This is a genomic window from Natrarchaeobius chitinivorans (assembly GCF_003841505.1).
Classification (GTDB): domain Archaea; phylum Halobacteriota; class Halobacteria; order Halobacteriales; family Natrialbaceae; genus Natrarchaeobius; species Natrarchaeobius chitinivorans.
Genome location: NZ_REGA01000001.1, coordinates 55,121 through 111,849, shown reverse-complemented (window position 1 = coordinate 111,849; position 56,729 = coordinate 55,121). Strand labels below are relative to the sequence as shown.

General features: G+C 64.0%; 53 protein-coding genes and 1 pseudogene (1 of these 54 cut by a window edge). 26 read left to right on the top strand and 28 right to left on the bottom strand.

All coding sequences use genetic code 11. The features are described from left to right. Window positions 1–522, bottom strand: the 5' portion of a protein-coding gene (locus EA473_RS00565; RefSeq protein WP_124193725.1) for a pentapeptide repeat-containing protein. The gene continues 369 nt to the left of window position 1, outside the view; only the first 522 of its 891 coding nucleotides appear in the window; it begins with the start codon at window positions 520–522; its stop codon lies off the left edge, out of view. A 174-nt stretch (window positions 523–696) separates the two neighbouring features. On the opposite strand from EA473_RS00565, the gene EA473_RS00560 reads away from it, so the two are divergent. The 3 genes and pseudogenes from EA473_RS00560 to EA473_RS23145 form a co-directional block, all read left to right on the top strand. Further along, entirely contained in the window at window positions 697–1,557 is an 861-nt protein-coding gene (locus EA473_RS00560) for a UbiA family prenyltransferase (protein ID WP_124193724.1), read from the top strand. A 250-nt stretch (window positions 1,558–1,807) separates the two neighbouring features. Then, window positions 1,808–2,242 (top strand): DUF7344 domain-containing protein, encoded by a 435-nt coding sequence (locus EA473_RS00555; RefSeq protein ID WP_341538979.1) that lies wholly within the window; start codon window positions 1,808–1,810, stop codon window positions 2,240–2,242. 386 nt (window positions 2,243–2,628) lie between these two features. After that, window positions 2,629–2,874 (top strand): annotated as a pseudogene (locus EA473_RS23145) (type II toxin-antitoxin system death-on-curing family toxin); the annotation flags it as partial. 171 nt (window positions 2,875–3,045) lie between these two features. On the opposite strand, the gene EA473_RS00545 reads toward EA473_RS23145, so the two are convergent. Continuing rightward, entirely contained in the window at window positions 3,046–4,224 is a 1,179-nt protein-coding gene (locus EA473_RS00545; RefSeq protein WP_124194058.1) for a redox-regulated ATPase YchF, read from the bottom strand. Window positions 4,225–4,374: 150 nt separating this feature from the next. Here EA473_RS00545 and EA473_RS22965 point away from each other — a divergent pair, with 150 nt between their 5' ends. Further along, the gene (locus EA473_RS22965) at window positions 4,375–4,509 is read left to right on the top strand and encodes a hypothetical protein (RefSeq protein ID WP_279387602.1); all 135 of its coding nucleotides are present in this window, start codon (window positions 4,375–4,377) and stop codon (window positions 4,507–4,509) included. 123 nt (window positions 4,510–4,632) lie between these two features. On the opposite strand, the gene EA473_RS00535 is transcribed toward EA473_RS22965, so the two are convergent. Next, window positions 4,633–5,370 (bottom strand): GNAT family N-acetyltransferase, encoded by a 738-nt coding sequence (locus tag EA473_RS00535; RefSeq protein ID WP_124193723.1) that lies wholly within the window; start codon window positions 5,368–5,370, stop codon window positions 4,633–4,635. 216 nt (window positions 5,371–5,586) lie between these two features. Here EA473_RS00535 and EA473_RS00530 point away from each other — a divergent pair, with 216 nt between their 5' ends. Next, complete coding sequence (locus tag EA473_RS00530; RefSeq protein ID WP_124193722.1) at window positions 5,587–6,039, top strand: hypothetical protein; 453 nt, start codon at window positions 5,587–5,589, stop codon at window positions 6,037–6,039. Between the two features lie 552 nt (window positions 6,040–6,591). Here EA473_RS00530 and EA473_RS00525 read toward each other — a convergent pair. The 3 genes from EA473_RS00525 to mce form a co-directional block, all read right to left on the bottom strand. Then, window positions 6,592–7,281 carry a helix-turn-helix domain-containing protein gene (locus EA473_RS00525; protein WP_124193721.1) on the bottom strand — a complete coding sequence of 230 codons (690 nt, stop codon included), beginning with the start codon at window positions 7,279–7,281 and terminating at the stop codon, window positions 6,592–6,594. Between the two features lie 222 nt (window positions 7,282–7,503). Then, a complete protein-coding gene (locus EA473_RS00520) occupies window positions 7,504–9,768 on the bottom strand; it encodes a catalase (protein ID WP_124193720.1) in 2,265 nt (754 codons plus the stop codon). A gap of 94 nt (window positions 9,769–9,862) precedes the next feature. Next, a complete protein-coding gene (gene mce / locus EA473_RS00515; RefSeq protein ID WP_124193719.1) occupies window positions 9,863–10,246 on the bottom strand; it encodes a methylmalonyl-CoA epimerase in 384 nt (127 codons plus the stop codon). 122 nt (window positions 10,247–10,368) lie between these two features. Between mce and EA473_RS00510 the strand changes: the two genes are divergently transcribed. Continuing rightward, on the top strand, window positions 10,369–10,683 hold the full coding sequence (locus EA473_RS00510; protein WP_124193718.1) for a YbjQ family protein: 315 nt from the start codon (window positions 10,369–10,371) through the stop codon (window positions 10,681–10,683). Window positions 10,684–10,783: 100 nt separating this feature from the next. On the opposite strand, the gene EA473_RS00505 is transcribed toward EA473_RS00510, so the two are convergent. The 9 genes from EA473_RS00505 to dnaJ all read right to left on the bottom strand — a co-directional run bounded on the left by EA473_RS00505 (window position 10,784) and on the right by dnaJ (window position 20,137). Further along, the gene (locus EA473_RS00505; RefSeq protein WP_124193717.1) at window positions 10,784–11,617 is read right to left on the bottom strand and encodes an aldo/keto reductase; all 834 of its coding nucleotides are present in this window, start codon (window positions 11,615–11,617) and stop codon (window positions 10,784–10,786) included. Window positions 11,618–11,701: 84 nt separating this feature from the next. Then, a complete protein-coding gene (locus EA473_RS00500; protein WP_124193716.1) occupies window positions 11,702–13,384 on the bottom strand; it encodes an acyl-CoA mutase large subunit family protein in 1,683 nt (560 codons plus the stop codon). 86 nt (window positions 13,385–13,470) lie between these two features. After that, window positions 13,471–14,094 (bottom strand): GNAT family N-acetyltransferase, encoded by a 624-nt coding sequence (locus EA473_RS00495; protein ID WP_124193715.1) that lies wholly within the window; start codon window positions 14,092–14,094, stop codon window positions 13,471–13,473. A gap of 261 nt (window positions 14,095–14,355) precedes the next feature. Beyond that, window positions 14,356–15,276 (bottom strand): hypothetical protein, encoded by a 921-nt coding sequence (locus EA473_RS00490; RefSeq protein ID WP_124193714.1) that lies wholly within the window; start codon window positions 15,274–15,276, stop codon window positions 14,356–14,358. A gap of 51 nt (window positions 15,277–15,327) precedes the next feature. After that, window positions 15,328–16,497, bottom strand: coding sequence for an MFS transporter (locus EA473_RS00485; RefSeq protein WP_124193713.1), 1,170 nt, complete (start codon window positions 16,495–16,497; stop codon window positions 15,328–15,330). 230 nt (window positions 16,498–16,727) lie between these two features. Next, window positions 16,728–17,099 (bottom strand): sensory rhodopsin transducer, encoded by a 372-nt coding sequence (locus EA473_RS00480; protein ID WP_124193712.1) that lies wholly within the window; start codon window positions 17,097–17,099, stop codon window positions 16,728–16,730. A 167-nt stretch (window positions 17,100–17,266) separates the two neighbouring features. After that, window positions 17,267–17,848 carry an FAD-dependent oxidoreductase gene (locus tag EA473_RS00475; protein WP_124193711.1) on the bottom strand — a complete coding sequence of 194 codons (582 nt, stop codon included), beginning with the start codon at window positions 17,846–17,848 and terminating at the stop codon, window positions 17,267–17,269. 182 nt (window positions 17,849–18,030) lie between these two features. After that, the gene (locus EA473_RS00470) at window positions 18,031–18,771 is read right to left on the bottom strand and encodes a hypothetical protein (RefSeq protein WP_124193710.1); all 741 of its coding nucleotides are present in this window, start codon (window positions 18,769–18,771) and stop codon (window positions 18,031–18,033) included. Between the two features lie 208 nt (window positions 18,772–18,979). Next, window positions 18,980–20,137 (bottom strand): molecular chaperone DnaJ, encoded by a 1,158-nt coding sequence (gene dnaJ, locus EA473_RS00465; protein ID WP_124193709.1) that lies wholly within the window; start codon window positions 20,135–20,137, stop codon window positions 18,980–18,982. Window positions 20,138–20,284: 147 nt separating this feature from the next. On the opposite strand from dnaJ, the gene EA473_RS00460 reads away from it, so the two are divergent. The 5 genes from EA473_RS00460 to EA473_RS00440 all read left to right on the top strand — a co-directional run bounded on the left by EA473_RS00460 (window position 20,285) and on the right by EA473_RS00440 (window position 23,356). Further along, entirely contained in the window at window positions 20,285–20,689 is a 405-nt protein-coding gene (locus EA473_RS00460) for a hypothetical protein (RefSeq protein ID WP_124193708.1), read from the top strand. Between the two features lie 39 nt (window positions 20,690–20,728). Beyond that, window positions 20,729–21,565, top strand: coding sequence for an RAD55 family ATPase (locus EA473_RS00455; RefSeq protein ID WP_124193707.1), 837 nt, complete (start codon window positions 20,729–20,731; stop codon window positions 21,563–21,565). A gap of 130 nt (window positions 21,566–21,695) precedes the next feature. Beyond that, on the top strand, window positions 21,696–22,580 hold the full coding sequence (locus tag EA473_RS00450; protein WP_124193706.1) for a hypothetical protein: 885 nt from the start codon (window positions 21,696–21,698) through the stop codon (window positions 22,578–22,580). Continuing rightward, window positions 22,577–22,978: a hypothetical protein gene (locus EA473_RS00445; RefSeq protein ID WP_124193705.1), complete on the top strand. Its 402-nt coding sequence runs from the start codon at window positions 22,577–22,579 to the stop codon at window positions 22,976–22,978. Before EA473_RS00450 ends, EA473_RS00445 begins: the two co-directional genes overlap by 4 nt. Before the next feature lie 48 nt (window positions 22,979–23,026). Further along, a complete protein-coding gene (locus tag EA473_RS00440) occupies window positions 23,027–23,356 on the top strand; it encodes a transcription factor S (protein WP_124193704.1) in 330 nt (109 codons plus the stop codon). A 47-nt stretch (window positions 23,357–23,403) separates the two neighbouring features. On the opposite strand, the gene EA473_RS00435 is transcribed toward EA473_RS00440, so the two are convergent. Further along, on the bottom strand, window positions 23,404–24,747 hold the full coding sequence (locus tag EA473_RS00435) for a hypothetical protein (RefSeq protein ID WP_124193703.1): 1,344 nt from the start codon (window positions 24,745–24,747) through the stop codon (window positions 23,404–23,406). Between the two features lie 225 nt (window positions 24,748–24,972). Here EA473_RS00435 and dinB point away from each other — a divergent pair, with 225 nt between their 5' ends. After that, entirely contained in the window at window positions 24,973–26,262 is a 1,290-nt protein-coding gene (gene dinB, locus EA473_RS00430) for a DNA polymerase IV (RefSeq protein WP_124193702.1), read from the top strand. A gap of 213 nt (window positions 26,263–26,475) precedes the next feature. Then, entirely contained in the window at window positions 26,476–27,927 is a 1,452-nt protein-coding gene (locus tag EA473_RS00425) for a J domain-containing protein (RefSeq protein WP_124193701.1), read from the top strand. 64 nt (window positions 27,928–27,991) lie between these two features. Here the strand turns inward: EA473_RS00425 and EA473_RS00420 are convergent, their stop codons facing one another. From EA473_RS00420 to EA473_RS00410, 3 genes are all read right to left on the bottom strand, one after another. Next, window positions 27,992–28,624, bottom strand: coding sequence for a uracil-DNA glycosylase family protein (locus EA473_RS00420; RefSeq protein ID WP_243645160.1), 633 nt, complete (start codon window positions 28,622–28,624; stop codon window positions 27,992–27,994). Between the two features lie 88 nt (window positions 28,625–28,712). Further along, the gene (locus EA473_RS00415; protein WP_124193699.1) at window positions 28,713–29,111 is read right to left on the bottom strand and encodes a CopG family ribbon-helix-helix protein; all 399 of its coding nucleotides are present in this window, start codon (window positions 29,109–29,111) and stop codon (window positions 28,713–28,715) included. Between the two features lie 141 nt (window positions 29,112–29,252). Then, window positions 29,253–30,137 carry a cytochrome oxidase assembly protein gene (locus EA473_RS00410; RefSeq protein ID WP_124193698.1) on the bottom strand — a complete coding sequence of 295 codons (885 nt, stop codon included), beginning with the start codon at window positions 30,135–30,137 and terminating at the stop codon, window positions 29,253–29,255. Window positions 30,138–30,290: 153 nt separating this feature from the next. Here EA473_RS00410 and EA473_RS00405 point away from each other — a divergent pair, with 153 nt between their 5' ends. Next, window positions 30,291–31,394 carry a M24 family metallopeptidase gene (locus EA473_RS00405; RefSeq protein WP_124193697.1) on the top strand — a complete coding sequence of 368 codons (1,104 nt, stop codon included), beginning with the start codon at window positions 30,291–30,293 and terminating at the stop codon, window positions 31,392–31,394. A gap of 177 nt (window positions 31,395–31,571) precedes the next feature. On the opposite strand, the gene EA473_RS00400 is transcribed toward EA473_RS00405, so the two are convergent. Next, the gene (locus EA473_RS00400) at window positions 31,572–32,216 is read right to left on the bottom strand and encodes a helix-turn-helix domain-containing protein (protein WP_124193696.1); all 645 of its coding nucleotides are present in this window, start codon (window positions 32,214–32,216) and stop codon (window positions 31,572–31,574) included. Window positions 32,217–32,483: 267 nt separating this feature from the next. Between EA473_RS00400 and EA473_RS00395 the strand changes: the two genes are divergently transcribed. From EA473_RS00395 to EA473_RS00365, 8 genes are all read left to right on the top strand, one after another. Continuing rightward, window positions 32,484–33,332 (top strand): TatD family hydrolase, encoded by an 849-nt coding sequence (locus EA473_RS00395; RefSeq protein WP_124193695.1) that lies wholly within the window; start codon window positions 32,484–32,486, stop codon window positions 33,330–33,332. A gap of 76 nt (window positions 33,333–33,408) precedes the next feature. Beyond that, complete coding sequence (locus EA473_RS00390) at window positions 33,409–33,987, top strand: DUF2150 family protein (protein WP_124193694.1); 579 nt, start codon at window positions 33,409–33,411, stop codon at window positions 33,985–33,987. 107 nt (window positions 33,988–34,094) lie between these two features. Further along, a complete protein-coding gene (locus EA473_RS00385; protein ID WP_124193693.1) occupies window positions 34,095–36,176 on the top strand; it encodes a hypothetical protein in 2,082 nt (693 codons plus the stop codon). A gap of 207 nt (window positions 36,177–36,383) precedes the next feature. Next, window positions 36,384–36,530, top strand: a complete 147-nt coding sequence (locus EA473_RS22040; protein WP_165875166.1) for a hypothetical protein — start codon at window positions 36,384–36,386, stop codon at window positions 36,528–36,530. Window positions 36,531–36,963: 433 nt separating this feature from the next. Continuing rightward, entirely contained in the window at window positions 36,964–37,239 is a 276-nt protein-coding gene (locus EA473_RS00380; protein WP_124193692.1) for a PadR family transcriptional regulator, read from the top strand. Window positions 37,240–37,670: 431 nt separating this feature from the next. Then, the gene (locus EA473_RS00375; RefSeq protein ID WP_124193691.1) at window positions 37,671–38,963 is read left to right on the top strand and encodes an MgtC/SapB family protein; all 1,293 of its coding nucleotides are present in this window, start codon (window positions 37,671–37,673) and stop codon (window positions 38,961–38,963) included. A 47-nt stretch (window positions 38,964–39,010) separates the two neighbouring features. Further along, entirely contained in the window at window positions 39,011–40,366 is a 1,356-nt protein-coding gene (locus EA473_RS00370; RefSeq protein WP_124193690.1) for an aminotransferase class III-fold pyridoxal phosphate-dependent enzyme, read from the top strand. A 153-nt stretch (window positions 40,367–40,519) separates the two neighbouring features. Further along, window positions 40,520–40,873, top strand: coding sequence for a hypothetical protein (locus EA473_RS00365; protein ID WP_124193689.1), 354 nt, complete (start codon window positions 40,520–40,522; stop codon window positions 40,871–40,873). A gap of 97 nt (window positions 40,874–40,970) precedes the next feature. On the opposite strand, the gene purD is transcribed toward EA473_RS00365, so the two are convergent. Next, on the bottom strand, window positions 40,971–42,263 hold the full coding sequence (gene purD, locus EA473_RS00360) for a phosphoribosylamine--glycine ligase (protein WP_124193688.1): 1,293 nt from the start codon (window positions 42,261–42,263) through the stop codon (window positions 40,971–40,973). 256 nt (window positions 42,264–42,519) lie between these two features. On the opposite strand from purD, the gene thyA reads away from it, so the two are divergent. The 4 genes from thyA to EA473_RS00340 all read left to right on the top strand — a co-directional run bounded on the left by thyA (window position 42,520) and on the right by EA473_RS00340 (window position 48,103). After that, complete coding sequence (gene thyA, locus EA473_RS00355) at window positions 42,520–43,536, top strand: thymidylate synthase (RefSeq protein WP_124193687.1); 1,017 nt, start codon at window positions 42,520–42,522, stop codon at window positions 43,534–43,536. Further along, window positions 43,533–44,090 carry a dihydrofolate reductase gene (locus EA473_RS00350; RefSeq protein ID WP_124193686.1) on the top strand — a complete coding sequence of 186 codons (558 nt, stop codon included), beginning with the start codon at window positions 43,533–43,535 and terminating at the stop codon, window positions 44,088–44,090. Before thyA ends, EA473_RS00350 begins: the two co-directional genes overlap by 4 nt. 197 nt (window positions 44,091–44,287) lie before the next feature. Next, a complete protein-coding gene (gene acnA, locus EA473_RS00345; RefSeq protein ID WP_124193685.1) occupies window positions 44,288–47,044 on the top strand; it encodes an aconitate hydratase AcnA in 2,757 nt (918 codons plus the stop codon). 270 nt (window positions 47,045–47,314) lie between these two features. Next, entirely contained in the window at window positions 47,315–48,103 is a 789-nt protein-coding gene (locus tag EA473_RS00340) for a universal stress protein (RefSeq protein ID WP_124193684.1), read from the top strand. Window positions 48,104–48,166: 63 nt separating this feature from the next. Here the strand turns inward: EA473_RS00340 and EA473_RS00335 are convergent, their stop codons facing one another. The 7 genes from EA473_RS00335 to EA473_RS00305 form a co-directional block, all read right to left on the bottom strand. Continuing rightward, complete coding sequence (locus tag EA473_RS00335) at window positions 48,167–48,454, bottom strand: hypothetical protein (RefSeq protein ID WP_124193683.1); 288 nt, start codon at window positions 48,452–48,454, stop codon at window positions 48,167–48,169. A gap of 521 nt (window positions 48,455–48,975) precedes the next feature. Then, window positions 48,976–50,223, bottom strand: coding sequence for an outer membrane protein assembly factor BamB family protein (locus tag EA473_RS00330; RefSeq protein ID WP_124193682.1), 1,248 nt, complete (start codon window positions 50,221–50,223; stop codon window positions 48,976–48,978). A gap of 103 nt (window positions 50,224–50,326) precedes the next feature. Beyond that, window positions 50,327–50,965, bottom strand: coding sequence for a fibrillarin-like rRNA/tRNA 2'-O-methyltransferase (locus tag EA473_RS00325; protein ID WP_207890130.1), 639 nt, complete (start codon window positions 50,963–50,965; stop codon window positions 50,327–50,329). Further along, the gene (locus tag EA473_RS00320) at window positions 50,958–51,887 is read right to left on the bottom strand and encodes an NOP5/NOP56 family protein (RefSeq protein WP_124193680.1); all 930 of its coding nucleotides are present in this window, start codon (window positions 51,885–51,887) and stop codon (window positions 50,958–50,960) included. Before EA473_RS00320 ends, EA473_RS00325 begins: the two co-directional genes overlap by 8 nt. Window positions 51,888–51,962: 75 nt before the next feature. Continuing rightward, window positions 51,963–54,338, bottom strand: coding sequence for an amino acid permease (locus EA473_RS00315; protein WP_124193679.1), 2,376 nt, complete (start codon window positions 54,336–54,338; stop codon window positions 51,963–51,965). A 139-nt stretch (window positions 54,339–54,477) separates the two neighbouring features. Further along, entirely contained in the window at window positions 54,478–55,605 is a 1,128-nt protein-coding gene (locus EA473_RS00310; RefSeq protein WP_124193678.1) for a DUF63 family protein, read from the bottom strand. A gap of 25 nt (window positions 55,606–55,630) precedes the next feature. After that, the gene (locus tag EA473_RS00305; protein ID WP_124193677.1) at window positions 55,631–56,479 is read right to left on the bottom strand and encodes an inositol monophosphatase family protein; all 849 of its coding nucleotides are present in this window, start codon (window positions 56,477–56,479) and stop codon (window positions 55,631–55,633) included. Window positions 56,480–56,729 lie beyond the last annotated feature (250 nt).

The following is a 56,729-nucleotide window of genomic DNA, read 5'->3' as shown; positions in this document are numbered from 1 at the left end:
ATCGACTCCGGAGAGATCTGTCCCAGAGAAATCCGCGTTCGAGAGATCCGATCGGGAGAGATCGCCGTCCTCGAGGACGACCCCCGAGAGATCGTCGTCCGCGAAATCCCGTCCCGAGAGATCGGCCCGTGAGTAGTTCGCGTTCGAGAGGTCGGCGGCCGAGAGTTCGCTGACCAGAATGTCGGCACCACGGATATCAGCGTCCGAGAGGTCAGCTCCCGAGAGATCCGCGAGGAAGAAGTTCGCGTCCCTGAGATCCGCGTTCGATAAGTCGGCGTTCGAGAGATCCGCTTCCGTGAGATCGGCTCCGGAGAGATCGCATCCCGAGAGGTCGGCCCCCGAGAGGTCGGCTTCCGGCCCGACTTCGTGACCGTTGCATTCCGTCGTTTCCACGTCGCCGCTCGCGAGACAGCCGGCCAGTCCGACGACGGCTCCGGTCGCTGTGAGGGATCCGACCCGCTCGAGTAGTCGCCGTCTGGACGTTCGTGACTCCGTCATCCGTTCGTTACGATCGAATTGCATAGGTTTGGAGGGCAGGTGATCGTAGTCCTCGATGGGAGAACGTCGAGCATCTCCCAAGTCAGTTGCGGTCGACGTGTGGCGCTGGATGGGGGGGAACATGCGGCGTTGGATGGGAGCGACGGGTCGAACCATGGACCTGTGCGTTTTATATTTCAGCTCGTAATCAAGAGGGGTATGTCTCTGGTGCGAGACGGGGTCGGCCTCGAAGCGACGACTCGCGCGTTCTGGTCGCAGGTCCACCCCGTATTTATGTTGCCGCCGCTGGCCGCGTCGATGTTCGGGGGGGTTCTCGCCGGGGCCGTCGATCCGGTCCTCGCAGTGATTCACGTCGGTGCAATCTTCGCTGCGGTCTACACGGCACACATCAAGGATGGGTACGTCGACTTTCACGTCCGGGGTGAAGACGACGACCACCCGCTGACCGAACGCGGCTGTCGGATCGGTCTCGCTGCGTCGACGGCCGCGTTCGTCGCCTGTTGTCTCCTGCTCGCGTTCCTCGCGAACGCCCTTGCAGTGGCGCTTACCGTTCCGACGTGGTTGATCGCCTACCACCACGCGCCACAGCTCGATACGAACCCCCTCACGGCGACGACCGGCTACCCGCTCGGAATAGCGCTGGCGATTCTCGGCGGATTCGCCGTCCAGACCGGGACGGTCACGGCCCTCTCGTTCGGCTTCGCCGTCGTCTTCCTCGTCTTGCTCTCGGGGATCAAGGTCATAGACGACGCCCAGGACTACGACTACGACCGATCGATCGCGAAACGGACCGTCGCCGTCGTCGTCGGTCCGGATCGGGCTTACGCCGTCGCCTACGGGCTGATGGTCGCCGCGTTGCTCGCGGTCGTGTCGCTCGTTGCAGCCCGGATCTTCCCGCCGGGGGCCGTCCTCGCCGCACTCGCGTTCGCCGTCGTAGCCGCGTTCGCCCGTCGAGCCGGACCGGAACTGGCCACGATGTTACTCGTCCGCGGTTCCTACGTCTTTCTGGCCGTCCTCGTGGCAGCAGTGTGGTTCGAACCGCTGACATCGATCGGTTGACATCCTCCCCGCGCTGAAGCGCGAGGATTCCCGACTACCGTTGGGATAACCCGCCAGTGGACCGGAAACCGAGCGGAAACGAGCGCCCTCGCGCTCGAGAACACGCGTCGTCTTCTCGTTGGGACGCGCTCTCTCGACCCGGTCTGCTGTTTACGGATTGCTGTATCAATCGTGGCGAACGTGATCACTCCAGACACGGACTGGACTTCATTTCACCACACTGCTTTCTTTTTTTCTAGACGATATCGGGGTGAGTACAAGCATACCTATAGAATTAGCCGGAGTAGCTTTTTCCATCGGTATCCTCGTATCGGGTAGAACGGGAATGGAGAAAATAGAGGCGTTTCACGTACTCGCCAGCGCTGACCGTCAACTCGTCCTCGACGAGCTAGCGAAGCGAGACGGCGAAGCCTCTATCGACGAACTTTCACGACAGGTCGCCGGTCGGAGACACAGGATTTCGCCTGAAGCGATTAGCACCACCAAGACAGAACGGGCGAGGGTGCGGTTGATTCACACCCATCTGCCACGGCTAGCAGAAACGAACGTCGTCGACCTGAACTGGGAGGAAAAAACGGTATCACTTCGGGATATCGAGGAAACAGACCGGTTGTTCGAAGCCGCCGACGAATTAGAAAACTGGCCTCCGGACGACCTTGCAGGAATCTCCGTTTCAGAGCTTTAGTAGCCACTGAACGTCGATGCACACCCGATCGCACGACAGTTATGCGATCGGTGTATGAATTTAATATCCACCTTCCCCCTCGAAGCAGCGTCCACAGTAATCGATCTGAGTTCGTGATTGGGCCTCTTCTTCGGTAGTAATCTGGATTTGATCGTCAGAAACGTGTCTGAGCGCACCACACGCTGTTGATTGCGTCCTGGAAGGTGGTGAGAGTTTGTGAACGGTTCGCGTCGGCTCGTTAAGGGCAATCAACATACTCGAAGCAGTCGATACTCCGGTATAACGCTCTCCCGTGGGATTGCCACAGGAGTCATTCGGCTGTCGAGTAATACAGCCAGAACGGGAATCCACCGACACGCTCCGCCCTCGAGCGAGAAATGTGACTACTCATCCGATTGTCGGTAGCGAACCACCCATTCGTCGATGCAGACAAACGTACCGCGCTCAACACGACGGTCGTGTTCTACTTTCTCAACGGGTATCGGTTCGCGTGCGACAACGAAATCAGGACACTCCTCGAGCAGTTCGGCACGGATCAGGCAACCGTCGACGAAACGGAAACCCTCGAATACCTTCGATCTCACACCGAAGAAATCGACCTCGCAGGTGAGATCGAACAGTGGCGCGACGATACAACAACTATGGCGACCAAGGAAAGTTTAGAGTCCGATACTCCACTCGATGAAGTGATAGGGGATATCCGAGGTGACCTCGTCCGGCAGGTAACAACAGCTGACCGGAACGCGAATCGAGACATTTACGACGCGCTCGAAAACGAGTAACGCGCTTCGACTCCAATTCTATCAATTCGCACTCACGATCTTGATCACGTCCCCCTCCTCGAGTTCGTACTCGTCGCTCACCTCGCGTCCGGATTTCGCGTCGACAGCGTGGAGGTAGCCGTCGCCGATGTCGGAGTGGACGGCGTAAGCGAGATCGACCGGCGTCGAGTTCTCGGGGAGCAAGTGGGCGTCGGGCAGGATATTGCCGCTGCCGTCGGACCACTTCGAGGCGTCTTCGACCGGGTAGGCCGTCACGTACTCGAGCAACTCGTAGACGGCGTAATCGAGGGCGGACTGGACGCCGGTTCCGTCCCACTCGGCCATCGTCTCTCCGAGGCCCTCGAGTGCGTCACGCTGGGCATCGTTGACGCCGCCGCCGATCTCGAGGCTCTCGTCGCCGGGATCGTACTCGACGAGGCCGCCCTCGGCGGCGCGGCGGAGCGCGAGTTCTCCCTCCGCGGTCGTCGGGATCACCGGTTTATCGAGTTCGAGCAGTCGCTCGACGTTCTCCTCGGGGGCGACGTCGATCTTGTTCGCCGCGACGACGATCGGCTTGGTGCGTTCGCGAACCAATCGCGCGAGTTCTTCTCGGTGGTCGTCCTCCCACTGGATGGGATCCTCGGGGTAGTCCAGTTCCCGCAGGACGGTCGCGATCTGGGTCGGCGACGCGCCGAAGCCCGAGAGCATGTCCGCGAGGACGTCGTCGATGTCGAAGTCGGGCGAGCGGGACTTGCGCTCGACGGACTCCCAGTTTCGCTCGACGATGCCGGCCAGCCAGAGGTCCATCTCCGCTTCGACGAAGTCGATGTCCTCGAGCGGATCGTGATCGCCGATATCGACCGGTTCGCCCTTTTCGTTCGTTCCGCCGGAGGCGTCGACGACGTTGACGATCACGTCCGCGTTCGTGAGTTCGTCGAGAAACTGATTGCCGAGTCCCTTCCCCTCGTGGGCTCCCGGGACGAGTCCCGCGACGTCGAGGAGTTCGATCGGAACGTATCGCTTCCCGTCCTCGCAGTCGTCGGCGTTACACCGCTGGTCGCGCTCGAGACACGGGCACTCGGTTCGAACGTAGCTCACCCCCCGGTTGGCGTCGATGGTAGTGAACGGATAGTTTGCGACGTCGACGTCGGCCATCGTCGCCGCCGTGTAAAACGTTGACTTGCCGGCGTTGGGCTTTCCGGCAAGCGCGATCGAGAGCATGCCCTCCCGTTGCATCGTCGCTTCAAACTGTCTTTCGATTCTCGGCCCCACCGGCGCTCCCGGTCCGTTGACGGGTCCTCTCTCGAGATCCGACGCCTGCTTTCTGCTGAAGGTTGCAGCCTAATAGAACGGTGGCGGGAACGTCGGCGTATGCAGTACGATGAATTCATCGGCGAGGAAGCAGTCACCGAGAGTGCGCTCGACGATATCAGGGGGCAGTTACCAGCCGACGAGGGATACGACGACCTGTTCGAAATCGCCGAACAGGAGGGAACTCCCGCATAAACCCTCGAATATCGCCGCCGGCGTTCCCGGTTCGACGGCTCTGAGCGGACGAAGGCCGCCGTCCTCGTTTCTGTCGGCCGGTGTCAGTCCTCGAGATCACCGTCGACGATCGGTCGGACGGTGTCAGTCCTCGAGGTCGACCGCCATCATGACCTCGTCGACGTAGCGGCCGTCGATTTTGTAGTGGTCCTCCCGAACCGCCTCGATCGCCCAGTCGTGTTCCTCGAGGAACGCGATCGCCTCCTCGTTGGTCGAGGGTATGCTCTGATAGACCTTCTCGTACCCGTTCGAACCGGTCCACTCGAGCCCGCGGGCGAGCAGGTGTGCGCCGATCCCGTGCCCGCGGTATTCCTCTATGACGCCGACGGTGAGTTCGGCAGTGTGGCTCAGTTTCTCGAGTTCCGGCGCGTAGAGGTGGACCCAGCCGACGACGTCCTCCTCGACCGTCGCGACGAAGAACATGCGCGACTCGAGTTCGTTGTGCCGAAGCAACGTTTCCTCGTGGTCGATCTCGTCGGCGACGCTCTCGGCTTCGATGTAGGTTTTCTCGCCGACGACCTGGCGGATTGCGCCGACGATACCCGTGAGATCTTCCTGTCTGGCCGGCCGAATGTGAAACTCGAGATCCCCCGAGACGTACTCCTCTTCGGCTCCGGCGTCGATCGTCACCCGGAGCGTGCCGCGTTCCTCGGTGAGACGTCCGTCGCGTTTGAGAATCGCGACGTGATGGCGAAACGCGCTCGGATCGAGGCCGAGGTGATCTCTGGTTGCGTCCGGATCGACTGCCCCCTGTCGCTCGACGTACTCGTAGATCTCTTTCCGATCTTCGTGACCGAACTCGAGCGTTTCCGTAAAAGCCATGCTGTATGGTGGCACTCCACAGTACTTAATCGTTCACTCTTCGTCGATCGATCGATTCGAGACGATCCGGTCGGAACCGAGTGAGGACGAGGAACTTAATACCTCGACGGATGAAGCCGCGAGGACTTCCGTCGTCCACTCTTCCGATCGACTACGTCGAGTGATCGGCGTAAACCGACGTTTGCCCGTCGACATCTGGGGTGTCTCGTAACGAAAATGATCGGATCGAACGTGGTGGGTGCTGGTTTCGGACTCGTTTTCGCGGTTGGGATCGGACTGATCGCTCACGAGTGTCTGCACGCGTTGATACTTCGTGTGGCGCGTATCGAGTATACGATCTCGTACTTTCCCGGCCGTACGAACGGGCTACTCGGATTGCTGATGAGTTGCCCCTGGGCATCAGTGCGTCCGCATCCGACCGGTCAGGAATCGCCCTGGATCCTCCGCGTTTCGGCGCTCGCACCGTTTGCACTCGCGGTTCCTGTGTTCGGACTCGTCGGATTCGGTATCGTTACGATCGACTCACCCTTGCCTGCGGCGCTTGCGATCGGCATCCTCGCGTGTTCGATTCCGAGTCCACAGGATTTCGCGGTCGCGTTCTACGCACACCGGCATCTCGAGGAGACCGACGACGGAGACGCACCCGAGCAGTATTCCCGCGCCGATTGACGGTCGCCGCATCGCTCGGTATATTCGCACTTCTCCTCGACTGCCGGTCGACGACTCTCTTTGATGCCATCGTTCGTACTGTCGGGAAGCAGTCGCTACGCCATCGGACGGGAAAGCGCGGCTACTCTTCGGTGGCGGCCGCAGTTGTGCGATCGATCGTCACAGCGTTCTGTTATGCAGCAGCAAAACGGATCACGGTGAGCGACCACACAGCCACGAGTGGTCGCGAGTGTGGTTGGCCGAACCGCGTTGACCGGTCGACGAGTGGGGTCGAGGGCCGGCAACACGGTTCGACCAGTGGACTGAGCACAGGTGATCCACCGGCACTACAGGGATATCTGTCGAGCGATGCGTCGGGTCGGGTATCACGCCGACGTATAGATTATTCACTTGTCCAATAATAAATCTACTTGTTGACGCTAACTTGACTCTGTTTCGCCCATATATGGCCGAATGACTAACTTTCGGCCCCTATAATTCCTGAACACTAAAACCGGAGCTATCCGGAGCTCGATTTTGGCGATCCGTGTGGATAGTGCCACTGGAGTGGCGTCACGGGTCGATTTTCGGACGCGTAACTCCTTCGGAGAGTTCCGCACTGATGAGCGCCGCGTGGCTTCGTCGAAGCCGCTCCGAGAGCGCCTGATGGGAGATACCCAGCTCGGAGGCGAGCTCTTCGAGGGTGATTTCGCGAGGGACGGTGAAGTAGCCGTGTTCGTGTGCCGCGGATATCGTCTCGTACTGTGTCTCCGTAAGCGGCGTCCGGGCACGATCGAGATCGTCGATCCCGGTGACCCGGGTGATCTCTACCCCGAATTCGTACTGTTCGAATCGGTCGTGACACGCCGACACCGTCTCGCGGTCGTGAAAGAGCAACTGCAACGACCAGGAGTCATCTCCCCCACGAGCAGTCAGGATCGCCCCGTCGTTGTCCGTGACGATCTCCTGAAACAGTTTGACTCCGTCTCCGAACTCGAGACGGAACAGCCACTGATCGCCGTCGACGTCCGCACGGTCGGACCCGCGCCGTCTCTCGTCAGTCAAGCTCGCGATGAGATCGACCGACGGATCGGTCTCGAGTGTTCGGTGGACCGTTCGCCGATCGGCACCCGACGCCCTGACGAGCGGCGGGGAATCGCCGATCATTCCAGCTATCTGGAACTCGAATGCCGGCAAACGATCGAACGTTCGTGCGAATCCGAGCCGATCGGCTGGAATGTCGAGTTCGACGACCGTAGTCATCACCCGAACCCACCACAAAGAGATATAGACGAATTGGGTTTCCGGTAGCCTTTCCCGCCACCCAATCACCGTGAGTATCACTCGAGAGTGAGGCTCAGTTTCGCTAACTGGAACCGGTAATATCGTACAGCGACCCGTCTCATACGGTTTATTGTAAGCCATTATCGGCGCACCCGGGACCTGGGCGGCGGGTGCGCCGGTAAATCGTTACAACGATCCGTATCAGGCGGACAGTTCCTTTGGATCGCGCTCCCAGTGTCGGTGCTCGGCGATGGCGTCGACGAACGATTCGGCGAACGCCTCGAGATCGTCGCCGTCGCCGTCCATCACGACGCCGTGCTCGGAGACGACGCCGTCGCCGTCGCCCGCGACGTCGATACCGGGAAGTTCGACGGCCTCTAGTACCTTCGTTGCCTCGCCGGCCGCGGCGATCGCCTTCTTGTGTTTGAACGCTTCCGCGACGAACTGTTTGGCGTCACCTTGCTCGAGCAGGGCGTCGACGTTCTCCTCGCCGCCGGGGACGTAGACCGCGTCGAAAAGCACCGACTGGGTCGTCACGTGACTCTTGTCGGCCTCGACCTCGTCGCCGTTTTCGGCCGTCTTGTCTCCCAGCACCTTCGAGACGATCTTCACGCGAGCGTCCTCGTCTTGCAGCGTCGACCGAACCGTCTCGAGCTGGTCGCTGTCGTAGCCGTCGTCGACGAGAACGGCGATCTTCCGGGTTTCGATCGAGTCCGCGTCGCGGCGTTCGTTGATGCTGAGTGCGGGGTCTTCGGCGTCGTGATCCGGCATCTCGTCCCCGGGCGATTCGGGCGGCTCGACGCCAATCCCTTCCGCGACGCGTTTGGCGAACTCGTGGTCGACGTTGTTGAACATGTCGTACACCATCCGCTCGCGGATCTCCATCCGGTCGACCTTCCCGAGTTCGAAGTGGGCGGCGTCGACGATGTTTTGCCTTTCGGGTTCGGTCATGCTGTTCCAGAACAGCCGGGCCTGATCGAAGTGGGTCTGGAAACTCTCGCTCCTGTTGCGAATCTTCGTCCCGTCGATCTTCTCCGCGAAGTGCTCGTAGCCGCCTTCTTCCTCGGAGGCTTCCTGGGGATCGTCGTCGCCGATCGAGTTCGGTTTGTACGAGACTTTCCCCGAGTTGATCTCCTGGCGCATAAAGCCCGCGCGCTGGTTGTTGTGTCGCTCGGCGAGCGGCCTATTGATCGGAATCTCGTCCCAGTTAGCGCCGCTAAACCGGTTGAGCTGGGTGTCCTGGTAGGAGAACAGTCGACCCTGCAACAGCGGGTCGTTGCTGAAGTCGATGCCGGGAACGACGTTTCCGGGGTGAAACGCCACCTGCTCGGTCTCCGCGAAGAAATTGTCCGGCGTCTCGTTGAGCACCATCCGGCCGATCGGCTCGACCGGCACCTCGGTCTCGGGGACGATCTTCGTCGGGTCGAGGACGTCGAAGTCGAACGCCTCGGCCTCGTCCTCGCCGAAGATCTGGACGCCGAGTTCCCACTCGGGTTCGTACCCCTCCTCGATGACGTCGTAGAGGTCCATCCGGTTGAAGTCGGGATTCTTGCCGGCGATCTTCTGGGTCTCGTCCCAGACGAGTTGCTGGGTGCCGTACGTCGGCGTCCAGTGGAACTTCACGAAGTGTGCGTCGCCCTCGTCGTTGACCAGCCGGAACGTGTGAACGCCGAAGCCCTGCATCATGCGGTAGGCTCGCGGAAGCGCACGGCCCGACAGCACCCACATGATCATGTGCGTGATCTCGGGTTTGAGCGACGCGAAGTCCCAGAAGGTGTCGTGGGCGGCCGAGGCCTGTGGCGTCCCGTCGTCGGGTTCCGGTTTGATCGCGTGAACCAGATCCGGGAACTCCATCGCGTCCTGGATGAAAAAGACCGGGATGTTGTTGCCGACGAGATCCCAGTTGCCCTCCTCCGTGTAGAACTTGGTCGCGAAGCCGCGGACGTCCCGGACGGTGTCAGCCGACCCCCGCGAGCCGACGACCGTCGAGAACCGCGTGAACACGGGCGTCTTCTGGTCGGGGTCGGTCAGCACCGACGCCTTCGTCAACTCGCTAATGTCGTCGAACCCCTCGAGGTCCGGGTCCTCGTAGGGTTCGAAGTAGCCGTGTGCGCCGGTGCCCCGCGCGTGGACGACCCGTTCCGGGATCGACTCGTGGTCGAACTGGGTCATCTTCTCCCGGAAGTGGAAGTCCTCCATGATCGTCGGCCCGCGTTCGCCCGCTTTCAACGAGTTGTCCGTATCGCTGACGCGGACGCCGTGATCGGTCGTCAGGTACTCCCCCTCCGGGTTCTCGCGCACTTCGTCGAGTTGCTCGCGTTTGCTCTCTTCGTCGCCGTCGTGGGCGTCGCTGGTTCCCGATTCGGACCCGGAGCCGTCCGCTCGAGCCCGGTCGTCGTCGTGAGATTCGTGGTCTGTCTGGACGTCCTCCTCGTCGGAGCGGTCAGTAGAGTCGTCGGGAGTCATTGTATCCCCGGTATCCGGGTGGGACACAGTACCGCACCTCGTCGTGTGGTTCGTGTGCATGAGGCTGCAAGTCGGCGACATACAGCAATCCGTATCAGTGCTCGACGAACTCGAGCAGGACACCGCCGGTGTCACGAGGGTGCAAGAACGCGACCGAGTGGCCCCACGCACCCGGTCGGGGTTCTTCGTCGACGAGGGAAACGCCCTCGTCGCGGGCGCGCTCGAGCGCCGCGTCGATGTCGTCCGTCGCCAGCGCGAGGTGGTGGACACCCGGGCCGGCGTCCGCGAGGTACCGCGAAATCGTCCCGTCCTCGAGCGGCTCGAGCAACTCGAAGTAGCCGTTTCCACAGTCCAGAAAGACGATCCGCATCCCGTCGAAGGCCTCTTCGTGGACGACCTCGAGGCCGAACAGTCGTTCGTATCGCTCGGCGAGTTCGCCCGCGTCTTCGGTGGCGATTCCGGCATGGTCGAATTCCATACCCGGTCGTTGTTCGAGCCGTCTCAAATACGGATGGGGTCCCCACCCGGCGTCTACCCGACGTGATTGCGCCTTTACACGAACAGAAAGCATATGCGAACTCGAGGCGAACTGACAGGGAGATGTACATCACGAATACGGAGACCGTCCCGGACGGTGAGGTGACCGAAGTCCTCGGGATTGCTCGCGGAAACACGGTCGAAGCCAGAAACGTCGGCCACGACATCACGCAGGGGATCAAGAACGTCTTCGGTGGCGAGCTCAAGGCGTACTCCGATCTGCTCACGAAAGCCCGCGACGAGGCGATCGAACGCATGGAACGCGACGCCGAAGGGATGGGAGCGGACGCGGTCGTCAACGTGCGTCTCGAGACCTCACAGATCACCGACGGCGGCTCTGAAGTGATGGCCTACGGAACCGCGGTCCGGCTCGAGTAACGCCGCGACGCGTCGACTCGCGGCGTTCGACGGCGGCCGTGTGCACGGTGTTCGACGGCGGCCGTGTGTACGGCGTTCGACGGGGATCGAGTGTCGAATTTCACTCGAGCCCAAGGATGTCCGCGAGCCGCTTCCAGCGGCCGTCGCCGAGTTCCGACACCGACTCCATCTCTTCGTCCGAGAGCTCGAAGTCGAACACCGCCGCGTTCGTCTCGATATGTTCGGGACTCGAGGCCTTGGGGATCGCCGACACGACGGGTTGCTGGAGCAACCACCGGAGTGCAACCTGCGAGGCGGTCTTGCCGTGGGAGGCGCCGATCTCGTCCAGACGATCGTCGCCGACGACCGTCCCTTCCGCGAGCGGGCTGTACGCCGTCAGACAGACGTCGCGTTCGACGCAGTACTCGAGGAGGTCGTCCTGGTGGTGATACGGGTGATACTTCACCTGATTCGCGACGATCGGCGTCGCCGACAGGTCGATCGCCTCCTCGAGCTGGTCGACCGAGAAGTTGCTGACGCCGACGTGGTCGACGGCTCCGTCGTCTTGCAGTTCGTTCATCGCCGACAGGGTTTCGGAGAGCGGTGCGCGATCGCTCGGCGCGTGGAGTAAGAGCAGATCGACCGTCGAAAGCGAGAGCCGTTCGAGGCTCTGTCGGATGGTCGAGAGGACGTCGTCGTACGCCGCGTTGTCGGGGTGGACCTTCGTGACGACGAAGACCTCGTCGCGGTCGACGTCGCTCGCCTCGAGCGCGTCGCCGACGGCCGCCTCGTTGTCGTACATCTGTGCCGTATCGACGTGACGGTAGCCGGCCTCGAGCGCAGTCTCGACGGCGCGTTTGCACTCGTCGCCGGTCATCCGGGCCGTTCCGAATCCGAGTCGGGGGATCTCTGCGCCGCCGCCGGAGACGGAGTCGATGGGAAACACGTCGGTCATACCTCGAGCATCGTCACCTCGCGACTTCAATTTCCGGCCGGCACGACGGAGCGACCAGCCTCGATCGGCGCTGCTGGGACCGATTCAGACCGACGTTCCTGGCTGGTATTCCCCGAACTCGTCGCGAAGCACGTTACAGACCTCGCCGACCGTTGCGTAGGCTTTCACCGCGTCGACGATGTACGGCATCAGGTTGTCGTCGCTCCGAGCCCCGTCGCGAAGCGCCTCGAGCGCGGCGTCGACGGCTTCGTCGTCGCGATCGGATCGAACCGACTCGAGGCGGTCGATCTGACGGTTCTGATCTTCTTCGGTGACCTCCTGGACGTCCATCTCGGGCTCCTCGTCGACCTCGAACTCGTTGACGCCGACGATGATTCGCTCGCCGTCTTCGATCTCCTTCTGGCGGTCGAACGCGGTATCTTGAATCTGACGCTGGACCCACTGCTGTTCGACGGCCTCGAGCATGCCGCCGCGGTCGTCGACCTCCTCGAGGATGTCGTACGCTTCGGCCTCGACGTCGTCGGTCAGTGATTCGACGTAGTAACTGCCGGCAAGCGGGTCGATCGTGTCCGCAGCGCCGGATTCGTGGGCGAGGATCTGCTGGGTTCGTAGTGCAGTTCGGACGGACTCTTCGGTCGGGAGCGCGAGCGCCTCGTCCTTGCCGTTGGTGTGGAGGCTCTGGGTTCCGCCGAGGACGGCCGCGAGCGCCTGGTAGGCCACCCTGACGACGTTGTTCTCTATCTGCTGGGCGGTGAGCATCGAGCCCGCGGTCTGGGTGTGGAACTTGAGCTGTTTCGATTTCTCGCTTTCGGCGTCGAAGCGCTCGTCCATGATGTCGTGCCACATCCGTCGTGCGGCCCGGAACTTCGCGACCTCCTCGAAGATGTTGTTGTGGCCGTTGAAGAAAAAGGAGAGCTGGGGGGCGAACTCGTCGACGTCGAGTCCGGCGTCGATCGCCGCCTCGACGTACTCGATGCCGTTGCCGAGGGTGAACGCGAGCTCCTGGGCAGCCGTCGAACCGGCCTCGCGGATGTGGTAGCCGGAGATCGAGATCGTGTTGAACTTCGGCGTCTCCGCCGCACAGAACTCGAAGATGTCCGTGATGATTCGCATCGACGGCCCGGGCGGGTAGATGTAGGTGTTCCGGGCGATGTACTCCTTGAGGAGATCGTTCTGGATCGTTCCCCGGAGCAGGTCCCGGTCGACGCCCTGTCGGTCCCCGACCGCGATGTACATCGCGAGCAACACGGACGCCGGCGCGTTGATCGTCATCGACGTCGAGACTTCGTCGAGCGGGATGCCGTCGAAGACGGTCTCCATGTCCTCGAGCGAGTCGATTGCAACCCCCGCCTTGCCGATTTCGCCGGCGGCCATCTCGTCGTCCGAGTCGTACCCCATCTGGGTCGGCAGGTCGAACGCCATCGAGAGCCCGGTCTGACCCTGATCCAGCAGGTAGTGATACCGCTCGTTGGTGTCCTCGGGCGTCGAGAACCCGGCGTACTGTCGCATCGTCCACAGCCGGCCGCGATACCCCGTCGAGTAGACACCGCGGGTGTACGGCGGTTTGCCGGGATACCCGAGTTCCTCCCGGTAGTCGAGATCAGCGACGTCCGCGGGCGTGTAGAGACGATCGACGTCTTGCCCCCCAGTATCCGTCGTGAAGGTCTCCGTTCGCTCGCCGAACCGGTCGATCACCGGCTCGACCTCCTCCTCGTGCCACTGCTCGTGGCCCGCACGGATCGACTCGAGTTCGTCGGGATCGAACATTGTCGGAACGGAGGTGATGACGGGGCTTGAAGGTTGGTGGCCGACTCGACCCGACGGATTTCGGGTGAGCCCCGCCGTCCCGAGGGTCACCGACCGGTGTCGTACTTGTACGTCGCGGAGTCCGGGTCGATCCCGAAGTCCTCGGCCGTCTCGTCGCTCGAGACGTCCTCGCGGCCGTCCGGTGCCCGCTTGAACGCCTCCCGGAGTCGGTCGGGCATTCGAAACTCCGCAACGTCGATCGCCAGGGGCTTCGCATCGGGATCGACCCCGTTTCGCTTCTCTCCGAGCCGTTTTTCGAGTGGGTCAGGGAGTGTCGACTCCTCGATCCGCTGGAAGCCAAACTGCGCGAGGTACGCTCCCTCACCGGTAAGCGTGTACACCGTCTCGAACCCCTGGTCGCTGGCGTACTCGAGTAGCCGTTCGACGACGTGGGCACCGACGCCCTGCCCGCGCCACCCCTCGAGGACGCCGATGCTGGTGAGCTCGCAGACTTCGTCGCGTCGCTCGTCGGGCCGATCGGCGTCGGCCGCAGTCGACTCGTCGTCGGTTTTGTGGAGACGGATACGACCGAAACCAGCCTTCTCGCCCGACTCCTCGTCGACCGCGACGACGTAATCGCGCGAGCGGAACGCCGTGTCGTCGAGCCCCATCGACTCGATGTGGTCGAGTAGCCAGACCTCTTCCCTGTTTTTCGCGTCCCGCACGTACATGAGTCGACGTAGGGTACCTGCGGGCAAAAGGGTTTGTGGGTGGCCAGCGGACGGCGTGTCGGTACCCGTGAGACGGTGTTTGGATGACGCTCGTCGGTTCGTCCACACTCCCGTCCCGATCCCGGAACGTCGCCGGCTGACGACCCGACGGACTCGTGGGGCTCTCGGCCGGTGACGGTATACCCGCGAACGGCCTGCGGTCTACCGGGAACCCGACACGGGTCGATCTACCGGTAACAGACACGCGGTTTCAGGTCGCGACTACGCCGATAGCGCCTCCTCGAGTCGCTCCTCGATCTCGTCCAGTTCCTCGCGGAACTCCTCGCCTTCGGCTCCCTCGAGTTCCTCGATTCGGTCGACGAGCCCCTGAAGTCGCGAGTACTTTTCGTCCTCGTCGACGCCGGTTTTCTGGATGTAGACGGTTTCGTCGACGTCGTACACGTCCGCCGCCGGGACGTCGGTCACCGAGACGACGACGTCGAGTTTCTCCGGGTCGACGCCGAGGACCCACTCGCGCGGAACGCCGCGTTCGTCCAGGGCGTCGAACACCGCCTCGTCGTCCGCGGGTCGACGACGTTCGCGGACCGTCCGTCGAACGGTTCCGAACCGACCGTGAAGCTCCTGGTTCGGTCCCAGGCGCTCGAGCAAGCTCTCTCTGGCCGTTCGACGCAGCCGATCGGCCCCGTGCTGGACGTCCGAGGCGAGAACGTAGAGGTCGGTCAACGGATCGGTCCCGAGAGACTCCGGCTCTCGCTCGGCGACCCGCTCGAGGTGCGAGGCGAGCAACAGGGCGTCGTCGCGGACGCGCTCGGTCGACGTCCGCGCCTCGACTGCGGGAACGAGAAACGGGCTCTCGCCCGCGGCGTCGTCGGGGTCCGCGACGATGGCGCCGTCGGACACGCCGGCTGACTCGGTGAGCGTAACGATCGCCGCGTAGGGTTCGATCCCCGGCTGGAGGTCGTCGACCGCGACGCGGCTTCCCTCGAGTTGATCGACGAGGACGCCGAACTGCTCGCGCCAGAGCGGCCGTTCCTCGCCGCTGTCGACGAACCGAACGACGATCCGATCGTTGCCCGTTCGCTCGACGGTGAACCGCCGCCCCGAGACGGGCGTCTCCAGTTCGGATCCGGGCTCGAGCCCCCGGCACGCGGTGCGGACGTCCGCCCAATCGTCGTCGTCCATGGGGACGACTCCACCGTACGTCCCCAAAAAGCGCAGGCAGGCAGTTGCGCCTCACCGGCCGAGCGCGCGACTCCCCACGATCACAATGGCACAAAGCGCCATACACCCCCCCAGAACGCCGAATGCGACGTCCCAGCCGGCGACGTCGGCGAGGAAGCCGATCACGACGCTGCCGAGCGAGCCGAGCAGCATGTACACCGTCCGGACGAGCCCGAACCCGGTTCCGCGCTCCCGGTCGGAGAGATTGTCCATGAACCGGGACTGAAGCGGCGCACCCCAGCTCATCGCGAGTCCGGCGAGAGCCACGCCGAGGACGACCGCGCCCGTCGACCCACCGAGGACGAGCAGCCCGTATCCCGCGATACCGGCGGTCATCGTCAGGAGAGTCGATCCGTCCCTCGAGTACCGATCGGAGAGCGCACCGGTTATCGGCTGTGTGCTCCCGTGGACGACGAAGTACGCCGAAAACAGGAGGCTTGCGCTCGCCGTCGAAAAGCCGTGAAACGACTCGAGAAACGCCGGGAGAAACGACGCGGTCGCCTGCCAGGTGAACGAGCCGAGAACGGCGAGGACGACGGTCTGTGAGATCACCGGTCGCGTCAGTAGTTCGACCGCCATCCCCGGATCAACTCGATCGCGAAGCGCGGTGTTCGGTCGTTCGGCGGGCGTGGGATCGACGCGCCAGGCGAACAGGACGAACACCGGGACCGTGACGACCGCACCGATGGCGATCGCCCAGGCCCACCCGTAGAGGGTGGCGACGACCGCAGCCATCGGCGGTGCGAGCAATCCCGCGATCGGCGCTCCGGCGAGGTAGTAGCCGATCGCCCGGCCCGTTTCGTCGGCCTGCTTCGTCACGAGCGACGTCGCGGCGCTGTAGACCAGCCCCGCCGAACCGCCGAGCGCGACTGCGAGGACGAAAAAGACGGCAAACGACGGCGAGAACGCGAGCGCGGCGCTCGAGATTCCGGTCGCACCGATCGCACACAGCACGACCAGTCGCTCACCGTACCGATCCGCGAACACGCCCGAGGGAAACTGGGTGAGCGCGTACGCCGCCCACATCCCCGAGAGCGCGAGTCCGATGAGGCCGGTCGAGACCTCGAACGCCTCGGTCAGGTCCGGTACGACGGGGCTGATGACGACCCGTGCGACCATCGTCGAGAGAAACGCGAGCGTACAGAGGACCAGAACCGTCTGCCGGTAGTGCCAGCCGTTCATCGAGCGACGGTCTCCCGTTCCCGTCCGGGCTTTGTATAGTATCGGAAATTATTGTGAAATGGTAATATATATGACTCCTCTCGAGACGCGGGTCACCTCTCGTCGGCGACGGTTGACTGTGACTGGTCTCGCACCACCCGTCGACTGATGAGCGAAATCGGGTCCCACCGCATGAGCGAAATCGGACCACACAGCATGAATTCGCTCGTCAGTTCACAGCTGAAACGGACTTAGTCGGGGTCGGGATAGGCGATCGTACTCAAGAGCGCGTTTTCGGCCTGTCTCGAGTCGAGTCGCGTGTGCTGGCAGACGATGGGGACGTCCGATTCGATCACGCTGGCGAACGGGACGCCTTTCGGGATCCCTTCGGGATCCTCGAGGTCGTTGAACCGAATGTGATGTGTCCGGTTCGCGGGAACCGTCGTCTCGTAGGGCCCGACTGGATCGCGATCGGTGAAGTAGATCGTGATCTCGACGGCGGCGTCTTCGTCGTTCGTATTAAGAAAGCAGACTGTCTCGTGGCTTATCATCTCCGGCTCTGGACCGGTACTCTCCTCGGGAATGTATCCCTCCGGAATGGCCCACGTGGTCTTTCCAGTCACGGTAATCACTCGACTATCACGCCAGGCGGGCGTGAAGGTTCCGGTTACGGTACCTATTCGCCGGTTCGTCGCTCGCGGGCGTGAAGCTGGCCCCTGACAATACAGGCCGATGTGATCGTTCGCCGGGGACCACCGCTCGGAGAGGGGTGATCGCCGGGAGGCGTCGATCACTCCGACTTGAGCGACGGGACGTCCGCGGGCGTATCGAAGTCGTGGAAGTGTTCTCCTTTCTCCTCGCTGAGGATGGATAGCGCGGCGGAACCGCCGTCGCCAGCGGCGATCACGGCTTGCCACTCTTCGGCTCTGACCATCGCTCCCGTCGCGTACAGGTTCTCGACGCTCGTCTCCATGTCGAGGTCCACGTCGACGGTTCCGTCGTCGTCGAACGCACACTCGAGGTCCTCTGCGAGCGACCGGTCGGCGCCCGTCGCGAGGACGACGTACTCCGCATCGTACTCGCCGTCGTCCGTCTCGATTCGGAACCCGCCTTCGCCGTCGTCGGTCGCTTCGATATCGACGACTTCTTCGCCGACCCGGACGTCCGCGCCCCGGTCCCGGACCTGTCCGCGCGTGAGTTCGATGAACTCGTCGCCACTGATGCTCCGAATTCCAGGGTAGTTGAACAGGTGTGCCTTGTGCATCCACGTCTCGTCAGTGTCGAAGACGACCGTCTCGAGGCCGTTTTTCGCGGTGAACAGTGCGGCGCTCAACCCGGCGGCTCCGCCGCCCACGATGACTACGTCTGACATGTTTCCTTCGACCACGGACGGCGGGATAAACGTTCGTTCAGGTATCACCTCGAGTGATACGGTTTACTGTAAGTCATTGCCGGCGCACCCGCGACCCGGGCGGCGGGTGCGCCGGTACACAGGTACAGTAATCCGTATGAGCCAGGGAGCGTGTCTCCGGTCGGGAACCCGTACTATCCGTTTCAGAGCGAAACTGTACCCGGATCGATCCGTTCGGGTTCGGGAACCGGACCGCTCGAGACGGCGAACTCGCCGCGAGACTTCTCGGGGCCGTCGCCGTCCGTGAGAACGATCGTCGCGTCGGCGAGCAGCGGCGTGATCACGCCTGCAACGACCGCCCGAGGATCGGTGAGTGACTCCTCGAGTACGACGCGGTCGGTCGCCCCGAGACCGACGCGGTCGACGACCTCGCTGGCCGCCTCGAGGACGTCTTCGTGGGTCGCGGTCAGCCTATCGTCGGTCAGGATCGGCGTGTCGGGATCGATCGAGAGCGGCGGAAACGACGGGTTCTCGCTCCAGAGGCCGGCGTCGAAGTGGTGGACGTCCGGCGCGTCGGGTTCGTCGCCGTACCCGACCCGCTGTGCACCGCGCGGGAGGTCGTAGTCGCCGTCCTCGAGGTCGTCGACGGGTGCGACGAGCGCCCGGAACTCCTCGTCGTCCGCGAGGTCCGTCGGCGGCCCGAAGCGGGTCGTCCCCTCGAGCAGGGTCGTCCCGAAAAAGGCGAGGAGGGCGAGCGGCCCTTCGCCGACGACGCCGACGGTGACGCCGCGGTGGACGCCCGCGTGGCGCAGGAAGTTGCCGGCCTTCCACGAGGTCGTACAGAGCCAGTGGGCGTCGAACGGGCGGCCGGTCGCGTCGACCAGCGCCGTCCGGTCGTCGCGGCGTTCGCGGGTGAGCAGATCGTCGACTGTCGCGACGGACATGGCTATGGCTCGTCCCTGTAAGGAAAAAAGCGCGCCGACTCGCGTGTCGTAAAGCGTGCCGACTCGCGGTGACAAAGCGAGTCGACGCGCGTGTGACCACCGGTTCGAACGTGGTCGTCTACTCGCATCCTCATACGGCTCCGATGGGACGGACCGGTCAGATGCTCGAGACGCTCGAGTGAGGACCTCGTTCCGGCGATCCCGTCTATCAGAACGCCCGTTTGATCTTCTCGAAGAAGCCTTCTTTGACCTCGATTTCGTCGCCGCCGGCCTCGGCGAACGCCTCGAGGGCGTCGCGCTGTTCCTCGTTGAGCGATTCGGGGGTCACGATCTGGACCTGGACGAACAGATCGCCACGGCCGCGACCACGCAGACGCGGCATTCCCTTGTTCTCGAGGCGGAAGACCTCGCCGCTCTGGGTACCTCGCGGGACGTCGAGTTCGACGGCACCGTCGAGGGTGGGGACTTCGACGGTGTCGCCGAAGGTCGCCTGCGGGAACGAGATCGGATGTCGGTAGCGCAGGTCGTCGCCCTCGCGTTCGAACTCGTCGTGTTCGCGGATCGAGACGTCGATCAGGAGATCGCCGTTCGGGCCGCCTTCGGGACTGGGTGCACCTTCTCGCTCCATCCGGAGCGTCTGTCCGTCCTGGATGCCAGACGGTACTTCGACGGTGAGCGTCGCTTCGTTTCGGACGTATCCTTCGCCGCGACACTCCTCGCAGGTCTCGGAGTACAGTTGGCCCTCGCCCTCACAGCGCCGACACGCCGTCGTCTGCTGGACGCGACCGAGCGGCGTCTGTTGAACCTGCGTCACCTGTCCGCGGCCCTGACACTCGGGGCAGGTCCGGGCGTCGGCGTCGGGCGGATGTCCCTCGCCGTCACAGGTCTCACAGGCCTCGGGCCGCTCGAGCGTGAACTGTTTTTCCGCACCCTCGAAGGCCTCCTCCAGATCGATCTCGAGTCCCGTTCGGAGGTCCTGGCCCTTCCGCGGGCGGCGTCGTCCACGGCCGCCGCCACCGCCGAAGACCTGCTCGAAGATGTCGCCGAGACCGCCACCCATCCCACCGCCGCCCATTCCGCCGAACGGATCGCCGCCCATTCCGCCTGCGCCGCCCTGGCCCGCGTCGAAACCGTGTTTTTCGGCTTGCTCGTACCGATCGTGGCCCATCCGATCGTAGGCCTGGCGTTTCTCCTCGTCGGTCAGGACCTTCTTCGCCTTCTGGATCTTCTTGAACTTCTCTTCGGCGTCCGGGTCGTCGCTGACGTCCGGGTGGTACTCCGTGGCCTTCGTCCGATAGGCCTGTTTGATCTCCTCGGTCGAAGCGTCGGGGCTCACGCCGAGAACGTCGTAGAAGTCCTCGCTCATTCGTTGTCACACGGTAATCCGTTGATCCACTTGAAACGCCCGTTCCCGCGTGACCGTCGCCGCGATGGCCAGTTCCGGCCACACTGTCGGACAGTGTCACGAGATCGGCCCGTACGTTTGAAGGAGCCAGCCACGAACAACCGCTCAATGACCGAAGAAACCTATACGCTGGTCGGCGTCTACGTGTCGCGGCCGGTCCACGACGACCTCGCCGAGTACCTGTACGATGAAGCCGGGGTCGTCGATCTCGAGGAGTACTTCGATCCGTCGGCCTCGGAGCCCCCCGTGGGGGATCCGGGTGCGGACGCGACCGCCGCACTCATAGAGAGCATCGTCTCGGAGTTCGCGTCCCTCTACGACGAGGCCGACTTCGAGGCCGCGAGAGCGGTCGATCCCGACGCGTTCGTCCTCAGACACCTCGCAGCCGATCCGGACACGGTAGCGAACGCACGCGAACAGTTCCAGGCCGCAGGAACGATACAGAACGCCGATCTCAGGACGGTCCACACCGCGATCTTCGATGCGTGGCTGACCCGACGCGGCGCGCGTTAGCGCCACAACAGGTAAACGCCTCGATCCGAACAGGAGGGTATGGAGCGGATCCCGCTCGGCATCTCCCGACTCGATCAGTTGATCGGCGGCGGTGCGCCGACCGGCAGCGTCGTGTTGCTCGCGGGGGAATCGGGTGCCGGGGCGCGTGAGTTCTGTTACACCAGTACGGTGATGAACGGGCTCGCGACCACCGACTCCGACCTGTTCGACCTCCACTACGGCGATCTCGAGCCGGAAACGACGGCTCCGAACGCCGTTCACTACGTGTCGTTTACTGACGGGCGAGAGGCGATCGCAGACGAGATGTCGGTCGTCATCGACCCCGACGTCGTCGCGGAGGGACTGGCTGACGTCGAGTTCGCCGATCTGGCCCGGGAGTACTTTCAGTTGACGCCGGTTCCGACCGAGTGGTACGCCGACCGACCGGCCGACATCACGGACCTCGAGACGTATACGGGCGATAGCGACGTGTTCGAGGCGTTCGGTGACTACCTGACCGCACACGCTCGGAAAAACCTCGTCGTCGTCGATTCGATCACCGACCTCGTCGCCTCCGTAGACGACGCGTTCGGCTGGCAGGAACTCGTCGTCTCGCTGAAGGGCCTCGCCCGCGCGTCCCACCAGTGGGGCGGCGTGCTCTTGTTGCTCGTCAACACGGATACGCTTACGCCGACGCAACTCGGACAGCTCAAAGAGGCGGCGGACGGAACGTTGCGCTTCGGGTGGGAAAGCGGCGGCTCCGAGCGGGCCAGGACCCTCGTCGTCGAGCAGTTCCGGAGCGTCCTCTCTCGGCTCGAGGACGAGAACATCGTTCGATTCGAGACCGAGATTCACGACGGCGGCTTCGACATCAGCAACGTTCGAAAGATCCGGTGAGGAAGACGACTCCGGATAGATCTGGCAGACGATCGCGAACAGATCCAGCAGACGACCCCGGACGGATCCGGGCTCGTGCAGATCCCGACGGCAACAACCCTTATCAGTCGATCCACCGTTATCGGATTCTATGGCCGGCGAAAACTGCGAGAGTGGCGGCGTCTCGTTCGCACTACCGGCCGACGTAGACGACTGGCTGACGGCCGAAGCCGACCGTCGTGACGAGACGCGTGCGGAGGTCTGTCGGCGGATGATCGCTGCCGCACACGCCATCGAAACCGGCAACGGCGCAGGCGACGTCGACGCCGAATTCGTCGAGCGAGGCGACGTCGATCGCCTCGAGGGAAAGCTCGACGCACAACGCGAGGAGTTTACGGACCTGCTCGAAGACGTCCGTTCGCGGGTCGTTCAGGTCAAACGCGAAACCGACGGCAAAGCCCCACTCGATCACAGTCACGGATCGGACGCCGCCTCCGAGGGTCTCTCGACGGTTCGGACCGACCTCGACGAACTCGAGGAGCGCATGGACGCCGGTTTCGACAACTTTCAGGAGATACTCGAGCACCTGCTGGATCGGACGGACGAACTCGAGCGGCGGTCGTCGATCCTCGCGAAAAATCTGGCTGGGCTTCGTGACCGACGCGTCGATCGGAGAACCCGCGAGCGCGAGCGCCGATCCGTCGAGCGGCTCCAGCTTGCGGCGAACCGCCTCGGCGTCGGGACCGCTACCTGTGAGGACTGCGAGTCGAGCGTCGAGATCGCCCTGTTGAGCGCACCCGAGTGCCCTCACTGCTCGCGTTCGTTTACGGACGTCGCCGAGAAGTCTTCGTTTTTCGGTTCGCACAGGCTCGTCACCGGCGACCCGCCACCGCTGGAGGGACGGACGGAAACCGAGTCGGCCCCACACACTGACCGTCGTCTCGAATTCACGGATGAACCCGACGGTGACGGCTTTGAATCCGAACTGTCACCGTCGGCTCGCGAGGACCGCGGAGACGAAAGTGACGATCAATGACCGAACGCGACGACCCCCTCGACGACCCCCTCGACGACATTGCTTCGACCGTCGCCGACCGCTCGAGCGACGCCGCTAGCGCTGAAAAATCCGAGTTCGACGAGTTGTTCGACCGCGAAGATGCCGTCGAGATCGACGAGGAGCGACTCTGGGCGCACCTCGAGGACGGGGTGGACCCCGATGCGGACGTACCGGAAAGCGGGCGCGACGTTCGGGAGGTCGACAAACACAGCCACTGCCACCAGTGTGAACACTTCGGTTCGCCGCCCGCCGTCGAGTGTGGCCACGACGGCACCGATATCCTCGCGATGCCGACCCTCGAGATGTTTCGCGTCGCGGACTGCCCGATCGTCCGCGAGAACGACCGTCTCGAGGGCCGAGACGACGAGTCCGGCTAAGAGACCACTGACGGGAGTGTTTTTGCCCTCGAGGGCATATCCCCGCACATGCAGTTCTGTGACGCCTGCGGTTCGATGATGAAAGCCAGTGGAGACAGCATGGTCTGTACCAACGACGACTGTGGCGTCTCGAGCGAACGAGATCGCGAGCGTGAAGACGCCTTCGTCACGACCGAGTCACAGATCCACGACGACGTGATCGAATCCGACGAGGAATCGAACTTCGAGGGGAAGCCGAAGGCGTCGGACGTCGTCTGCGACGAGTGCGGTAACGAGGAAGCGTGGTATACGATCAAGCAGACGGCATCGGCGGACGAACCGCCGACGCGGTTTTTCAAGTGCACCGAGTGCGGGTATCGATGGCGCGAGTACAATTAGTGGCGTTCCGTCCCTGATGGATCGAACCTTCCTCGCAGCGATCCGAATCAGTCGTCGTCTTCCTCGTCCTCTTCGGCCGCTTTCGCGTACGCTTCCACGTCGGAATTTGCCAGCGGATACCGATCCATCGTGCCGTCTTCGCCCGGAAGCGTTCTGGTTCCGAGGATTCCGTCGTCCGCCTCGTCGACGGCGTCCCACTCGGAGTAGTAGTTGCCCAGTTCGCGCTCCGGGTCGTACATGGTGAGTTCCTCGGCCGGGAACGAGGCGAGGTCCCCCGAATCCGTCGTAATCCGGACGTCACCGCCGACGAACGCGTTCAGATAGATGTCGGTCGCCGGTGCGCCGTCGATGATGTAACTCGTGTCCGCTTCGAACCGGTTCAGTTCGAACCGGTCGATGTACGAACCGTCCTGGTTCGATCGAACGCTGCCGTTGATTTCAGACCCCGTCACCACCGCGGAGTACTCGCTTCTGATGTCGATTGCGAGACTCGAGTCGGGTTTCGAATCGACGACGCAGTCTTCGACCGTTCCGCTCCCGGTGACGTTGATGCCCTGGTTCACGTCACACCGGCGCAAGAGGAGGCCGTTCAGGTTCACCGTTCCCTCGATACTGCTGTCGAGGATCCACCCGGATCTGCTCTTTACGTCGTCGTAGAACTGACTTCGCCGTGCGGTGATCGAGGGGCCCGTGACCTCGCCGTAGAACCGACAGTCGGTCGCCGACAGTTCGTGTGAGAGGTCGTCGTTGAACTCGGTCTCGTGGGCGGTCGTCGGTCCGCCTATCGTTCCGTGGATCGTACAGTAGTTTGCGTCAATCTGCTCGTCGTCGTACGCGTCGACGTCCTCGAGGCGTGTGTACTCGACGTCTTCGGGCACCTCGAGCGTCGCGTTCCAGAAGCCGGGGGCACCGTCCTCCGGCAGGAAGTGGAGGATCCCGCGGACGGTAAACGAGCGCGCTTCCGGCGTGAGGATCTCGATCACCGTCTCCTCGGAGGAGCCACCGACGTAGGTGTAGGTCTTCGTCAGAGACTCGCCTTCGACGTCGTCGGATTCGACTTCCGGTTGTACCGTATGCTTGCCCGGCTCGAGGCCGATGACGTCCCCCGACTCGAGCGAGTCGTACGCATCCTGTAGCGTTTCGTAGTCGGCCTCCGCGCTCGAGCCGACGACGAAGTCCGGGTCCGGTGGCGCCAGTTCGTCGTCTTCTTCCTCGTCGTCTTCTTCTTCCTCGTCAGCCCCGTCGTCGTTGCCATCGTCGCTGCCGTTGCCGTTTCCACTCGTCTGCTGTGACTCGTCGTCGAGACACCCTGCGAACCCGACGGCGGCGATGCCCGATCCCACCAGGAACGTCCGCCGGCGACATCCGTCCGAATCCAGTTGATCACCCATAACTTCTCGAAATAACGAATCAGTAATAAACTTTGTTCGTTGACGATATCGGTTTTCGTTCCGTGGCAGTCGGGGTCCGGGGATCGTGTTCAGCAGGCGTGGGCTGTGATCGAATCGGGGGCTGTCGTCGATCGGTGGTGGGCAAGACCCGTCCCTCCGGACCGGCGTCGCACACCTCGTTAGACAAAACGTTCAACATCGTCTCGTCCGAACTGGTACCAATCGATGGGAAGTGGCCCGAAACTGCCGGGGGTCGAACGCTCGGACGGGGAGGAAAGAATCGTCCTTCACGTCGATGCCGACTGTTTTTACGCCTCGTGTGAGCGCCTTCGCGAACCCGAACTCCGTGACGAACCCGTCGTCGTCGGAATGGGCTACGAACCCGGCGACTCCATCGGTGCCGTCGCGACCGCGAGTTACGAAGCCCGCGAGTTCGGCGTCGAGAGCGCACAGGCCATCTCGACGGCGCTCGAGCGCCTCCCGCGCCGAGCATCCGTCGAGGACGAACCCGACGATCACGATCCGGCCCTCGAGCGATCGGAGACGGGGTACTACCGGCCCGTGGATATGGACTACTACGAGTCCGTCGCGGCCGACGTGCGGGAGATCCTCCACGACTGCGCTGACGTCGTTCGCGAGGTCAGCATCGACGAGGCCTACCTCGACGTGACCGACCGAACGGCGTGGCAGGTCGCCGACGGCTTCGCACGCCACGTCAAAGGTCGGATCCAGCGGGAGGTGGGCGTCACCGTGAGCATCGGCGTCGCGCCGACGATGAGCGCGGCCAAAATCGCGAGCGACTTCGACAAACCGGACGGTCTCACCGTCGTTCGTCCCGGTGAGATCCGTTCGTTTCTCTCCCCGCTCTCGGTCGACCTGCTCCACGGGGTCGGCCCCGTTACCGCCCGAGCGCTTCGCGAAATGGGACTCGAGACGGCCGGAGACGTCGCGTCTGCCGATCCCGAACCGCTGGTCGAGCGGTTCGGCGAGCGCGGTCGCGAACTGTACGATCGGGCGCGCGGCGAGGACGACCGTCGGGTCGAGCCCAGAGGCGAACCCAAGAGCTTCTCCCGCGAGTCGGCCTTTGCCGAACCGGTCGAAGAGCCCGACCCGAAGTACGAACAGATCGACACGCTCGCGGCGGCCGTCGCCGACCGCGCACGTCGGGAGGATGCGCTCTACCGAACCGTCGGCGTCAAGGCGGTTACGCCGCCGTACGACGTGAACACGCGCGAGCGATCCCTTCCCGGCCCGGTCGACGACCCCGACCTCGTCGGCCGGATCGCCCGACAGCTGTTCGCCGAGTTCGAGAACGAGTCGGTTCGAAAACTCGGCGTCCGGGTGTCCAATCTCGAATTCGTCTCGGCCGATCAGGCGAGCCTCGATAGCTGGGAGTCAGATCGAGATCGCGAGCCGACGATGGACGACACCGACCGGGCCAGTTCCGATGACGACGAGTCGTCGGCGCTCCGAACGCCCTCCGACGGACAGGCGTCGTTGAGCGATTTCTCGTGATCGGGACACTCACGGCCCCTGATACGGTTTACTGTACGTCATTACCGGAGCGACCACGGGATTGCGTCCTGTCGCACCGGTACACAGGTACAGCAATCCGTATGACTGTGACGAACCGGCCTTCTCGAGGCCATCTGTCCGACACCCGGAAAGAACATCGAAATTATAACCCCTCGATCGTAATTCGGTACTAGATCAGGGTTCCCACTCGCCATGACAGCAGATTTCTACGACCTTCTCGAAATCCCTCCCGACGCCTCCCAGGACGAGATCAAGGAGGCGTACCGCGAGAAGGTCAGGACCTATCATCCGGACGTAAACGACGACCCCCGGGCGCGATCACAGTTTACCGCGGTCAAGAAAGCAAACGACATTCTCGGTGATCCGGTCGAACGCCGGGCGTACGATCGACTGGGACACGAAGAGTACGTATCGAAACGGACCAGCGGCATCCCCTCGCCCGACGTCTGGGCGGACACGGACGGTTCGTCGTCCGAATCGTCCTCGAGGAAATCCACGTCGACCAGTGCCTCGAGAACGACGAACGAGACATCGACCGGTTCCACAACGACGACGAACGAGACATCGACCGGTTCCACAACGACGACAAACGAGACGTCGACCGGTTCCAAAGGGGCGACGAACGAGACATCTACCAGTTCCAAAAGGACGACGAACGAGACGTCGACTCGCTCGAAGCGGACCGGTCGTACGAAATCGCACTCGAGAGGTGATGACGCGAACGAGTCGGCCACGAGTCGGCGTCAGACGACGGGATCGGCAAAGACCTCGAGTTCGACGAAGACCTCGAGTTCGAAGACGGGATCAGCAAAGACCTCGAGTTCGACGACGGACGGGCGAGGCGTCGGTTCGACCGACGGCGGCACGACTCACGGACGCGGACGGACCCACACTACCGGCCGACGAACTGGGCAATCCGGTTCCAGCCGACGAACGGCTACCGCGGCCGGTACGGAACCCGGATCCACAGCCCCCGCCGTCGTCCGCTGGTGGCGTCGACGGAACCTTGCGTTACCGTTGATCTGGCTGTCGGTCCTCGTCTACGCCGTCGGGCTGGCACAGTTCGTCTGGACGAACGAGGCTGCGGTCGAAACGCTTCGGGTCGAACTGGTCGCCGTCGGAACGAGTGTCGGCGGCCTCTGGGGTGTCCTCTCGAGCGGCCGGTACGGACTCGAGACGCCGTTTGAATTCGTCACGGCTGTCGACCCAGTCACCCCGCCGCTCGAGCCGACGCAGTGGTACGCCACACTCGCCGCGGTCGTCGTCGGCGCGGTCGCCCTCGTCGCGGTCGCGCGGCTGATCCGTAAGGACCAGCTCTGGGGACCGATCTCGATCGACGAGACGATACTGCTCGCCGCCGCACTCGCTACCTCGACGGGGCTGCTCGGTGGACCGTTGCTCGCGGGGGCAATCCTCATGCCGTTTCTGTTCTGTGTGGTCCTCTACCACACGAGACGGGGACCGGGCTGGAAACCGTCGTACCTGTACGTCGCTCCGGTGCTTGCACCCGCCGCCGGTCTCGCGCTGGGTGCGGCCGGCTACGCGACGCTGTCGATCGAACTGGTCGCGTTCGTAGTGCTGCCGCTCGTCGGGGCGCTCGGATTGCCGCTTCGTGCGACTATCAGAAAACACGTCGGTCGATGAGACCGACGGTCCCGACGATCGGATCGTCGGGTTCGGACCCACGCGCTTCAACGCAGGGAGGACGTCACCCGATCCTCGTCGCGACGCCTTTCGTCTGGCGGTAATCGCTCTCGAGGATCGACTCGATCGTGGCGACGATCGTCTCCCTGTCGCCCTCTTCCCACTCGAGGGGGTTCCTGATCGGAACGACCATGAACCCGCGACCGCGGATCTCGCGGGCGTGGAGGTCCGCCATATCGAGCTCGAGTCGAGCGCGCTGGGTCGTATACTCCCGGAGGACGTGATCGGTCGCACGGTCGCCGACCGGTAGCAGAATGTGGGCGTTGATCGCCCGGAGTTCGGCGTCGAAGTATCGCTCCAGTTCGTCGTACTCCGCTTCGGTCGGCTCGTGGCCGTTCGGCAGACAGCACATGTGGACGTAGTTCCAGTACAGGTTCTCGAGATCCGGTCGCCGTCGCGGGCCGCTGACGAACCCGGCGTCGCGAAAGACGTCCTGTACGGCGAGTCCCGCTTCGGTTTCGGTGAAGGGGACCCCCGTTCGCTTGCCGCCGTGAGCGCCGGGATGGTCGCCGATGACGTGAAAGTCCGCGTTGGCGTCACCGTACCCGAACGCGGCCGTCCGTTCGTCCGGGCCGGTTCGGTCGAACGGCGGGCGGAGACCGAACGGGTTGCTCGTCCTGTCGGTGACGTTCTTCACGGATGCGGAAACGGCCCGGTCGCTCATAACCGCCGCGGTTGCGTTCGACGCCTGCCGTTCGGTCCTGTGTCCGTCTTTTCCGCTCCCTTCACCGTTGCTCGTCGGAACGCAACAGGGTGACCGAGACGCGACCCACCGCATCGAAGTCTTTCAACCGGTAGACGAGCGACCGAATCTCGTCGGCCGGCCCGTGACAGAAGACCGTCTCGAGACACCACTCGCCGTGGTGGACGTGACAGGTCGTGTCGATTTCGGACTGGAACTCGTGTTGGATCTCGTGGAGGTCTTCGATGACCTCCTCGTGAACGTAATCGAAGACGATCGTCGCCGCGACCCGTCCGCGGGCTCGCTCGAGCCGGTGGTGTGACTCGACGTACTCCTGAATCGCTTCCCGGAGCGCACGCGACCGGGAGTCGAGTCCCTCGGCCTGCCAGGTCCGGTCGAACTCCGCGAGCATCTCGTCGGGAACGTTGAGACTCGTTCGCATGAGAATGCGTACGGACGACGACGAAAAAGCTCCGGCGGTCCGATTCGATGGTGTCACATCGAGAATCGACCGGTACCGTTCTGAGAGTCGACCGGTGCCGTTCCGAGAATCGGTCGGCCGGACCCGGCGACGTCCGATCCGCTACCGCGAACCCGCCTTCGGTGTACGGCTCGAGGCTCCTCGAGTGAGTCGAATACCGACGACGAACGTCACGAAGAGGATCGCCGAGAGGAGCAGATACAGGTAATCGAGCGCGGGGTTGAGTGTCATGACGGCGCGTCTGCCGAGGAAGACGACGACGAGTGCCAGTCCGGCCGCGCCGACCAACAGTCCGACGAGGCGGTCGTCCTCGAGGCGCCACCGGCCGACCATCACGGCGACGATGACGGCCGCGAGCAGGGCGAGGGTCACGCCGTACTGTGCCATCTGGACCGACGGGGAGTAGTCGGTGATGTCGGTGAGGACGAGCGGGCTCAACGCGACGTGAAGCGGGAGCGCCGCGGTGCCGAGGACGAGCGCACCGGTGACGTGCCGTCTCGTCAGCGCCGACCGCCAGACGAGGACCGTTGCGACGACGAACAGCACGAAAATGAGCACGGCCGTCCAGAAGTGCAACGAGAGGATCGTCATCTCGTACTGGAGGACGGTCTCCCGCCCGAGGACGACCTGAATCGGCGTCAGGACCATCCCGAGTACGACGAGCGTGGCGACGCGCGCGTCGACGCCCGGATTGCGCCACGCGGCCACCGCAGAACCGATGATCGCGAAGCCGGCGAACATCGCGACGAAGCGGTGGAACCACTCGTAGAAACTGGGGAGGTTCGCCGGGAACAGGTTGTAGGGGCCGGCATCGCACTGAGGCCAGTTCGCTTCGCAAGCCAGCCCGGAGCCGGTCGCTTTCGCGGCGACGCCGAGGAGGATCGTCGCGGCGACCAGCGCGAGCGTCGTCGCGAGCAGATGCGGGAACCCAACTCGAGCGATCAGCTGTCGAACCCTCGAACCGCCTGTGGTGCTGTCTGACGACACGGTCGTTCGCTCTGGGGTTAGGACCTGCCGTATTTAGGCCTCCCGAGTCGTTCCCAGTTCGCTGGAATCGGTCGCTACCGGCGACCGGTCGATCGAATTCGGCCGACTGCCGGCGTCCGTCGCATTCAAGAGTCGGCCGACCGAGCACCCGACATGAACAAACGCGAGCGTCTCGAGGCCTACCTCGAGGCGAACGATCTCGATTCGGTGTGGTTCGCACGGCCGAACTCCTTCGCCTGGCTGACCGGCGGCAACAACGTGGTCGATCGGGAGACCGACGCGGGCGTCGCCGCCGTCGGCTACGACGGTTCGACGGTAACGGTCCTCGCGAACAACATCGAGGCGGATCGGATCGAGGCCGAGGAGGTGCCCGACCTCGACGATCCAACGGTCGAGGAGTTCCCGTGGCACACCGCTTCCCTCTACGACGCGCTCGCCGACCAGGTCGACGACAGAGAGCGAGCCGCGGCGGACGTCGATATCGCCGGGTTCGAGGCCGTCGATCCGAGTTCGTTGCGTCTGCCGCTGACAGCACGAGACCGCGAGCGCTACCGCCAGCTGTGTCGGGAGACGGCGGCGGCGGTCGAATCCGTCTGTCACGAGTTGCGTTCCGACGACACCGAACACGAGGTCGCCTCCGCGCTTCGGGTGGCGCTCTCGGCCCGCGAGATAGAGGCCCCCGTGGTCCTCGTCGGCGGCGGCGAACGTGTCCAGCGGTACCGCCACTACACGCCGACGCAGGCCGAACTCGGCGAGTACGCGCTCGTCTCGGTGACGACCCAGCGGGCGGGCCTGCACGCGAGTTGTAGCCGGACCGTCGCGTTCGATCCGCCAGAGTGGCTCGAGGAGCGTACCGCCGCCGCCGCACGGGTCGAGACGACGGCGCTCGCGGCCACCCGAGAGGCCGCAGAAGACGACGCCACCGCGGGCGACGTGTTCGCGGCGATTCAGGACGCCTACGACGCCGTCGGCTACGACGGCGAGTGGACGCTTCACCACCAGGGAGGCGCGGCCGGTTTCGCCGGCAGGGAGTGGATCGCGACACCGAACAGCCAGGCGTCGGTCGAGATGCCGATGGCCTACGCGTGGAATCCAACCGTACAGGGTGCGAAAAGCGAGGACACGGTGCTGGTCACCGACGACGAGTTCGAGGTGTTGACCCGGACGGACGAGTGGCCGACGGAACCTGCCGACGCCGTCGACCGGGACCTCACGCTCGAGCGCCCTGTCCCACTCGTGCTGGGCGAAGACGAGTGATACGGCTTGCTCGCATTGTAGTCCGGTAGGCCCACATCCCGGTCGCGGTCACACCGGATGTGACTGGTCGCGGACTGTACCCCTCTCAAGAAGCGGCTCGGACGGGGAAGTGGAACCGGAGAAGGATGTGGGCGAAACGGGACGTCGAAACGCCGACGGCCGAGGCCGGTGGCGTCCCTACTCGCGGTCGTCGTCGCTCGAGTCGTCCGTTCCTGGGTTGGGATCGATGTCGCTCGAGCCGTCCGGTTCAGCGGTCCGATCGTCGTCGCTCGAGTCCCCGCCTGAGTCGACCCCATCCTCGAGCGGCGAGACGTCCTCGACCGTGATCGTCACGGGTTCGACGTCCTCCTCGAACGCGGGTTCGGGGTCGGTCTCGCGATCGAGGACGCGATCGAGCGTGAAGATGGTGTTCAGTTCCTGTTGGACCTGATCTGCGACGCCGCCGACGAGTTCGCTCGGCTGGATCGCCCTGTACTCGTAGGGGTTGTTTCCGGCACCCTCGCTCGCTCGTTTCTCCCGCGTGACGCGCTCTTCCTCGTGGAGTTCCGCGAGCGCCTCTCGAACCGTACTCGGGTAGAGTCCGGTTCCCTTGGCGACCTCCTCGGAGGTGCTCCCGGGATGTGCCAGCAAGTGGACGTAGATCTTCGCCCGGGTCTCCGTGTCCAGTATCCACGAGAGGAGGTCGACGATTCGCTGGTCGAGTTCCTCGGCGGTGGTGATGCGTACTCGATCGTCACCGTCGACGACCTCGTCCCCCTCGGGTGGCCGATACTCCGCGTCGTCGTCCCGTTCCCGGTGGTCGTCGGTGTCGTCCGGATCCATGACCTCTCGTAGAGAACAAAGTCTCCCTCGAGGTTAAACCTTTGTAGGCTCGCAAACTGTCAGTTTCGCGGCCACCGACCCGCAGACGGCACGCCGTCCCCGAGGACGTCCCGACCGATTGCACGCGGACGTCCCGACCGATTGCACGCGGACGTCCCGACCGATTGCACGCGGTCGACCCGGCCGATCGCACGTATCGGCTTCGCCCGAGCGCGGAGCTCGATCGAAGTCGGTGCGTTTTCCACCGCGCCGACGCTATCGAAGGCTATGATCGACGGAACGCCGGTTCTCGACAATCACCTCCACCTCGATCCGGACAACCATCGCGGTATCGACGCCGTCAGGGACTTCGCCCGACTCGGCGGGACGCACCTGCTCGTCGTGAACAAACCATCCTGGCACCTGGGCGTCGAGGCCGAGGCGGGAGAGGATTTCAGACCCGTGTTCGAGCGGACGATCGAAATCGTCGAGGCAGCGTCGGCCGAACTCGAGGGCCGCGCGTGGCCGGTACTCGGCGTCCACCCGGGACTGATCTCGCGGCTCGTCGACGAGCGGGGATACGATCCGACAGAGGCCGGCGAGATCATGCGCGGCGGGATCGACGTGGCGGCCGAGTTCGTCGCCGACGGACGGGCGCTCGCGCTGAAATCCGGCCGTCCCCACTACGACGTCGACGACGCCGTCTGGGAAGCCTCGAACGCGGTCATGCGTCGGGCGTTCGAGCGCGCCGCCGACCTCGAGTGTGCGGTGCAACTCCACGCGGAAGCCAGCGAGGAGATGACCGACGTGACCGACTGGGCGGCAGACGTCGGACTCCCCGCACACAAGGTCGTCAAACACTACGCGGGCGGTCGACTCGAGGGACCGGTTCCGAGCGTCATGAGCGAGAAAGACCGCCTCGAGGTCGCCGCCGAGCGCGGCGAACCGTTCCTGATGGAAACCGACTACGTCGACGATCCCGACCGACCGGGTGCCGTCCTCGGTCCGAAGACCGTTCCCCGCCGAGTGCGCTGGATGCTCGAGAACGGTCTGGACGACGCGGTCCGAACGGCCCACGTCGAGACGCCGAAAGCAGTGTACGGCATCGACACCGAAAAGACGCTCGAGCGAGCGTGAAACCCCAGTTTCCGGTTCAGTTGGCTCGCCGTACAGGTAGAGAAAGGCATTTCAAGCGGCCGGTGTAGGTGTCTGTATGAGCAATCCGCCGACCGAGTTCTACTCGGAGGAACGCTGGCAGAACTGGATCGACCGGATCAAAGACGAAGAGATCGATCCAGAGGACGAATCGTCGGCCCGGTTGCTGTTGAATCTGCAGGACGATACCGCGATCGCTGTCGCGAAGATCGTCGCAGCCTACGACGACGGGGATCTCGAGCGGGAGGACGCGCTCTCGGAGATCGGCGACGTTCGAGACATCGTTCTCGGAGAAGTCGACATCGAAGACGAGGAGAAACTCATACTGGTCGACGGCGTCCAGACGAGTCTGGTCTGCGTCTTCTTTGCAGCCGAGGAGTACATCGCCGGCGGGCCGGCCGAGGAGGGAAGCGTCGGCGACTACCTCGGTGCCGCGGCCGACGCCGAAGCGGAGGAAGACCTCGATGCGGCGCTCGGCTACGCCGCACAGGCCGGGACGCTTATCATCGACGGTGACGACCTCGAGATCGAGATCGCCGAGGACCTCGAGTACGGTCTCGTCACGGAGTGGATCAACGGACTCGACAGCCTCCAGAGTGCGATGAGCGATCCCGAAGTCGTCGAAGAGGACGAGTAAACTCTTCTCGAGAGCGGTCGGGTGGGAGTTCGATCGGTCGTCAGACGACCGTCGGTCGGAGACACGCCGGCCAGCAGACGTATACGTCGGTACGAGTATTCGATTGCATGGTACGTGGCGGGGACGAGCGGGCCGTTACGGTCCAGATCGGGGCCGTTTTGCTGCTCGCGATCCTCTTTTCGGCCCTGGCGCTTTACCAGGTCAACGCCGTCCCCGTCGAAAACGAGGCCGTCGAGATCGATCACAATCGGGCGGTCCACGACGAAATGCAGGAGCTTCGAAACGCGATTCGAACGGCGGGAACCAGCGGCGATTCACAGCCGACGGCCGTCACGCTCGGTACCCAGTACCCGTCGAGATCGCTCGCGACCAATCCCCCGAACCCGACTGGTACCCTCGAGACGAGCGATCCGGGAACGCTCGAGATCGAAAACGCACAGGTGACCGAACCGGTCGGGGTCTACGACGAAGCCGAGTTGGCGAACCGATTGCTCGGCCCCCACGAAACCAGAACGCTATCGTACGAACCCGGCTACAACGAGTATCGGTCCGCCCCGACCACGCGAATCGAACACTCACTCGCGTTCAACGAGTTCGGGGAGACGGCGGTCGTCCTGCCGGGGACGGATCAGCGTCTCGTCACCGACGACGCGATCACGATCGTTCTGATCGACGGAACCCTCTCGTCGACCTCGAGCGGATCGGTTACGGTCGATCCGATCGTCGACGGGCCGACCGCACCGGTCCCGATCGAGCGGACGGGCGATCCGATCAGAATCACGGTCCCCACGGAGACGCCGTCGGCCTGGAACGAGACGTTCGAGGACGACGAGACCGTCACAGTCGCGGGGTACGACGACGCAACCGGCGAACTCGCGATCGAACTCGGGAACGACGAGTACGACCTGCACGTCGCGAGAGCGGTCGTCGGCGACGGCGACGATCCCGGAAACGAGTTCGGTGAGATCGAGCGATCGACCGGCGGCGGAAGCGGCGACGACCGTCTCCCCGGGCCTCGAGTCGAGGTCGAGATAAACGACAGCGAAGTCGACTACGGGGACGACCTCGAGATCGAGATGACGATCGACAACCGCGGTCAGCCGAACGACCTCCGTGGCGGCGTGGCGCTCGTCGAGGCCGACTGGCTGATCGAGGGCGAATCGCTCGCCGGCGACGTCGATCTGACCGATTCGACGAGCGACGTCGACGACCGTAACGTCTCCATCCCCACGGACGGACTGGATACTGGCGAGGAGTACACGGTGAGCGTCGGCGCACGAGACACGCGGGGGATCGAAGCGCCGGTCCGTGGAACGGCGACGTTCGAAATCGACGAAGACGACGAGGATGACGGAGACGATGGCGATGGAGGAGACGAACCGCCTTCCCTCGAGCTCGTCGGATCCCCGTGGACGGCCGGCGACGACCACAGCGAGGTCGTATTCACGATTCGCAACGTCGGCGGGGAGACCGCCGAAATCGACGGAGTATCGCTCGATTCGACGACGTCGGATGCGGTCCAGGTGAACGATCCGAGCGGACCCGAGGTGAATTTCTCCACGGGTGGCCATCTGGAGTCGGGGGACGGGCCGACCGATGCAATCGAAATCAACGGCGAACGGAATGAACTCGACGAGACAGCCACTCTCGAGCCGAACGAAACGACGGACGTCACTCTCGCGGAATTCGAGGACGATCCGGGCGGCGGCGGCCGGGGCGATCGGGTCGACGTACGAAACAGCGAACTCGGGGTGACGATGTACGACGGCGACCGCGAACACGGGTTCGCCCTCGCCATAGAGAACTGGGCCGCTGGCGACGCGACGATCGACGAAGACAGGTCCTCGAGCGTATACGCGACCGGATCGGTCGACGTCGTCGAAGCGTCGGTCACTGGCCACGTCCACGCAGTCGAAGACGTATCGGTGATTTCGTCTCAGATCTCGGGTGACCTCGAGGCCGGCGGTTCCGTCGATATCGACGGGTGGAACGTGGCCGGTTCCGTCGTCGGTGTCGAGAGCGTCCACGTCGCGGATGCGACCGTCAGTGGGGACGTCTGTTCTTACGGAGATATCTCCCTCGACGGGTCGACGGTGTCGGGTGACGTGATCAGCGTCACCGGAGAGGTGACCAGCGACGGGAGCACGGTCGACGGTGAGACGCGGGAAGACGTCGGCGGAACGTGTTGAGTGTTGGTTTCGGCTATGAATCTCGAGCCGCTACAGACCTCGAGCCGTCCTGCCGTTGTTTCGGGCCGCCGGGTTCGTCCTCCCCGTTATAGTAGTAGTCACTGCACACCCGATCGCACAAGCGTCGTGCGATCGGTGTGCAAATCGCTTCAATTGTGACGATAGGATCCCCCCCGAGTTTTTGTCGTTCGGAGACTAGCTGGTGGTATGCGCGACGAAGAGGAGATCCGCGAGCAGTACGAGTTTCTCAAAGAACACCTCGAAAGCGAGGAGATGCGACACGACGGCGTCGAGGAGATGTTCACGTACTACAAGCGCGCGATTGGCTGGGTGCTGGAGGAGGAACACATTTAAACGCTGGTCGGTCAGAAACATATCACGACTCAGGGTTGTGTCGTTACCTTTAAGTAGGGCCAGCGAATTCTTTCAGGTGACGCTTCGCTTGGAGGGCCGAAGCGTCAGCGGGGACCAATTCAGGGCGGCAAGCGATCGCGTGACGTTTTTTCCGTCACGCGATCTGCTTTCCTGTTTACGTAACTCAAATCGAGTACTCTCGAGTTTCGACAGTACAGACTGTTTCACTCCGAATATAAGTATACAGATACAAAATCACCTCACTGAAGACATGAACCAGACGTTAGGTATGCTCAGCCGTTCTACCCCTCATAGGAGTTATCATTCGTCCTGAACCGGACATCCTTTCCTCACCGGTAATTCTCCGGTTTCGCTCGTAACAACCCGATAGCCTTATTAAAATTCGACAGTAAGTACGAGTGGTACTTTCCCAATGTACGACTTGACAGGATTTCAGCGTGACTTGCTCTACGTCATCGCTGGCGAGGAGGAACCCCACGGACTGGCAATCAAAGAGGAACTCGAAGAGTACTACGAGAAAGAGATTCATCACGGACGACTGTATCCGAACCTCGATACGCTCGTCGACAAAGGCCTCGTCGAGAAAGGGCGTCGAGACCGCCGAACGAACTTCTACACCCTCACGCGGCGAGGCCGGCGCGAACTCGAGGCCCGACGGGAGTGGGAAGCGAAGTACGTCGAACTCTGATACGGATTACTGTCACTGTGTACCGGAGCGACCGGGTGCCGCCCGCGGTCTTCGGGAACGACGTACAGTAACCCGTACGACCGGCGCTCACGACGGTGACACTGCTCGTGGGGTCGGCGGCGGCCTCCGTGAGACGGTCGTCTGAGACGGCCTGCTGTCGACCAGAGGGAGTCTCGTCGAGTTCATCGATTTCCGACGCGACTCCCTGCCAGTGCCGTGCGAGCGCGGCCGGGTCGTAGGCTCGTCCGGTAACTGTCAGTATCGGTCCGGCGTACCCGTGTCTGCGCATCCCCATACTCGTGCCTGAGGGTCCCCGTACTCGTGCTTGCGCGTTCACCCGTGCCTGAGTCCCCAAACTCGTGCTTGCGCGTGAGCGTCCCCGTACTCGCGCCTGCGCGTCTCTTATGTGTTCTCACGTGGAACAGTACCGAGTGGATGAGGCCGTACTGCAGGTCGGAAACGGACCCCTGGACGAGAGAGTCGTCCGTATCGCGCTGGCCGGCGCGCTCGGGATGTTTCTCGGCCTCGAGCGCGAGTGGTCCCAGAAGTCCGCGGGAATCCGAACGTTCTCGTTGATCAGCTTGCTCGCGGCCGTGTTCACGCTTCTGGCCCTCGAGACGGACGTCGGCGAAGGGCTGTTGGTACTCGGTGGATTGCTCGTAATCGTTCAGGGGGTGTTGCTGGCCGTAAAGGGACTACTCGGCGAGGACGACGCCGGCCTCTCGTTGACGACGTCCGTGTCGATGCTCGTCGCCTACGGTATCGGCGCGCTGGTCGCCGCCGGCTTTATCATTGAGGGAGTGACGGTCGCGGTACTCTCGTCGCTACTGCTCGTGTTGAAACGGGAGTTACACGAGTTCGCCTGGGGGCTCTCCCGGGAAGAGATGCGCTCGACGACCGAGTTCGCGATTCTCGCGTTCGTCGTCTATCCGCTGTTGCCTGCCGAGGCGAATCTGGATCTCGGCGTAGTGTCCGTCCCGATCGAACCGCAGGTCATCTGGCTCATGGTCGTCGCCGTCGCGGGGATCGGTATCGTCAACTACGCGATCGTCTCGACCTACGGCGGCCGGGGGATCGCCGTCACCGGCTTTTTCGGCGGACTAGCCTCGTCGACCGCCGTCGTCGGAACGATGCTCGATCACGTCCGACAGCGTCCCGCGGCCGCGTCCTACGCCGTGGCCGCAATTTTGCTCGCGAACGCCGCGATGGCCGCCCGAAACCTCGCGATCGCCATCGGGTTCACCGTCGGCGGCGACACCGCACTCCTCGTCGAGGCGATCGCTCCGCTCGGTGCGGTCATCGTCCTCGCGTTCGTCATCGCCGGGCTGACTGCCGACTGGCACGAATCCGGTCCGATGGAACTCGAGAACCCGTTCTCGATGAAGAACGCGCTCGCGTTCGGTGCCGTCTTCCTCGCCGTCCTCGTGTTCGGTTCGCTCGCCGAAAGCTGGTTCGGCACCCTCGGCTTCTACGCGACCGCCGTCGCGAGCGGCTTCGTCTCGAGTGCCGGCGCGACGACCTCCGCGGTCGTCCTCTACCGCGGTGGCCAACTCGAGCCGGCGGAGGCGACGATCGCCATCCTCCTGGCTACGGTCTCGAGTATCGTCGTCAAGGCGATGTTGACCGCCACGTCGTCGAATCGCGTCCTTCGCAATCAGGTCGCCGTCTACAGCGTGATTTTGTTACTCGGCGGCGCAGTTGCGTCGATCCTCGTCGTCATCTGACCGGCGGTCGGTCGGACACTTTTACCGACCTGTCTCGAAGACGACCTATGGATCGAGAGACGGTCGAACCCGAGGTCGAGACGATTCCAGGTGAGCGCGCGAAACGGTGGGTCGATTACCACCACGAGTTTGCCGCCCCCAGCACGTACGTCTACGAATTCGTCTGGGATACCGGCGCGAACGCGATCGGGCCGTTCTGTACCGATGTCGACGGCAACGTGTTGCTCGATTTTACGAGCCACGTCGCCGCCGCGCCGCTTGGATACAACAACCCACAGCTCCGGGAGAAACTCGAGGCGTTCGATCTCGTCGACCCGCTGAAGATCGCCGGACAGGATTTCTACGTCAGCCCCGGCGGGTCCGACCCGCGAAGCGACGCCGCGTTTCCGGGACCGTCACAGCTGATGGATCGACTCGCCGACCTGACGAGTCACTACGGCATGGACCGCGTCTTCCTCTCGAACTCCGGGGCGGAAGCCATCGAGAACGCGATGAAGATCTGCTACGCTCGCGGCGGCCACCGCGCGTTCACGTTCGAAGGGGCCTTCCACGGCCGGACGCTCGGTGCGCTCTCGCTCAACCGATCGAAAACCGTCCACCGCCAGGGTTTCCCCGAACTCCCCGGGGTAATCTCCGTCCCCTATCCCTCGAGCCGGGAAGCGTACGAAACCCGATGGAAGACCGACGGACCGGGCGGCAACGTCGTCGCTGACAGACTTCACCCCGAGCAGGGTGTGATCGATCCCGACGAGGTGGCCTTTCTCGTCCTCGAGCCGATACAGGGCGAGGGCGGCTACCGCGTCGCGGATTCCGAGTTCGCCCGCGACCTCGAGGCGCTACGCGAGCGGTACGATCTGCGGGTGATCGCCGACGAGATCCAGTCGGGCCTGGGCCGGACGGGCGAACTGTGGGCCGTCGACCACCTGGATCTCACGCCGGACGTCATCGCGAGCGGGAAAGGGCTTCGCGTCGGCGCGACCATCTCGCGATCCGACGTCTTCCCCGAGGAGACGGGACGGCTCTCCTCGACCTGGGGGGCCGGCGATATCGTCGCCTCGATGCAGGGCGCGCTCACGATCGACGCGATCCGCGAGCAAAGCGTACTCGAGAACGTCCGCGAACGCGGGAAACAGCTCCGAGAGCGTCTTTCAGAGGTCGAGTCCGAAACGGATGCGGTCGTCGACGTCCGCGGCCGCGGACTGATGCTCGCCCTCGAGTTCGACGCGGCGGATCGTCGCGAGGCCGTCGTTCGAGCGGCGTTCGAACGCGGCCTGCTGACGCTTGGCTGCGGGCACAAAACGCTGCGGCTACTCCCGCCGCTCGACGTCACCGAGCGCGAAATCGACCTCGGCGTGGAGCTGTTGTGCGAGGCCATCGAGGACGCGTCGGCCGCCCTCGAGTGATGGGACCCGTGGAGCCGCCCCCGAGTGTACGGACCGGGTGAGTCAGTCGCGAGTGTACGGACCGGTGTCGCCGCCGAGACGCTACCGGTTACCCGACGGGGTCTCACACGAAAGCCGCGACCTCTTCCCACTACCGATTCAACCGGACGTACGATGATCGGAGCCTACACCATCGGCAAGAAAGCGGCGACGATCGGCTACAAACGATACGGCGTTCCGGGAGCGGTTGCCTCGGGCGGTGTCGCCCTCCTCGGGGTCGTCGCCGTCAAACGCGCACTCCGCTCGGCCACCGAGGCGGACGACGGATCGATCGCGTCGGCCGTCGACGCCGAGTCGATCGAAGCCGCCGTCGACGAACGGGGGCTCGAGGCGGTGACCGACGTCGGCACGCTCGAGGATGCGATCGATCCCGACCAACTCCGGGAGGGCGTCGACCTCGACGACGTTCGGTCGTCGGTGGACGACGAGACGGACGAGTTCGCCGACGAAGACGACGGGGCGGCGTAACGCGAACTCGGCCGTTCGTACGGACCATTGCCCGTCCTCGTCGGTGGGACCGCGACCCGTCTGCAGTCCCGCCGGTAACCCGGTACGATAGACCGCCTCAGTTCCCGCGCAGTTCCTCGACGTGGTCGATCCGCCGCTGGACGAGATCCGGTTTCCCGATGTCGTGGCGCATGTGCAATCCGTCGTCGCCGGCGACCGCGAGCGCGTCCTCTGCGATTTCCTCGGCCTCGGTGATCGAGTCTGCGATACCGACGACGGCGAACGAGCGCGAGGTCGTCGTGTAGATGCCGTCGTCGCGCTCGTCGACGCTGGCGTAGTAGAGCAAGGCGTCACCCGCGCTTTCTTCGTCGACCCGGACCTTCGCTCCCGCTTCGGGATCCGTCGGATACCCCTCGGGGACGGCGTACTTGCAGACGGTGGCCTGATCGGCGAACTCGAGTTCAGGCGGCCCCTCGCCGTCGCGGGCGGCGACGAGGACGTCGAGGAAGTCCGTCTCGAGGACGGGAAGCGTATTCATCGCCTCGGGGTCGCCAAAGCGGGCGTTGAACTCGACGACCCTGGGGCCTTCCGCCGTAAGCATGAACTGGCCGTAGAGGATGCCCCGGTAGTCCTCGAGCGCGTCGACGGTCGCCTCGATGATCGAGACGGCCTCGTCGTAGTCCTCGCTGGTCATGAACGGCAACTCGTTCGTCGCGTCGGAGTAACTCCCCATACCGCCCGTGTTCGGCCCCTCGTCGCCCTCGTAGGCCCGTTTGTGGTCCTGGACTGCGGGCGCAGTCTCGAACTCGCCGTTGGCGACGAACGCTTGGATCGTGAACTCCTCGCCGATCAGTCGCTCCTCTAAGACGATCCGGTCGTAGTCAGATTCGCGGATGTACTCTTTGCCCTCCTCGGCAGTGACCTGATCGCCGATAACTTTCACGCCCTTTCCGCCGGTGAGTCCGGCGGGCTTGATCGCGAGGTCGCCGTCGTACTCGTCGACGAACTCGCAGGCTGCCTCGGTATCCTCGAACGTCTCGAAGTCCGGACAGCCCGGGACGTCGTTTTCGGCCATGAACCGGCGCTGGAACGCTTTGTCCGTCTCGATCCGTGCGTCGGTCTCTTTCGGCCCGAACGCGTAGACGCCGGCCGCTTCGAGCGCGTCCGCGACGCCGGCCTCGAGGGGTGCTTCGGGGCCGATGACGGCGATCGTCGCGCCGACGTCCTCGGCGTACTCGACGACCGCGTCGGGATCGGTCGTCTCGAGGGATTCGAATCCGACGGCGATTCGAGCGATGCCGGGATTTCGGTTCCCGGCACAGGCATAGAGGTCGGCCTCGCTGTCCTCGAGTGTGCGCGCGATGGCGTGTTCGCGTCCACCACCGCCGATCAGCAGTACGATTTCTCTCATAATTGAGTACCGAACACACGTTGGTGTAAATGTTGTCCTTTTTCGACTTTCGGATATGCGTATTCGTGCATACCCGTGATGGTGATACTGTCGGACAGAAGTCAGTGAGAAGGCGGTCGCGAATTCGCGGCCGTCGCCATCGGTGACGGTCGCAGGGGTGCGACCGATCGTCGAATAGTTCTGTCCGACAGTATACGCCCGGACCGAACGATTGCGAGGGGCAATATTTTAGTTCGGGACTTCGAATAGCGCGCCAATGCAACAGTATCTCGAGCTCGTCGATAGCGCACTCTCTGGGGGCACCTACAAACCCAATCGGACCGGCGTCGACACGATTTCGTCGTTCAGCGAACACTACGAGGTCGACCTCGCGGAGGGGTATCCGCTGCTCACGACGAAGAAGATGGACGGCTACCGCTGGAACTCGATGATCCACGAGGTCTGCTGGTACCTCTCCGGGGAAGAACACGTTCGGAACCTCCAGGAGGAGACGAAGATCTGGGACGCGTGGGCCGACGACGAGGGACGGCTCGACACCGCGTACGGTCGGTTCTGGCGACGGTACCCGATTCCACAGGGCGATTCGCAACTCGAGGGCGAATCCTGGCCCGACGAAAGCGGGCGGTGGGTCACCGAAGAGGCCGACGGCCGGCGCACGTTCGATCAACTCCAGTACGTGATCGACACGCTGTCGGATTCGCCGACCTCGCGGCGACTCGTCGTCAACGCCTGGCACCCCGCGAACGCGGCCGTCTCGACGCTGCCACCGTGTCACTACTCGTTCGTCTTCAACGTTCAGGGCGATCGACTCAACTGTCACCTCACCCAGCGCTCGGGCGACATCGCACTCGGGATCCCGTTCAACATCGCCGCGTACGCGCTTTTGACGAAAGTCGTCGCCCAACAGACCGACCTGGTTCCCGGAACGTTCGCCCACACGGTCGTCGACGCGCACGTCTACTGCGGGCGGGGCGACCGCGGCGAGTGGTACGCCGACAACCTCGAGTCGCTTCAGTCCCGGCTGGCGGCGGTCGACGACCCCTCGGAGTACCTGGACGTCCGAGAGTGGCTCGAGGCCGAAGCGCCCGCAGAGGCCGACGGCGACGAACGGCTCGATCACGTCCCCGGGCTGCTCGAACAGCTCTCTCGGGACCCGCTCGAGCGGCCGACGCTCGAGGTAGCCGACGTTTCGATCGACGAACTGACCGCGAACGACGTCAGGCTGCGGGAGTACCAGTCTCACGAGGGAATCTCGTTCTCGGTGGCCGAATGACGGACCGGTCGACGAACCGCCCGGACCCGGACGCGGCCCTCGAGACCGACCGGGAACTCGTCGGGATCGTCGCCGTCGCCGACGACGGGACCATCGGGGACGACGGCGAGATGCCCTGGCACCTCCCAGAGGATCTGGCTCACTTCAAGGAGACGACGATGGACCATCCGGTCGTCATGGGGCGAGTGACCTACGAGGGCATTCTCGAGGCGCTCGGAGAACCGCTTCCCGGACGGACGACGATCGTCCTGACCTCACGGGACCTCGAGACCCCGGAAAACGCCGCGGTCGCGAACGGGCTTGCCGAAGCTCTCGACGCAGCAGACCGCGCCGCTCGAGCGCGCCACGACGACGTGGATCGGATCTTCGTCGCCGGCGGAGCGACCATCTACGAACAGTTCTTGCCCGCTCTCGATCGACTGATCGTCACCGAAGTACACGTCGATCCAGACGGCGACACGTCGTTTCCGGACTGGGACCGCGAGGGGTGGCGCGAGGTCTCTCGAGACGAGCGAGACGGGTTCGCGTTCGTCGAGTACGACCGGCGGGCGTAACCCTCGAGGGAGTCACACCTGCCGCCGTGCTGTCGGCCGAGGGGAGTCCTCACTCCTGAGACGGGAGTGGCGGTTTCGCCTGCTCGAGACGATACCGCGGTAGATACTATCTACCGAACCCGCCAAATGCGGGAGGTACGTGGGACGCTACGGCGGAATCTCGAGGCATTCAAATGGTGTGACTTCTAACTCGCCGTATGGTAACCGATGAGTTCTCGGAGGCGATCCGGGAGTTCGAACACGACGGCGAATCGTATCGGATGGCGGATCTTACGGTGCTCGAGGAACGGGGACTCTGTGATCTCGACTCGCTCCCGGTGAGCATTCGGATTCTCCTCGAGTCGGTGTTGCGAAACGCCGACGGCGAGATGATCGACGCCGAGGACGTCCGAAACGCCGCGTCCTGGGAGCCGGACGTTCCCGACGTCGAAGTTCCCTTTACCGTCTCGCGGGTCGTCTTGCAGGATCTGACCGGCGTTCCCGCGGTCGTCGACCTGGCGGCGCTCCGGTCGGCCGCCGAGCGAAAGGGCGTCGATCCGTCGGCCGTCGAACCCGAGGTGCCGTGTGACCTCGTGATCGACCACAGCGTGCAGGTCGACCACTTCGGCAGCGACGACGCCTACGAACAGAACGTCGAACTCGAGTACGAGCGAAACGAGGAGCGCTACCGCGCGATCAAGTGGGCCCAGCAGGCGTTCGACGAGTTCAACGTCGTCCCGCCGGGGACGGGGATCGTCCACCAGGTCAACCTCGAACACCTGGGACGGGTCGTCCACGACCGCGAGGTCGACGGCGAGCAGTGGCTGCTTCCGGACACGCTCGTCGGCACGGACAGCCACACCCCGATGATCGGCGGCATCGGCGTCGTCGGCTGGGGCGTCGGCGGCATCGAGGCCGAAGCGGCGCTGCTCGGCCAGCCGATCACCATGTCGCTGCCCGAAGTCGTCGGCGTCAGGCTGACCGGCGACCTCCCCGAGGGCGTGACCGCGACCGACCTCGTGCTCCACATCACCGAGCGCCTCCGCGAGGTCGGCGTCGTCGACAAGTTCGTCGAGTTCTTCGGCCCCGGCGTCTCGAAGCTCTCGGTCGCCGACCGAGCCACCATCTCGAACATGGCTCCCGAACAGGGATCGACGATCAGCATGTTCCCCGTCGACGAGAAGACCCTCGAGTACCTCGAGTTGACCGGCCGCGAACCGGACCACATCGAACTGGTCCGCGAGTACCTCGAGGCCCAGGGCCTGTTCGGCGAGCAGGAACCCGAGTACACCGATGTCGTCGAGTTCGACCTCGGCGACGTCGAGGCCAGCCTCGCCGGTCACAAGAAGCCCCACTCGCGCATCCCGATGGGCGACCTGGACGAACACTTCCCGGCGCTGTTAGAGGAGCAGGGCGTCGTCGACGGCGACGGAACTGCGGCCGGTTCGGACGTCGACGCGGGCGACGGAGCGCTCGTCGCCGACAGGGGACTCGACCTCGACGAGAAGGTTCCCGTCGAACTCGAGGACGGCACCGAGGTCGAGATCGGCCACGGCAGCGTCCTCGTCAGCGCGATCACGAGCTGTACGAACACGTCGAACCCGTCGGTGATGGTCGCCGCGGGGCTGCTCGCGCGCAACGCCGCAGAGAAGGGACTCGAGGTGCCCGAATACGTCAAGACGAGCCTCGCCCCCGGCAGCCGCGTCGTCACGGAGTACCTCGAGGCCTCGGGACTGCTCGAGGACCTAGAGGAGCTTGGCTACCACGTCGTCGGCTACGGCTGTACGACCTGCATCGGTAACACGGGTCCGCTCGCCGAACCGATCGAGGCGGCCATCGACGAGCACGACCTCTGGACGACCAGCGTGCTCTCGGGCAACCGCAACTTCGAAGCGCGGATCCACCCGAAGATCACCGCCAACTACCTCGCGAGCCCGCCGCTGGTCGTCGCCTACGGCCTCGCCGGCAAGATGGACGTCGACCTCGAGAACGAGCCGCTTGGAACGGACGACGACGGTGAGCCGGTCTACCTCGAGGACGTCTGGCCGGACGCCGAGGAGGTCCGCGAGACGATCCACGAGAGCGTCTCGCCCGAGATGTTCGAGGAGAAGTACGCGAGCGTCTTCGAGGGCGACGAACGCTGGGAGTCCCTCGACGCACCGTCGGGCGACGTCTACGACTGGGACTCCGAGTCGACGTACATCCGCGAGCCGCCGTTTTTCACGGACTTCCCGCTCGAAAAACCCGGCGTCGAGAACGTCGACGACGCGCGCGCCCTGTTGACCCTGGGCGACACCGTCACGACCGACCACATCAGCCCGGCCGGTCCGTTCGGCGAGGACCTGCCCGCCGGACAGTGGCTGAAAGAACGCGGCGTCGAACCCTACGAGTTCAACACCTACGGCTCGCGACGGGGTAACCACGAGGTGATGATGCGGGGCACCTTCGCGAACGTCCGCATCGAAAATCAGATGCTCGACGGCAAGCAGGGCGGCTACACCGTCCACCACCCCACGGACGAGGAGACTACCGTCTTCGAGGCCTCCGAACGCTACCGCGAGGAGGGAACGCCGCTGGTCGTCATGGCCGGCGACGAACTCGGCACCGGCTCGAGTCGCGACTGGGCGGCCAAGGGGACCGATCTGCTCGGCATCCGCGCGACCATCGGCAAGAGCTACGAGCGCATCTATCGCGACAACCTCATCGGCATGGGCGTCCTTCCGCTCCAGTTCGCCGAGGGCGAGGGCTGGGAGGAACTCGGCCTCGACGGCTCCGAACACTACACCATCGAGGGCCTCGAGGACGGCCTCGAGCCCAACGCCGAACTGACCGTCACGGCCGAACGCGAAGACGGCGAGACGACCGAGTTCGACGTGATCGCACAGGTCGACACGCCCGCGGCGGTCGAGTACGTCGAAAACGGCGGCGTCCTCCACCTCGTACTCCGTCGGCTGCTCACCTCCGAACTGAACTGAGCGCTCTGGGTCGCTCGCGGGTTATCCCGCTGACCTCGTCGGTGCGAAACGTTTCCTCGAGGGGACACACACGGCTCACGGCTGGGAGGTACCACACTGTCGGCCGTGACGGCGTTTGTCCGATCGAAGGAAGTCGGTCACGACGAATCGGAAGTCAACCGGCCGCCGTGTATCCGGTCCATATCGGAGTGAGCGCTATCGGTACCGGCCGTCGTCTCCCACGAAGCACCTGCAAAACTATACCAATTGTTCACAAATAGCTAGGGCAGGATGTACAGGATACTCGTTCCGGTCGATACGGACCTGGGTCGTGCGCTGCATCAGGCGAAACACGTCGCTCGCGTCGCCAACTCCGGAGCAGATATCGAAGCGACCGTCCTCCACGTGACGCCGGAATGGCGTCAACGGAGATTCTCGGAGAACGATGCGGCGGTTGAGGCGGTCGAACACCTCGAGGCCGAAGGGGTTCCGGTGACCCGTGCCCTCGAACAGGGAAAGGTCTCCCAACGGATCGTCGAGGTGGCAGACGAGCGAGAGATCCACGAAATCGTCATGGGCGGGCGAAAGCACTCGGGGGTCACCATGGCCGTCATCGGGAGTATCGTTCAGGACGTGGTTCTCTCGGCCGATCGGCCGGTGACGATCACCGGAAGTACCGATAGTCCCGCTGGTGAGACGTATCAGGTGCTGGTTCCGGTCGACGCCGACGAACAGCGAGCGCGACGCCAGGCGAACTACGTCGCCACCCTCCCCACCGCGCCGGACGCTATCGCGGCCACGATTCTCCACGTCGAATCAGAACACACGACGCGCGGATTCTCCGACTTCGACGCAGCAGTGACCGCCGCGGATACACTCGCGGAGGCGGGCGTCCCCGTCGAACGCGTCACCGCCAGCGGCAACGTCTCGGAGCAAATCCTCACTCACGCGACGGACCTGAACGTCAACGACATCGTCATGGGTGGTCGGAAGCGATCGGCCGTCCAGAAAGTCGTTCTCGGGAGTATCTCCCAGGAAATCGTCACCTCCGCCGACCGACCGGTTACGATCACCGGTTGAAGCGCGCCCGGACATCCCGACTGGGGATTGGACTCGCTCGAGCGATCGCCGTCTCGATTCTCTCTACGCGCCCGTTCGGGGGTTCGTATGGAACTCGAGGAGTCCGATACCGGCGACGCAGTCGGGACAGAACGGCTTCGTGACGGCCGCATAGCGTCCGTCGAGTTCGGGGCAGGGTTCACTCGAGATGCGGATCACTCGATCCGCCCGAACCGGATCGCCACAGCGATCGCAGACGCACTCGAGTCTGTCGGTGCTTCCCGCGTCGGCGGCCTCGCGTCCGGAACTCATCGGCGCGGCCTCGAGGGGCCGATCGATCGACTCGAGTCCTGGGAGGGTGAGCATCGCCATCGGCAACGACGTCGACACCGCGGCGAACGCCGCCGAAGCTGGCGAGTACTGCGGCGTCGGTCCTCGAGGTTTCCGATGGAGTAGTCGCTATTCGGGATGTGGAACTGATCGGGAACGATACCTCCCTGTCGTGCGAGACCTTTTTGTCTCGGTAGCGGTAACGAAAGCATGGCAACCGAACGTGAGATCGTTTGGGCAGCCACTCGCCTCGGGTGCCTGTAACACCCGGGGCATTTCGATACGCATGCCCCCGCGTCCTCATTTCTGGGGCGAGCGGTTCCCATCGTAACAATAACTCTGTATTATAATATAATTACTGGTGTTCTATGAATGAATGGTTGGGTGGCGTTCGAGACGGTCCGTGGGTCAACTCGAGACCACCAGCCTGACCCGGAAACCCCGCGAGCGGCCGACCCGATACTGGCTGTTCGCTTCGGACCCGTTCGTACGACAGAAGCTGCCGCTGCAGGCTCTTTTACCGTTTAAAACGGGCTGACAATAATTCCGAACGACGGACCGCGTTAGGCCTCCTCGAGCGCGTAGACGTTTCCGTCCCTGCTGCCGACGTAGACGACGCCGTCGACGACCGCTGGGGAACTCGGGATCCCGCCGTCGGTCGAGAACCGCCACCTGGTCTCCCCGTCTTCCGCCGAGAGTGCGTAGACGTAGGTGTCCTCGTTGCCGACGTAGAGCGTATCGCCGACGGCGGCCGCGCTGGATCGAATCTGCTGGAAACCGCTCGTGGACCAGTAAAACGTCTCCGGATCTCCCGGTTCGTCGTCACCGTCGTCGGGTTCTGCGACCTCGCTCGAGAGCGCGTACATACTGTTGTCGAAGCTGCCGACGTAGACGACGTTCCCGATGACCGCCGGACTCGCGGTTACCGATCCCTCCGTCAGGAACGTCCAGCGGGCCTCGCCGGACTCCGCGTCGATCGAGTAGACGTGGTCGTCGTTACTCCCGACGTAGACGACTCCGTCCGCGACCGTCGGTCTGCTCTGGATCCAGTCGTCGGTCTCGAACTCCCACTGTTGCTCGCCGGAATCGGCGTCGACCGCGTACAGCGACTGGTCGCCGCTGCCGACGTAGACCGTGCCGTCGTCGACCGCGGGTGCGCGCTGTATCGACCCCTCGGTCTCGAACCCGTGGCGTACCGAATCCTCGATCTCGAACTCCCACTGGTGCTCGCCGTCGTCGACCGACAGCGCGTAGAGGTTGTTGTCGGTGCTCCCGACGTAGACAACGTCGTCGACGACGGTCGGGCTCCCGGAGACCATTCCATCCGTTTCGAACTCCCACTGGTGCTCGCCGTCGTCGGCCGACAGCGCGTAGACTGAGCCGTCCTCGCTGCCGACGTACACCGTTTCGTCGACGACCGCCGGACTGCTCGAGACCGAGTCGCCGGTCCCCACGCGCCAGCGTTCCTCGCCGTCGTCGGCCGCGATCGCGTACACGGATCCGTCGTCGCTGCCGACGTAGACGACGTCGTCGACGACCGCCGGACTGCTGTAGACGGCTCCGTCGGTCGGAAACGTCCAGCGCGCCTCGACGTCTTCCGTTGGACCCTGACCGGGTGCACGACCCGTGTTCTGTGCGTCGAACTGGAACGCCCGCCAGTCGTCGCTCTCGTCGGGGTCTCCCGGCTCGACGTCCAGTACGGCGTCGTCCGGACCGCCGTCGTCCGGATCGTCGAAACAACCCGCCAACCCAACGACACAGGCCGTCGCGGCTCCGCGAAGGAATCCGCGTCGGTCACGTACACTCCTCATTTCGGATACAGAACTATCGTAAACAGAGCCATATATGCTTCTCGTAATAGATCCACCGGTCCGATCACGTTCCGGATCCGCGTCCCCGCAACGCGGACCGCCGTCACCGCGGCCGCGCGACGATTCCCAGGTGGTCCTCGTGATAGGGCTCGAGCCGTCGTTGCTCGAGCAGTTCGTACCCATCCTCGAGGGTTGCACACACATCGTCGAAGACGCCCGCGGGCTCCCGGGTGACGTCTTCGCTTCGAGCTTTGACGGCGAGGAGCAACCGACCGTCGTCGTCGAGAAACCGTCGGTTCTCGAGGGCGACCCGGGCCTGTCCACGCGTCGCGACGTCCTGAACGATGGCGTCGACGTTCGACTCGACGACGTGACCGTACGTCTCCGGCTTGCGGGCGTCCGCGAGCAACGGGAAGAGGCGGGGACGGGGGGCCCCAGCCTCGAGCAGATCCCTGGTCGGTCGCGGGGCGAACTCGACGGCGTAAGTCGGTCCCGCGAAGTCGGCGACGTGACTCACCGTCGTCCCGCTGGCAGCGCCGAGATAGAGCACGGATTCGCCGCCGGAAAGCCCCGTCTCCATCTCGAGGGCGAGCATCGCGCCGAGTTTCGACCGGTGGGGGTTCCAGGCGCGCCACTCCCCGTCCGTCGGTTCGCCGTAGACCGGTTCGCCGCGGGTAGCCAGACGTTCGGTCCCGTCGAACTCGCGGCGCTCGACGCCGACCGGGAGCGAACCGTCACTCATCGGTACCTCCGCGAGCGTCGGTGTCGGCATCGTCGCTCCCGTCGCCGGGATCGATGTCGTCCTCCGCCGTATCGCCCCCAGTTCGCGCCTGGATCGTCTCGATCCGGTCGGTCAGCTCCCCCTCGAGTTCGGGCTTTCGCTCGCCGGAGTAGTGGTCGACCCGTGCGGCGATCGCGAGTTTGCCCGCGAGTGCGCGAGCGGCCGACCCCCGTTCGTCGGGGTGGGTCCCTCGAACCGCGTCGTGAACGTAGATTATCCCGTGTTTGGGCGAGGGGGCGTGCCCCCGCAGGTGGGCGAACAGCGCGTCCTCCGCGCCGAGGACCTGGATCGTCCCGCTTGGCTTTTTCGCCAGGTTCTCGAGGCCACCGGCGAGCGAGATCAGTCGCGCCGCGAGAACGGGCCCCGCGAGGGAAGCCAGATTCGGGGCGACGGTCGGCGTCCGTCGTTCGACGAACTCTCGTAACTCGTCGGCATCGTCGCCGAGGTCGGCGACTCGTTCGGCCAGCGAGGCGATCCGTCGATCGTCGGTATCGAGTTCCCGGTGCCCATCGGCCAGTTCCCGGGCGTACTCGATGCCGGTTCCGGCGTCGGGGTCGACGGTTCCAGCCCACTCGGCGAGTCGCTCCGCGAGCTCGTTCGCGGTGCGTTCGCAGTCGTCCATCGCCCGAATGGCATGAACGAGCTGGCGGTCGTCCGCTCGCTCGGCTTCGGAGACGGCCGCCTCCGCGGCTCGCGTCGTCGCCTCTTTCAAGATGTCGTAGTACTCCCGCTCGTCGTCGGCGAAGCCGGAGCCGACGGCGAGCGTCGGCCAGTCACGAGGCGTTGCCTGTCTCTCCTCGCGAATCGCCGTCGCACCCGCCTCGAGGTCGTCCGGATCGACGCCGGCGAACCATCCCCCGGCTGTCGGGGCGTCGTCGCTCATACCTCCACCTACCGACCGGACTCGTATATGCGTTCCCGAACGCGAAGGAGAGAGCGACCGACCGCAACACCGATCTCAGCGTCCGAACAGCCGTTCGCGTAGCGACCGCGATGTCGGCTGTTCAGCGAGAAGGACGGAACAGTCGACGTCGTTGACGACGTCGTAGGCGAGCGAGCCGCGAAGGAGCCTCGAGAGGAGGCCGCGCTCGGTCGCGCCGATGACGAGAAGCGAATGATCGCTCGCGGCGGTCGCGATCGCTTCCTCGACGTTCCCCGACGCGTCGATCCGGATCTCCGCGTCCTCGAGACCGCGTTCCGTTGCCCACTCGGTCAGGAACGTCTCGCCGTCGGATCGCTGGGTTTCGTCGTCGACGACGTGCAAGAGCGTGATATCCGCGTCGGTCTGTGTGCGCAGATCGCGAGCGACTTCCGCGCTGAGATCGGAGTCCGGCCCGCCCGCAGTCGGCACCAGCACGCTGTCGATCTCGATGCCCCGGTCGTTCAGAACCAGGAAGTCACACGGAAGGTTCTGTGTGAGTTCATCGAGCGGCCCTTCGGCCCGGCCTGCACTCCACGGTCGGCCGGGACCCCACCCCATGACGACCGTGTCGGCTCGTTCGCGTCGGGCGACGTCGAACACTTCCTCGAACGAGCGGTGGGAGACGACGGTTCGAACGTCGACCGGAACGTCGAGCGTCTCCGTGCTCTCGCGGACCCGGTTCATGAGCGTCTGAGACTCCTCGTCGATCCGCCGGAGGTGTTCGGAGCCCTCCTCGAGCGGCGTCTGGTCGGGAACCTCGACGATGTGGACGGCTAGGACGCGCCCGTCGTTGGACTTCGCGAGGACGCTCGCGAGCGAGAGGAGTTCGGCCTCGGTCCGGGGATTCGAAACCGGCACGACGACCGTGTGTTCGTCGCTGGTCGGCTGAACTGCGCTCGCGGCGGTAACCGCGGCGTCGGGCATTTCGGCCGATCGGTCCAGGATGTACGTACCGAGCAGCCCCTCGAGTTCGGTCTCGGTTCTGGCGTACCAGAAGTACCACGCGACCGCGAAGACGACGAACGCCGCGCTGATCAGGACCGCCGTCCCGTCCATGAAGTAGATCAGTCCCAGCGAGAGGATAAAGCCGAGAATCGGGGTAAGCGGGTAAAACGGCACCTCGAAGTCCGGATCGTACTCCGGCGGGTTCGTCTCCCGGAAGACGACCAGCGAGGCGTTGATCAGCGCGTAAACGACGAGGTGTAACACGCTCGCCGCACTCGCCAGGATTTCGACGGTCTCTCCGAGGCCGACGATGAAAACGACGATCATCAAGCCGGTGACGGCGATCGATCGGTACGGCGTCGCGAATTTGGGATGAATTTCGTTGAGTTTTGGGGTGACGATCTTGTCCCGTCCCATCGCGAAGTTGATCCGTGCCGACGCGAGAATGGAGGCGTTCGCGCTCGAGGCCGTCGCCAACAGCGCGCCGAGGGTGATCGACGTCACGCCGATTCCGAGAATCGGAATCTCGAACCCGACGACCGCGAACTGGTAGTCGAAGACGATTTCGGCCGCGTAGGACATCGGCGCGTTCTCGACTTCCTCGAGGAAGAACTCCGCGTGTGGGATCAGTCCCATCAGCAGGCCGACCAGAATCGTGTAGATCACCATCACGATGCCGACGCTGCCGATGATGGCGAGGGGGAGATTTCGGCCGGGATTTTTGAGTTCCTCGCCGATCGTCGCGATCTTCGCGTAGCCGAGATAGGAGACGAAGACGAGCGCTGCGCCGGGGAGGATCGCGGCCGTTCCCTCGGGTGCGAGGCTGCCGTCTGCGGTCACGGTCGCCCAGTCGAACGAGAAGAAGCCGACGATGGCGAAAATCGTGAGGATGCCCAGCAGGAGGGTGACGATGGCGGTCTGGATGCCACCGGTCTCTTTCGCGCCCATGTAGTTGACGCCGACGAAGACGATGCCGGCGATGATCGCCCCGATCTGGATCTCGTTGAGCGTGAGCGCGATCTCGAGGCTTCCGAGCGCGACCGTCCCCAGGTCGATTTCCGGAAGCAACGCGACCGAACCGAGAACGGGAATCGAGATCGTCGTCCCGTCGAGCATGTCGGCGAGGTAGCCGCCGAAACCGATACAGTAGAACGCGCTCGCGAACGCGAGGCCGATCCAGTCGCCCATCCCCGAAATCGACCCGAAAAGCGGCCCGAGCGCGCGATTGATGTAGTAGTACGCTCCGCCGGCTTTCGGCATCGCCGTCCCGAGTTCGCTCACCGAGAGCGCGTTCACCATGGCGATCATGCCGCCGATGATAAACGAGAGGACGACTGCAGGGCCGGCTTCCTGGGCGGCGATGCCCGGGAGAACGAAAATGCCCGCACCGATCATCGTCCCGATCCCGATCGCGAGCGCGGAGATCAACCCGAGGTCCTTGGCGAGTTCTTCTTCGGATTCACTCATATTTGTGCCCCGCTTTTACCAAAACCGAACATAGATGGGATATCATTTTTCCTTCACAGTCTGCTTCTCGTTGCTGATACAGTAACCCACGTCGGAGACTCCTCTTAAACTATTTGTTCGCGGAACGTTCCTGTTACTGCTATACGCCGAACGTCGCCCGCAACATGTCTCGAGTCCCGGGGCCGAGTCCGACGGCGACGACGGTGATCATCAACAAGATCGCGTACCGGGGGCTCTCCTCGAACACTTCCTCGTTGAAGATCCAGATGACGACGACGGCGGCAACGAGTTTGACGATCAGGAACGGCCAGGCCTGCCCGGTAACGTCGACGACGCTCGCCGGAAGCATCGACCCCGTCACGTTGACGATCGCCTCGTTGACGGGGTGTTTCGGGATCAGGTTCTGGCTGTGGCCGAACGCGACCGCCCAGTCGAGGCCGATCACGTTCGCGACGCCGTCGACCGCGTGCGCCCAGATGACGACGACACCCATGTATCTGGTTCCGCGATTGATGTCCGGTGCGAGCCACTCGATCCCGTACCACGTGATTGCCGTTGCCACAGTCGCTCCGACGAGCGTCGTCAACAGAAGCCACGGATAGAACGTCGCGTACGGCTCCGTCGCCGCGACGAACCCGAGGTAGCCGACCGTCACCGCGAGCAGCCCCGTTCCGATCGCCGCCAGCGGGTACTCATAGCCCGACACGTGATCGTTTCGCTCGAGCCAGACCGACGCGACGACCGCGACGAGCGTGACGAGGAAGACGGTGAAGTAGATCAGCGGACTGATGAGAAAGCCCGACCACGGCAACTCGATGGCGAGTTCCCCGGTGTCACGGAACGCAGCGACGTTGGCGTCCTCGACGACGCGCAGCGCCCCGCCGAAGAGCATGAACGGGAACAGCGCGTAGAACCCCGCACGGTAGCGGTCGATGTTCAATCGTCTGACGAGCAGGACGATTCCGGTCAGAAACAGGATAAGCGTCGGGATGTACCCGGCGTAGGAGACGAACGTGTAGCCCGGAGACGCCGTCGGCCCGGCGTCCGCGCCCGCTTCGTTGCAGGGTACCTGTTCACCACCTGCCCAGGCGACACAGCCCCAGCCGTGTGCGTCCGCGACGACCGGTCCCCAGTAGTACTGCCAGATGAGGTCGACGTACACCCGCTCTGGAAATACGGCGGCGGCGAGTGTCACGACCCCAGCAAGGAGAGCGACGACGGCGGCCCAGACCCGCATCGGACCGTGTCGCTCGATGAACTCGTTCATAATCGATATCCGTCGTGGTGGGCGCTTACCGTTTCCGGTTTCCGTCGTTCTCGGACCGTCCCGATTCCACCCGGCTATCGATACTCCGGGCAGCCTCGAGCAACTCGTCGTGAATACCGCCGTTCGAGGCGACCAGGCCGACGCTGTCGTGTCGCCAGCGCTCCCCCTCGAGATCCGTGACGAGGCCGCCCGCCTCACGGATCAAACCGACCCCGCCAACCGTATCCCACGGGTTCGCTCGAAGGTTGGTCACGACGCCGTCGAGCGCACCCGAAGCCACCATCGCGAGCACGAGCTGCGCACAGCCGTACCGGCGCATATCGCCGAAGCGAGTGACGAGCGCTCGAGTCATAGCAGCGTACTGATCCCGTTCGTCGAACCCCCACCAGAACGTCGGACAGACGGTCGCCGCCTCGGGATCGGTTCGGTCACTGACCGAGAGCGGGTCGCCGTTCAGAAACGCGCCCTCCGGGCCGAACCGATAGGTATCGGAGAGTGCCGGACAGACCGTACCAGCGGCGACCGGCTCGCCGTCGACGACGGCCGCCACCGCGGTTCCGAACGCGCGATTTCCGCGGACGTAGTTGTTCGTCCCGTCGATCGGATCGACGATCCAGGCGGGTCCGTCGTCGGGTACCCGTTTGCGCGCGTCGTTTTCCTCTCCGACGATCGGATCCGTCGGAAACGTCTCGCGGATACCGTCGATGACCGCCTCCTGGGCGTCCTTGTCGGCCTGGGTAACGACGTCCGTCTTGCCGTCTTTCAGTTCGACGTCGAGATCGCTCCGAAACGAATCAGCCGCGATCTCCGCACCGGCCTGGGCCGCTCGAACGGCGACGTCCGCTCGCCGTTCTGTCGACTCGTGTTCGCTCATTGATCTTCGTCCGGTTTCCGGGGTGAAAAGCTGTCGGAATCCCCGACCGACGTTGTCTCGACCCCCACCGAACTCGACTGGCGAGAGCCGTGGCTTCTCGAGGTGAGCTGCGGAGAATCGTTGCGAGGGAAGATCCCGCGTAGGACCTTCTGCATTTTCGCTCGGCACGGTGTGTGCCTCGCTGCAATGCGAGGGGAGGGAATCGAACCACCTCCGAGAACCTGCGCGAAGCGCAGAACCTCGGCGTCAT

Coding starts and splice junctions, on each gene's coding strand:
- EA473_RS00415 (WP_124193699.1), bottom strand. CDS start 29,111: ATGCGAACGAGTCTCAACGTTCCCGACGAGATGCTCGCGGAGTTCGAC.
- EA473_RS00520 (WP_124193720.1), bottom strand. CDS start 9,768: ATGACTCCCGACGACTCTACTGACCGCTCCGACGAGGAGGACGTCCAG.
- EA473_RS00385 (WP_124193693.1), top strand. CDS start 34,095: ATGGTACGTGGCGGGGACGAGCGGGCCGTTACGGTCCAGATCGGGGCC.
- EA473_RS00500 (WP_124193716.1), bottom strand. CDS start 13,384: ATGTTCGATCCCGACGAACTCGAGTCGATCCGTGCGGGCCACGAGCAG.
- EA473_RS00395 (WP_124193695.1), top strand. CDS start 32,484: ATGATCGACGGAACGCCGGTTCTCGACAATCACCTCCACCTCGATCCG.
- EA473_RS00470 (WP_124193710.1), bottom strand. CDS start 18,771: ATGTCCGTCGCGACAGTCGACGATCTGCTCACCCGCGAACGCCGCGAC.
- EA473_RS00440 (WP_124193704.1), top strand. CDS start 23,027: ATGCAGTTCTGTGACGCCTGCGGTTCGATGATGAAAGCCAGTGGAGAC.
- EA473_RS00445 (WP_124193705.1), top strand. CDS start 22,577: ATGACCGAACGCGACGACCCCCTCGACGACCCCCTCGACGACATTGCT.
- EA473_RS00530 (WP_124193722.1), top strand. CDS start 5,587: ATGATCGGATCGAACGTGGTGGGTGCTGGTTTCGGACTCGTTTTCGCG.
- EA473_RS00505 (WP_124193717.1), bottom strand. CDS start 11,617: ATGACCGACGTGTTTCCCATCGACTCCGTCTCCGGCGGCGGCGCAGAG.
- EA473_RS00455 (WP_124193707.1), top strand. CDS start 20,729: ATGGAGCGGATCCCGCTCGGCATCTCCCGACTCGATCAGTTGATCGGC.
- EA473_RS00495 (WP_124193715.1), bottom strand. CDS start 14,094: ATGTACGTGCGGGACGCGAAAAACAGGGAAGAGGTCTGGCTACTCGAC.
- EA473_RS00330 (WP_124193682.1), bottom strand. CDS start 50,223: ATGAGGAGTGTACGTGACCGACGCGGATTCCTTCGCGGAGCCGCGACG.
- EA473_RS00525 (WP_124193721.1), bottom strand. CDS start 7,281: ATGACTACGGTCGTCGAACTCGACATTCCAGCCGATCGGCTCGGATTC.
- EA473_RS00305 (WP_124193677.1), bottom strand. CDS start 56,479: ATGAGCGAACACGAGTCGACAGAACGGCGAGCGGACGTCGCCGTTCGA.
- EA473_RS00475 (WP_124193711.1), bottom strand. CDS start 17,848: ATGTCAGACGTAGTCATCGTGGGCGGCGGAGCCGCCGGGTTGAGCGCC.
- EA473_RS00490 (WP_124193714.1), bottom strand. CDS start 15,276: ATGGACGACGACGATTGGGCGGACGTCCGCACCGCGTGCCGGGGGCTC.
- EA473_RS00325 (WP_207890130.1), bottom strand. CDS start 50,965: ATGAGTGACGGTTCGCTCCCGGTCGGCGTCGAGCGCCGCGAGTTCGAC.
- EA473_RS00560 (WP_124193724.1), top strand. CDS start 697: ATGTCTCTGGTGCGAGACGGGGTCGGCCTCGAAGCGACGACTCGCGCG.
- EA473_RS00510 (WP_124193718.1), top strand. CDS start 10,369: ATGTACATCACGAATACGGAGACCGTCCCGGACGGTGAGGTGACCGAA.
- purD (WP_124193688.1), bottom strand. CDS start 42,263: ATGAGAGAAATCGTACTGCTGATCGGCGGTGGTGGACGCGAACACGCC.
- EA473_RS00380 (WP_124193692.1), top strand. CDS start 36,964: ATGTACGACTTGACAGGATTTCAGCGTGACTTGCTCTACGTCATCGCT.
- EA473_RS00400 (WP_124193696.1), bottom strand. CDS start 32,216: ATGGATCCGGACGACACCGACGACCACCGGGAACGGGACGACGACGCG.
- EA473_RS00460 (WP_124193708.1), top strand. CDS start 20,285: ATGACCGAAGAAACCTATACGCTGGTCGGCGTCTACGTGTCGCGGCCG.
- acnA (WP_124193685.1), top strand. CDS start 44,288: ATGGTAACCGATGAGTTCTCGGAGGCGATCCGGGAGTTCGAACACGAC.
- EA473_RS00390 (WP_124193694.1), top strand. CDS start 33,409: ATGAGCAATCCGCCGACCGAGTTCTACTCGGAGGAACGCTGGCAGAAC.
- EA473_RS00350 (WP_124193686.1), top strand. CDS start 43,533: ATGACGGACCGGTCGACGAACCGCCCGGACCCGGACGCGGCCCTCGAG.
- dinB (WP_124193702.1), top strand. CDS start 24,973: ATGGGAAGTGGCCCGAAACTGCCGGGGGTCGAACGCTCGGACGGGGAG.
- EA473_RS00370 (WP_124193690.1), top strand. CDS start 39,011: ATGGATCGAGAGACGGTCGAACCCGAGGTCGAGACGATTCCAGGTGAG.
- EA473_RS22040 (WP_165875166.1), top strand. CDS start 36,384: ATGCGCGACGAAGAGGAGATCCGCGAGCAGTACGAGTTTCTCAAAGAA.
- EA473_RS00335 (WP_124193683.1), bottom strand. CDS start 48,454: ATGGCGATGCTCACCCTCCCAGGACTCGAGTCGATCGATCGGCCCCTC.
- mce (WP_124193719.1), bottom strand. CDS start 10,246: ATGGAATTCGACCATGCCGGAATCGCCACCGAAGACGCGGGCGAACTC.
- EA473_RS00365 (WP_124193689.1), top strand. CDS start 40,520: ATGATCGGAGCCTACACCATCGGCAAGAAAGCGGCGACGATCGGCTAC.
- EA473_RS00485 (WP_124193713.1), bottom strand. CDS start 16,497: ATGAACGGCTGGCACTACCGGCAGACGGTTCTGGTCCTCTGTACGCTC.
- EA473_RS22965 (WP_279387602.1), top strand. CDS start 4,375: ATGCAGTACGATGAATTCATCGGCGAGGAAGCAGTCACCGAGAGTGCG.
- EA473_RS00405 (WP_124193697.1), top strand. CDS start 30,291: ATGAACAAACGCGAGCGTCTCGAGGCCTACCTCGAGGCGAACGATCTC.
- EA473_RS00315 (WP_124193679.1), bottom strand. CDS start 54,338: ATGAGTGAATCCGAAGAAGAACTCGCCAAGGACCTCGGGTTGATCTCC.
- EA473_RS00545 (WP_124194058.1), bottom strand. CDS start 4,224: ATGCTCTCGATCGCGCTTGCCGGAAAGCCCAACGCCGGCAAGTCAACG.
- EA473_RS00535 (WP_124193723.1), bottom strand. CDS start 5,370: ATGGCTTTTACGGAAACGCTCGAGTTCGGTCACGAAGATCGGAAAGAG.
- dnaJ (WP_124193709.1), bottom strand. CDS start 20,137: ATGAGCGAGGACTTCTACGACGTTCTCGGCGTGAGCCCCGACGCTTCG.
- EA473_RS00425 (WP_124193701.1), top strand. CDS start 26,476: ATGACAGCAGATTTCTACGACCTTCTCGAAATCCCTCCCGACGCCTCC.
- EA473_RS00320 (WP_124193680.1), bottom strand. CDS start 51,887: ATGAGCGACGACGCCCCGACAGCCGGGGGATGGTTCGCCGGCGTCGAT.
- EA473_RS00435 (WP_124193703.1), bottom strand. CDS start 24,747: ATGGGTGATCAACTGGATTCGGACGGATGTCGCCGGCGGACGTTCCTG.
- EA473_RS00450 (WP_124193706.1), top strand. CDS start 21,696: ATGGCCGGCGAAAACTGCGAGAGTGGCGGCGTCTCGTTCGCACTACCG.
- EA473_RS00340 (WP_124193684.1), top strand. CDS start 47,315: ATGTACAGGATACTCGTTCCGGTCGATACGGACCTGGGTCGTGCGCTG.
- EA473_RS00310 (WP_124193678.1), bottom strand. CDS start 55,605: ATGAACGAGTTCATCGAGCGACACGGTCCGATGCGGGTCTGGGCCGCC.
- thyA (WP_124193687.1), top strand. CDS start 42,520: ATGCAACAGTATCTCGAGCTCGTCGATAGCGCACTCTCTGGGGGCACC.